This is a genomic window from Marinobacter sp. V032, from assembly GCF_052645435.1.
The window spans coordinates 115344-173014 of the sequence record NZ_JBQXYE010000004.1 but is presented as its reverse complement, the minus strand read 5'-3'; the positions used below and the strand labels follow the sequence as shown (position 1 = coordinate 173014).

At 55.2% G+C, this 57671-nt stretch carries 51 protein-coding genes, 1 tRNA gene and 1 riboswitch (1 of these 53 only partly in view); of the genes, 32 read left to right on the top strand and 20 right to left on the bottom strand.

The window, feature by feature from the left end; translation table 11 throughout:
- Positions 1–552: the 3' end of a TRAP transporter permease gene (locus ACUN9X_RS16660; RefSeq protein ID WP_445473856.1), read on the top strand. The gene continues 1956 nt to the left of window position 1, outside the view; only the last 552 of its 2508 coding nucleotides appear in the window; its start codon lies off the left edge, out of view; its stop codon occupies positions 550–552.
- An 81-nt stretch (positions 553–633) separates the two neighbouring features.
- Here ACUN9X_RS16660 and ACUN9X_RS16655 read toward each other — a convergent pair whose 3' ends face one another.
- The gene (locus ACUN9X_RS16655; protein WP_260034749.1) at positions 634–1380 is read right to left on the bottom strand and encodes a ParA family protein; all 747 of its coding nucleotides are present in this window, start codon (positions 1378–1380) and stop codon (positions 634–636) included.
- 190 nt (positions 1381–1570) lie between these two features.
- Here ACUN9X_RS16655 and thrS point away from each other — a divergent pair, with 190 nt between their 5' ends.
- From thrS to ACUN9X_RS16575, 16 genes are all read left to right on the top strand, one after another.
- Positions 1571–3496: a threonine--tRNA ligase gene (gene thrS / locus ACUN9X_RS16650; RefSeq protein ID WP_445473798.1), complete on the top strand. Its 1926-nt coding sequence runs from the start codon at positions 1571–1573 to the stop codon at positions 3494–3496.
- Entirely contained in the window at positions 3493–4038 is a 546-nt protein-coding gene (gene infC, locus ACUN9X_RS16645; protein WP_260034990.1) for a translation initiation factor IF-3, read from the top strand. The genes thrS and infC overlap by 4 nt, the downstream gene beginning before the upstream one ends.
- A gap of 93 nt (positions 4039–4131) precedes the next feature.
- Positions 4132–4323, top strand: coding sequence for a 50S ribosomal protein L35 (gene rpmI / locus ACUN9X_RS16640; RefSeq protein WP_260034753.1), 192 nt, complete (start codon positions 4132–4134; stop codon positions 4321–4323).
- A gap of 29 nt (positions 4324–4352) precedes the next feature.
- Entirely contained in the window at positions 4353–4709 is a 357-nt protein-coding gene (gene rplT, locus ACUN9X_RS16635) for a 50S ribosomal protein L20 (protein WP_260034754.1), read from the top strand.
- Positions 4710–4863: 154 nt separating this feature from the next.
- Positions 4864–5862 carry a phenylalanine--tRNA ligase subunit alpha gene (gene pheS / locus ACUN9X_RS16630; RefSeq protein WP_260034756.1) on the top strand — a complete coding sequence of 333 codons (999 nt, stop codon included), beginning with the start codon at positions 4864–4866 and terminating at the stop codon, positions 5860–5862.
- Positions 5863–5925: 63 nt separating this feature from the next.
- Positions 5926–8295, top strand: a complete 2370-nt coding sequence (gene pheT, locus ACUN9X_RS16625) for a phenylalanine--tRNA ligase subunit beta (RefSeq protein WP_445473797.1) — start codon at positions 5926–5928, stop codon at positions 8293–8295.
- 4 nt (positions 8296–8299) lie between these two features.
- Positions 8300–8602 (top strand): integration host factor subunit alpha, encoded by a 303-nt coding sequence (gene ihfA / locus ACUN9X_RS16620; RefSeq protein WP_260034759.1) that lies wholly within the window; start codon positions 8300–8302, stop codon positions 8600–8602.
- Positions 8583–8945, top strand: coding sequence for a MerR family transcriptional regulator (locus ACUN9X_RS16615; protein ID WP_260034760.1), 363 nt, complete (start codon positions 8583–8585; stop codon positions 8943–8945). The genes ihfA and ACUN9X_RS16615 overlap by 20 nt, the downstream gene beginning before the upstream one ends.
- Positions 8946–9059: 114 nt before the next feature.
- Positions 9060–9136, top strand: a tRNA-Pro gene (locus tag ACUN9X_RS16610).
- A gap of 254 nt (positions 9137–9390) precedes the next feature.
- Entirely contained in the window at positions 9391–10107 is a 717-nt protein-coding gene (locus tag ACUN9X_RS16605; RefSeq protein ID WP_260034761.1) for a response regulator, read from the top strand.
- Entirely contained in the window at positions 10100–11554 is a 1455-nt protein-coding gene (locus tag ACUN9X_RS16600; RefSeq protein ID WP_445473796.1) for an ATP-binding protein, read from the top strand. The genes ACUN9X_RS16605 and ACUN9X_RS16600 overlap by 8 nt, the downstream gene beginning before the upstream one ends.
- 144 nt (positions 11555–11698) lie before the next feature.
- Positions 11699–12949: an ABC transporter substrate-binding protein gene (locus ACUN9X_RS16595; protein WP_445473795.1), complete on the top strand. Its 1251-nt coding sequence runs from the start codon at positions 11699–11701 to the stop codon at positions 12947–12949.
- An 80-nt stretch (positions 12950–13029) separates the two neighbouring features.
- Positions 13030–13959: a carbohydrate ABC transporter permease gene (locus tag ACUN9X_RS16590; RefSeq protein WP_260034765.1), complete on the top strand. Its 930-nt coding sequence runs from the start codon at positions 13030–13032 to the stop codon at positions 13957–13959.
- Positions 13952–14821, top strand: a complete 870-nt coding sequence (locus tag ACUN9X_RS16585) for a carbohydrate ABC transporter permease (protein ID WP_260034766.1) — start codon at positions 13952–13954, stop codon at positions 14819–14821. The genes ACUN9X_RS16590 and ACUN9X_RS16585 overlap by 8 nt, the downstream gene beginning before the upstream one ends.
- Before the next feature lie 11 nt (positions 14822–14832).
- Positions 14833–15948 (top strand): ABC transporter ATP-binding protein, encoded by a 1116-nt coding sequence (locus ACUN9X_RS16580; protein ID WP_260034768.1) that lies wholly within the window; start codon positions 14833–14835, stop codon positions 15946–15948.
- A gap of 365 nt (positions 15949–16313) precedes the next feature.
- Positions 16314–18332 (top strand): hypothetical protein, encoded by a 2019-nt coding sequence (locus ACUN9X_RS16575; RefSeq protein ID WP_445473794.1) that lies wholly within the window; start codon positions 16314–16316, stop codon positions 18330–18332.
- A 48-nt stretch (positions 18333–18380) separates the two neighbouring features.
- On the opposite strand, the gene ACUN9X_RS16570 is transcribed toward ACUN9X_RS16575, so the two are convergent.
- From ACUN9X_RS16570 to thiB, 4 genes are all read right to left on the bottom strand, one after another.
- Entirely contained in the window at positions 18381–20024 is a 1644-nt protein-coding gene (locus ACUN9X_RS16570; RefSeq protein WP_445473793.1) for an FMN-binding glutamate synthase family protein, read from the bottom strand.
- A 73-nt stretch (positions 20025–20097) separates the two neighbouring features.
- Positions 20098–20718 (bottom strand): thiamine ABC transporter ATP-binding protein, encoded by a 621-nt coding sequence (locus ACUN9X_RS16565; protein WP_445473792.1) that lies wholly within the window; start codon positions 20716–20718, stop codon positions 20098–20100.
- Positions 20702–22405 carry a thiamine/thiamine pyrophosphate ABC transporter permease gene (thiP, locus tag ACUN9X_RS16560; RefSeq protein ID WP_445473791.1) on the bottom strand — a complete coding sequence of 568 codons (1704 nt, stop codon included), beginning with the start codon at positions 22403–22405 and terminating at the stop codon, positions 20702–20704. Before thiP ends, ACUN9X_RS16565 begins: the two co-directional genes overlap by 17 nt.
- Entirely contained in the window at positions 22381–23379 is a 999-nt protein-coding gene (gene thiB / locus ACUN9X_RS16555) for a thiamine ABC transporter substrate binding subunit (RefSeq protein ID WP_445473790.1), read from the bottom strand. Before thiB ends, thiP begins: the two co-directional genes overlap by 25 nt.
- 58 nt (positions 23380–23437) lie before the next feature.
- Positions 23438–23540, bottom strand: a riboswitch (TPP riboswitch).
- Positions 23541–23841: 301 nt separating this feature from the next.
- On the opposite strand from thiB, the gene ACUN9X_RS16550 reads away from it, so the two are divergent.
- Complete coding sequence (locus tag ACUN9X_RS16550) at positions 23842–25428, top strand: BCCT family transporter (protein WP_445473789.1); 1587 nt, start codon at positions 23842–23844, stop codon at positions 25426–25428.
- A gap of 102 nt (positions 25429–25530) precedes the next feature.
- Here ACUN9X_RS16550 and ACUN9X_RS16545 read toward each other — a convergent pair whose 3' ends face one another.
- The 4 genes from ACUN9X_RS16545 to ACUN9X_RS16530 all read right to left on the bottom strand — a co-directional run bounded on the left by ACUN9X_RS16545 (position 25531) and on the right by ACUN9X_RS16530 (position 29477).
- A complete protein-coding gene (locus tag ACUN9X_RS16545; protein ID WP_260034779.1) occupies positions 25531–26520 on the bottom strand; it encodes an alpha-L-glutamate ligase-like protein in 990 nt (329 codons plus the stop codon).
- Entirely contained in the window at positions 26520–28031 is a 1512-nt protein-coding gene (locus ACUN9X_RS16540) for an inactive transglutaminase family protein (protein WP_260034780.1), read from the bottom strand. Before ACUN9X_RS16540 ends, ACUN9X_RS16545 begins: the two co-directional genes overlap by 1 nt.
- Positions 28028–28870: an ATP-dependent zinc protease family protein gene (locus tag ACUN9X_RS16535; RefSeq protein ID WP_260034781.1), complete on the bottom strand. Its 843-nt coding sequence runs from the start codon at positions 28868–28870 to the stop codon at positions 28028–28030. The genes ACUN9X_RS16540 and ACUN9X_RS16535 overlap by 4 nt, the downstream gene beginning before the upstream one ends.
- 253 nt (positions 28871–29123) lie before the next feature.
- Positions 29124–29477: a hypothetical protein gene (locus tag ACUN9X_RS16530; RefSeq protein WP_260034782.1), complete on the bottom strand. Its 354-nt coding sequence runs from the start codon at positions 29475–29477 to the stop codon at positions 29124–29126.
- A gap of 401 nt (positions 29478–29878) precedes the next feature.
- On the opposite strand from ACUN9X_RS16530, the gene rmuC reads away from it, so the two are divergent.
- The 3 genes from rmuC (at position 29879) to ACUN9X_RS16515 (ending at position 32756) form a co-directional block, all read left to right on the top strand.
- Positions 29879–31510 (top strand): DNA recombination protein RmuC, encoded by a 1632-nt coding sequence (gene rmuC / locus ACUN9X_RS16525; RefSeq protein WP_445473788.1) that lies wholly within the window; start codon positions 29879–29881, stop codon positions 31508–31510.
- Between the two features lie 143 nt (positions 31511–31653).
- Positions 31654–31785, top strand: coding sequence for a hypothetical protein (locus tag ACUN9X_RS16520; RefSeq protein ID WP_445473787.1), 132 nt, complete (start codon positions 31654–31656; stop codon positions 31783–31785).
- A gap of 140 nt (positions 31786–31925) precedes the next feature.
- A complete protein-coding gene (locus ACUN9X_RS16515) occupies positions 31926–32756 on the top strand; it encodes a hypothetical protein (protein ID WP_260034783.1) in 831 nt (276 codons plus the stop codon).
- A gap of 15 nt (positions 32757–32771) precedes the next feature.
- On the opposite strand, the gene ACUN9X_RS16510 is transcribed toward ACUN9X_RS16515, so the two are convergent.
- Complete coding sequence (locus ACUN9X_RS16510) at positions 32772–33806, bottom strand: AraC family transcriptional regulator (RefSeq protein ID WP_445473786.1); 1035 nt, start codon at positions 33804–33806, stop codon at positions 32772–32774.
- Positions 33807–34040: 234 nt separating this feature from the next.
- Between ACUN9X_RS16510 and ACUN9X_RS16505 the strand changes: the two genes are divergently transcribed.
- Positions 34041–35192, top strand: coding sequence for a CaiB/BaiF CoA transferase family protein (locus ACUN9X_RS16505; protein ID WP_445473785.1), 1152 nt, complete (start codon positions 34041–34043; stop codon positions 35190–35192).
- Positions 35193–35194: 2 nt separating this feature from the next.
- Here the strand turns inward: ACUN9X_RS16505 and ACUN9X_RS16500 are convergent, their stop codons facing one another.
- Both ACUN9X_RS16500 and ACUN9X_RS16495 read right to left on the bottom strand, forming a co-directional pair.
- Positions 35195–36232, bottom strand: coding sequence for an AraC family transcriptional regulator (locus ACUN9X_RS16500; protein ID WP_445473784.1), 1038 nt, complete (start codon positions 36230–36232; stop codon positions 35195–35197).
- A gap of 404 nt (positions 36233–36636) precedes the next feature.
- Positions 36637–37608, bottom strand: a complete 972-nt coding sequence (locus ACUN9X_RS16495) for a GGDEF domain-containing response regulator (protein ID WP_260034789.1) — start codon at positions 37606–37608, stop codon at positions 36637–36639.
- Between the two features lie 339 nt (positions 37609–37947).
- Here ACUN9X_RS16495 and ACUN9X_RS16490 point away from each other — a divergent pair, with 339 nt between their 5' ends.
- The gene (locus tag ACUN9X_RS16490) at positions 37948–38430 is read left to right on the top strand and encodes a YajQ family cyclic di-GMP-binding protein (protein WP_260034790.1); all 483 of its coding nucleotides are present in this window, start codon (positions 37948–37950) and stop codon (positions 38428–38430) included.
- 70 nt (positions 38431–38500) lie between these two features.
- Entirely contained in the window at positions 38501–39841 is a 1341-nt protein-coding gene (locus ACUN9X_RS16485) for an AmpG family muropeptide MFS transporter (RefSeq protein ID WP_445473783.1), read from the top strand.
- A gap of 18 nt (positions 39842–39859) precedes the next feature.
- Here the strand turns inward: ACUN9X_RS16485 and ACUN9X_RS16480 are convergent, their stop codons facing one another.
- Positions 39860–40201, bottom strand: a complete 342-nt coding sequence (locus ACUN9X_RS16480) for an MGMT family protein (RefSeq protein WP_445473782.1) — start codon at positions 40199–40201, stop codon at positions 39860–39862.
- Positions 40185–40946, bottom strand: coding sequence for an SDR family oxidoreductase (locus ACUN9X_RS16475; RefSeq protein WP_445473781.1), 762 nt, complete (start codon positions 40944–40946; stop codon positions 40185–40187). Before ACUN9X_RS16475 ends, ACUN9X_RS16480 begins: the two co-directional genes overlap by 17 nt.
- 164 nt (positions 40947–41110) lie before the next feature.
- Here ACUN9X_RS16475 and ACUN9X_RS16470 point away from each other — a divergent pair, with 164 nt between their 5' ends.
- The 6 genes from ACUN9X_RS16470 to gspD all read left to right on the top strand — a co-directional run bounded on the left by ACUN9X_RS16470 (position 41111) and on the right by gspD (position 47675).
- Positions 41111–41632, top strand: a complete 522-nt coding sequence (locus ACUN9X_RS16470; RefSeq protein WP_260034797.1) for an FxsA family protein — start codon at positions 41111–41113, stop codon at positions 41630–41632.
- Positions 41633–41785: 153 nt separating this feature from the next.
- Positions 41786–42076, top strand: coding sequence for a co-chaperone GroES (gene groES / locus ACUN9X_RS16465; protein WP_260034798.1), 291 nt, complete (start codon positions 41786–41788; stop codon positions 42074–42076).
- Positions 42077–42143: 67 nt separating this feature from the next.
- Positions 42144–43796: a chaperonin GroEL gene (gene groL, locus ACUN9X_RS16460; protein WP_260034800.1), complete on the top strand. Its 1653-nt coding sequence runs from the start codon at positions 42144–42146 to the stop codon at positions 43794–43796.
- A 133-nt stretch (positions 43797–43929) separates the two neighbouring features.
- Positions 43930–44721, top strand: a complete 792-nt coding sequence (gspN, locus tag ACUN9X_RS16455; RefSeq protein ID WP_260034801.1) for a type II secretion system protein N — start codon at positions 43930–43932, stop codon at positions 44719–44721.
- A 6-nt stretch (positions 44722–44727) separates the two neighbouring features.
- Entirely contained in the window at positions 44728–45567 is an 840-nt protein-coding gene (locus ACUN9X_RS16450; RefSeq protein ID WP_445473780.1) for a type II secretion system protein N, read from the top strand.
- Positions 45568–45662: 95 nt separating this feature from the next.
- Entirely contained in the window at positions 45663–47675 is a 2013-nt protein-coding gene (gspD, locus tag ACUN9X_RS16445) for a type II secretion system secretin GspD (RefSeq protein ID WP_260034805.1), read from the top strand.
- 92 nt (positions 47676–47767) lie between these two features.
- Here the strand turns inward: gspD and ACUN9X_RS16440 are convergent, their stop codons facing one another.
- The 6 genes from ACUN9X_RS16440 to purE form a co-directional block, all read right to left on the bottom strand.
- Complete coding sequence (locus tag ACUN9X_RS16440; RefSeq protein ID WP_445473779.1) at positions 47768–49735, bottom strand: M48 family metallopeptidase; 1968 nt, start codon at positions 49733–49735, stop codon at positions 47768–47770.
- A 12-nt stretch (positions 49736–49747) separates the two neighbouring features.
- Positions 49748–50335 (bottom strand): LemA family protein, encoded by a 588-nt coding sequence (locus ACUN9X_RS16435; protein ID WP_260034809.1) that lies wholly within the window; start codon positions 50333–50335, stop codon positions 49748–49750.
- A gap of 50 nt (positions 50336–50385) precedes the next feature.
- Positions 50386–52455 (bottom strand): putative bifunctional diguanylate cyclase/phosphodiesterase, encoded by a 2070-nt coding sequence (locus ACUN9X_RS16430; RefSeq protein WP_260034810.1) that lies wholly within the window; start codon positions 52453–52455, stop codon positions 50386–50388.
- A gap of 425 nt (positions 52456–52880) precedes the next feature.
- Positions 52881–53459 carry a superoxide dismutase [Fe] gene (gene sodB / locus ACUN9X_RS16425; RefSeq protein ID WP_260034812.1) on the bottom strand — a complete coding sequence of 193 codons (579 nt, stop codon included), beginning with the start codon at positions 53457–53459 and terminating at the stop codon, positions 52881–52883.
- A 291-nt stretch (positions 53460–53750) separates the two neighbouring features.
- Positions 53751–54866 (bottom strand): 5-(carboxyamino)imidazole ribonucleotide synthase, encoded by a 1116-nt coding sequence (locus ACUN9X_RS16420; protein WP_445473778.1) that lies wholly within the window; start codon positions 54864–54866, stop codon positions 53751–53753.
- 23 nt (positions 54867–54889) lie between these two features.
- On the bottom strand, positions 54890–55381 hold the full coding sequence (purE, locus tag ACUN9X_RS16415; RefSeq protein ID WP_260034815.1) for a 5-(carboxyamino)imidazole ribonucleotide mutase: 492 nt from the start codon (positions 55379–55381) through the stop codon (positions 54890–54892).
- Between the two features lie 195 nt (positions 55382–55576).
- On the opposite strand from purE, the gene ACUN9X_RS16410 reads away from it, so the two are divergent.
- Complete coding sequence (locus tag ACUN9X_RS16410; protein WP_445473777.1) at positions 55577–56482, top strand: hypothetical protein; 906 nt, start codon at positions 55577–55579, stop codon at positions 56480–56482.
- A gap of 116 nt (positions 56483–56598) precedes the next feature.
- Complete coding sequence (locus tag ACUN9X_RS16405) at positions 56599–57471, top strand: DUF2846 domain-containing protein (RefSeq protein ID WP_260034817.1); 873 nt, start codon at positions 56599–56601, stop codon at positions 57469–57471.
- Positions 57472–57671 lie beyond the last annotated feature (200 nt).

Below are 57671 nucleotides of genomic sequence, written 5' to 3'. Positions count from 1 at the left end.
AGCGCTGTGACGGCGATGTTGGTATTCTCGGCAGCGACCCAGGGGTATTGGTTTACACGAACCAAAATCTGGGAAACAGTTTTGTTGCTGTTGATTACTTTCACGCTATTCCGTCCGGGCTTCTGGTGGGATCGAGTGTACCCGCCAACCGAAATGCGCCCCGGCGTCGAGGTGTTGGATCATGTGGGCGAAATTGCAGCGGGTGAGCCGATGGTGATGCGGGCGTCAGGCATGACCATCGACGGCACCGAGCAATCGACTTTTGTAAACCTGAAGCTGCCAGAAGGGGATACGCCCGAAGCGCGCCTGCAGGAAGCGGGCCTTGAGCTCAAGCGTGATGGCGACAGGATGGTCGTCGATTATGTTGCCTTCAGTAGTCCGGCCGAAGACGCAGGGCTTGCCTACGACTGGACGATCGACTCGGTTCAGGCAAAATTGGAACGGCCGCCCAAGGAGCTGATGTTTATTCCGGCACTGATCCTGTTGGGCCTGGTTGCTTTTGGGCAGCTAAGGCGACGGGCGAAGGAGGAAGAAGCAGAAAGCGCGGCTTGATTAAAGGCTTCAGATAGCGACTGGAAGTGAGTCGCAAAAAGACCCCGGTGGCAGCAATGTACCGGGGTCTTTTTATATCCGTCAGGTGCGTGCGATTTTCCTGATTTCTTTCCAGAGTAACCGGTAGGCATGCGCTGCCGGAGAGTTGGAGCGTATAAGTTCCACCGGGCAACGTGCTTCTCCCATTTTCTCCACGTCGCTTGCGTAGGGAATGAAGCCTCGCAGCCGTGAGGGAAGCTGTCCGCTATCGGCGCCAAGGATTTGTTGATGGATGCGTTTTCGACGATCAACCATCGATAAAAACGGGTGCAGTTTCTCCGGCCCCAGTTTTTTATCTTTGGCAAATTCTAGCAATTGTTCCCAGCTGTTCAGAGACAGCCAGGTGGGAATGGTCGGAACGAATACGTGGTCAGCCGTTTCCAGAATCTGTTCGGCGAGTCGCGAAAGGGATGGAGGGCAATCGAGCACAACCAGTCCGTAACTTTCAGATAGCGGTGCCAGCCATTTTCTGAGTGCGTGCTTGCCGCCGTCTTGATCAAGCCTTACGTCAAGGTTCCGAAAGCTGGGGTGAGCGAGGATAAGATCCAGATTGGAGTAGTCTGATGTGGTGATCATCCGTCCGACAGGGGTCTTGCCTTTGATCAGTCGGGACGCCTTCTCGCCGACCGTGTCGGGTTCTTTGCCGAGGTACCAGCTTGCAGCTCCCTGCGCGTCAAGGTCCCACAATAACGTGGGGACACCGCTTTGGCCTGCGAGGTAAGCAATATTCACCGCTGCTGCGGTCTTTCCGACGCCCCCTTTGAGGTTGTGAAATGCAATGACCCGCAATGCGATTCTCCCTGTTAGCCCAATGCTGCTCCGATTATTCTTTCATTGTGCATAGCTTATCTGACTTTTGCATGACATCCCTCGCCGGGGGCTGATAGACTGCCCGTCCCAAAATGGCCCGCGACTCGTGACGCGGCCGCCCGAAACCATGTGGTCTCTCGTAATGATCACCGCTGAAAGGAGCATATCCATGCCTGTAGTTACCCTGCCTGACGGTAGTCATCGTAGTTTCTCGCAAGCTGTTTCCGTCCATGATGTGGCCGCTGATATCGGCGCCGGCCTTGCCAAAGCGGCTCTTGCCGGTCGCGTGAACGGCACATTGGTGGATACCAGTTACGAGATCACCGAAGACGCGGAACTCGCCATTATTACCGAGCGCGACCCGGATGGAGTGGATGTTATCCGTCACTCAACCGCTCACCTTCTGGCAATGGCAGTCAAGGATCTGTTTCCTTCAGCGCAAGTGACGATAGGGCCGGTTATTGATAACGGTTTCTATTACGACTTCAAGTTTGATCGCCCGTTCACCAACGAAGACCTCGCCCGTATTGAAAAGCGGATGGAAGAGTTGGCGAAGCAGGACTTCAAGGTCTCCCGGTCAGTGATGTCCCGTGCTGAGGCGGTCAAGCTTTTTGACGAGATGGGCGAAGAGTACAAAGTTCGCATCATTGAGGACATTCCCGGGGACGAGAACCTCTCGTTCTATCAGCAGGGGGATTTTGTTGATCTCTGCCGTGGTCCCCACGTGCCGAACACCGGCAAGCTCAAAGCGTTCAAGCTCACCAAGGTTGCCGGTGCTTACTGGCGCGGTGATACCAGCAATGAGCAGCTGCAGCGCATCTACGGCACCGCTTGGGGCAACAAGAAAGAGCTCAAGGCTTACCTGCACCGCCTTGAAGAAGCGGAGAAGCGGGATCACCGCAAAATTGGTAAAAAGCTTGGCCTGTTCCACATGCAGGAAGAGGCGCCCGGAATGGTGTTCTGGCACCCGGATGGCTGGAGCATCTATCAGGAAATTGAGCAGTACATGCGGCAGATACTGCGCCGCCATGACTACAAAGAGATCAAGACCCCCCAGGTGGTATCCCGGGTGTTGTGGGAGCAGTCAGGTCACTGGGACAAGTTCAGTGATGACATGTTTACCACTGAGTCTGAAAAGCATGACTATGCGATCAAGCCCATGAACTGCCCCTGCCACGTGCAGGTGTTTAATCAGGGTTTGAAGAGCTACAAAGAGCTCCCGCTGCGTCTGGCCGAATTTGGCTCTTGCCACCGGAATGAAGCATCTGGTGCACTTCATGGTCTTATGCGGGTCCGCGGCTTCACCCAGGATGATGCGCATATTTTCTGTGAGGAGGGCGATATCCAGGCTGAAGTCTCCCTGTTTATGGATCTGCTGCATGAGGTTTATACCGATTTCGGATTTACCGAAATTCTGTATAAACTCTCGACCCGACCTGAAAAGCGCGTCGGCTCAGATGAAATCTGGGATAAAGCAGAGGCTGCCCTGGAAGAAGCGCTGAATCGTGAGGGTGTTGATTGGGAACTTTTGCCGGGCGAAGGCGCGTTTTATGGCCCGAAAATCGAGTTTTCCCTTAAAGATTGTATCGGTCGGGTCTGGCAATGCGGTACTGTACAGGTCGATTTCTCGATGCCAGGCCGGCTCGGCGCACAATATGTGGCAGATAACTCAGAGCGCCGCACACCGGTCATGTTGCACCGGGCGGTACTGGGCTCGTTCGAGCGTTTTATTGGTATCCTGATCGAGGAATACGAGGGTGCGTTCCCGACCTGGCTATCGCCAACCCAGGTTGCCGTGCTGAATATCACGGATAATCAGCGCGAATATTGTGAAAAAGTAACAGAAACCCTTGAAAAAACCGGGTACAGAGTGCATGCCGACTTGAGAAACGAGAAGATCGGCTTTAAAATTCGCGAGCACACTCTTAATAAAGTGCCTTATCTCGCGGTTATTGGTGATAAAGAGGTCGAAGCCGGCGCAGTTGCTATACGTAACCGTAAAGGCGAAGATCTGGGCACAATGTCGCTGAGCGACTTCCAGGCCATGCTGGCGGAAGACGTTTCACGCAAAGGTAGAAATCAAACGGAGATCTGATTATTAAACAGCGAACGAATCGGGGTGGACGTGCTCCACGCACGCCTATCAATGAGAATATAGACGCCACAGAAGTACGTCTGATCGCAGCGGACGGTGAGCAAGTCGGCGTTGTCGCCATAGAAGACGCTCTGAAAGCTGCTGAAGAAGCTTCTCTGGATCTGGTTCAGGTTACGAATTCCGATCCGATCGTCTGCAAGATAATGGACTTCGGTAAAAAGGTCTTCGAAGAGAAGAAGGCCAAAGCGGCTGCGAAGAAAAAGCAGAAGCAGGTTCAAGTTAAAGAAGTGAAATTCCGGCCAGGTACGGAAGAAGGGGATTATCAGGTCAAGCTACGCAACCTGACACGTTTCCTTGAGAACGGGGACCGGGGCAAGGTCACTATTCGCTTCCGCGGACGTGAGATGGCACACCAGGAAATTGGTATGAAGCTCATGAATCGTGTTGAAGCGGATATTGAGCACTTTGCCCAGGTAGAGCAACGGCCGAAAATGGAAGGCCGGCAGATGACCATGGTGGTTGCTCCCCGTAAAAATAAGTGATCCGGATAACGGTAACTGTCCCTCGCACAGTGCGGGGGATTTGTCGTTAATGGGTCATTCTTTATTTAAACTAAAATGCGGAGTTTTAGAAAAATGCCAAAGATGAAAACCAAGAGTGGAGCTACCAAGCGGTTCAAGAAAACCGCGAAGGGCTTCAAGCATAAGCAGTCCTTCACCAGTCATATTTTGACCAAGAAGAGCCCTAAGCGTAAGCGTCAGCTTCGTGGTACCAAGCTGATTGCCAAGTCTGATGTGGCATCCGTCAAACGTATGATCGCCTGCTAAGGCATTACTGGATAAAGAAGGATTAAATTATGCCTCGTGTAAAACGTGGTGTCGTCGCACGTCGTCGTCACAAGAAGATTCTGAAGCAGGCTAAAGGTTACTACGGTGCCCGTAGCCGAGTGTTTCGTGTTGCCAAGCAGGCGGTTATCAAGGCCGGTCAGTATGCTTACCGCGACCGTCGTAACCGCAAGCGCCAGTTCCGCGCACTGTGGATCGCCCGTATCAACGCGGGTGCCCGTGCAAACGGCCTTTCCTACAGCCGTCTGATCGCTGGCCTGAAGAAGGCTAACGTTGAGATCGACCGTAAGGTTCTTGCTGATCTGGCGATGAACGAGCAACAGACGTTCAGCGTCGTCGTTGAAAAAGCAAAAGCCGCACTCGCTTAAGCTCTTTCATCGATTGCAGTACGAATCAGATGCCTGTTTTTACAGGCATCTATTTATAGGGGAAGAGCGCGCTCTTCCCCTATTTTTGTTCAGGGCTCGATGAATTTTGAAAGCCTTGTGAGCGCTAAAAAGATTATTGATTGGAGCAGGGTCAATGGAAAACCTGGAGAAACTTGTTCAGGACGGCCTCAAGGCGGTCGGGCAGGCAACGGATCTCAAGTCGCTGGATCTGGTGCGTGTAGATTACCTTGGTAAAAAGGGCGTGCTGACACAGCAACTCAAGTCTCTGGGGCAGCTTTCTGCTGAAGAAAGACCCGCTGCCGGTCAACTGATTAATCAGGCGAAGGTGCAGGTTCAGGACGCTATCAATGGACGTCGGGCTGAACTCGAGTCATCGGCGCTGGATGCCAAGCTTGCGTCCGAATCTATTGATGTGACCTTGCCCGGCCGTGGTCAGGCTCAGGGCGGATTGCATCCGGTTACCCGCACCCTTCAGCGTATCGAACAGTTCTTCTCCCGCGCTGGATATAGCGTTGAGCAAGGTCCGGAGATCGAAGATGATTACCATAACTTCGAAGCTCTCAATATCCCCGGCCATCACCCTGCGCGTGCGATGCACGACACCTTTTACTTCAATCCCGGCACATTGCTGCGAACCCATACTTCTCCGGTACAGATCCGTTCAATGGAAGGCAGCCAGCCGCCATTCCGCATGATTTGCCCTGGTCGTGTTTACCGGTGTGACTCCGACATGACCCACACGCCGATGTTTCATCAGGTCGAAGGGCTGCTGGTCGAGAAGGATGTCAGTTTTGCCGACTTGAAAAGCACCGTGGAAGAGTTTTTGAGAGTGTTCTTCGAGAAGGATCTGGCGGTTCGTTTCCGGCCGTCCTATTTCCCGTTTACAGAGCCGTCTGCCGAGGTGGACATTGAGTGGGGGCGTAATGAAGACGGCTCCATCAAGTGGCTGGAGGTAATGGGCTGCGGTATGGTCCACCCGAAAGTATTCGAGCATTGTGGTATTGATTCGGAAGTCTATCGCGGATTTGCGTTTGGTATGGGTGCCGAGCGTCTGGCGATGTTGCGCTACGGCGTCAACGATCTGCGGATGTTTTTCGAGAATGATCTGCGTTTCCTCAGACAGTTCCGATAGACGGCGGGCGCATAGCAACGCCGGCGAATTCAGGATTAACGGTATCAGCACAAGGCAACAAGCATGAAATTTAGTGAACAGTGGCTGCGCGAATGGGTAAACCCGTCGATCGATACCCAGGCTCTGGTTGATCAGATCACCATGGCAGGGCTCGAAGTTGATGGATTCGAACCGGTCGCCGGCGCATTTTCTGGTGTCATCGTAGGGCGAGTCGTATCGGCAGAACCCCATCCCGATGCGGATAAGCTGCGTGTATGCCAGGTTGAGGGCGGCGCTGAAACCGTTCAGATCGTATGTGGCGCACCTAATGCCAGAGCTGGAATCAAGGTTGCTCTGGCGGAGGTAGGTGCCGTTTTACCCGGTGACTTCCGTATCAAGAAAGCAAAACTTCGTGGACAGCCATCCCAGGGGATGCTGTGTTCGGAGGCCGAGCTGGGCTTTTCTGACGAGCATGATGGCATTATGGAGCTCCCGGAATCGGCACCGGTTGGGGAAAACCTGCGCGCTTATCTTGGGCTGGACGATGTCACTATTGATGTTGACCTCACACCCAACCGTAGCGATTGTCTTTCCATTCGCGGGCTGGCCCGTGAAGTGGGTGTGCTGAATCGTCAGCTGGTAGACGCGCCAGAGCTCACACCGGTTGCCCCGAGCCACTCGGATGTTGTGGATGTGCGGGTGAGTGCACCGGAAGGCTGTCCCCGTTATCTTGGTCGCATTATTCGCGGTGTTGATCTGTCTGCAGAAACGCCCCTGTGGATGCGTGAGCGCCTGCGTCGATCGGGCATTCGCAGTATTGATGCCGCTGTGGATGTCACAAACTATGTAATGCTGGAGCTGGGCCAGCCCATGCATGCCTTCGACCGTGCTGAGATCATTGGTGGCATTGTCGTGCGTTGGGCGGAGCAGGGTGAAAAGCTGACGTTGCTTGATGGTCAGGAGGTTGAGTTGACCCGCGATACGCTGGTCATTGCCGATCACGAAAAGCCCGTGGCGATCGCAGGCGTGATGGGAGGCGAACACTCGGGAGTCAGTGCTGAAACACGTGATCTGGTGCTGGAGTCCGCATTTTTTGAGCCCATTACCATTGCTGGAAAAGCCCGTCACTATGGCTTGCACACGGATGCATCCCACCGTTTTGAACGCGGTGTTGACCCCAAGCTGGCGCGTGATGCAATGGAGCGCGCCACCCGGTTGCTGCTCGATATTGTGGGTGGCGAAGCGGGCGAAATTACCGAAGTTGCCAGTGCCAAACACTTGCCCGAAGAGGTGCAGGTCGAATTGCGCGAGCGCCGCGTAGCGGATGTTCTGGGGCTGGAAATCAATCGCACCGAGATCGAAGAAATTCTGACTCGTCTTGGCCTGCATGTTGATAAGCTGACACGCGAAGGTTGGTTGATTCGAGTGCCAAGCTATCGCCCGGATATCGCCATCGAAGAAGATCTTATCGAGGAAGTGGGCAGGATCTTCGGTTACAACAACCTTCCGGTCACGACCCCATTCGGTGGTTTGGCGCTGCGGGAAGAGCCTGAAGCCGTGCGCCCGGTCTCCGCCATCCAGTCGTTGCTCGTTTCGCGTGGCTATCAGGAGGCGATCACATACAGTTTTGTTGATGCTCAGGCTCAGGCACTGCTGAGTACACACAAAGCTATTGAGCTGGCGAATCCGATATCAAGCGATATGTCAGTGATGCGAACCACGCTGTGGACGGGGCTGCTGAAGACAGTCTCGCACAACCAGAATCGCCAGCAATCCCGCATCCGGCTGTTCGAGACGGGGCTGCGCTTTATCAGCAACGGAGAGAGCATTGACCAGGTGCCGATGCTGGCGGGTGTCGTAACCGGATCTCAAGACCCTGAAAGCTGGGTTAACGGGCGACGCAATGTCGACTTTTACGATGCCAAGGGTGACCTTGAAGCGCTGTTTGATTTATTGGGTATTCAGGTCGATTTTGTGGCTGGAGAGCACCCCTCACTGCACCCGGGCCAGACAGCCGAGCTGCGAATGAATGGCGAATCTGTTGGCTGGCTGGGAGCCTTGCACCCTCAGGTGCAGAAAAAACTGGACCTGAATGGCGCGATCTATGTCTTTGAGCTATTCTTGAATTCGATCCTCACTGGATATGTGCCTAATTTCAAAGAATTTTCAAAATTTCCTGAAGTTCGCCGGGATTTGGCTATTATTATCGGGAATGAGGTTGGTTATGCCGAGGTTCAGCGTATCGCCCGTCAACATGCGGGTGAGCAGCTGACTGGTGTGCGTCTGTTTGATGTGTTTGAGGGCGAGGCAATCGGCGAAGGCCGCAAGAGCCTTGCCTTGAGCCTGTTCTGGCAGCATCCTGAACGGACGCTGAATGACGAAGAGGTTCAGGCAAGCGTTAATGCTGTGGTTGACGCGCTGAAGGCTGAGCTTGGAGCAACACTGAGGAGTTAGTGGAATGGCGGCTTTGACAAAAGCGGAGATGGCGGAACGTCTTTACGAAGAGCTGGGGCTGAACAAGCGTGAAGCCAAAGAAATGGTAGAAGCCTTTTTCGGTGAAATCAGAGACGCCCTGAGCCATAACGAGCAGGTAAAGCTCTCCGGCTTTGGTAACTTCGATCTCCGGGACAAGAAAGAGCGCCCGGGCCGAAACCCTAAAACCGGGGAAGAAATTCCCATTTGTGCGCGTCGTGTCGTTACTTTCCGGCCGGGACAAAAACTAAAACAGAAAGTAGAGGCGTATGCTGGAACCCAGTCATAACAACGAACTGCCCCCAATTCCGGGCAAGCGCTATTTCACTATCGGTGAAGTGGCTGATCTGTGCAGCGTTAAAGCGCATGTGCTGAGATATTGGGAGCAAGAGTTTCCGCAGCTGTCACCGGTAAAACGAAGGGGCAACCGTCGTTATTATCAGCGTGCCGATGTACTGACGATCAGGCAGATTCGTGCCTTGTTGTACGATCAGGGCTACACGATCGGCGGTGCCAAGCAAAAACTGAGCAGCCATGAAGTCAAAGACGATACGTCACAATACAAGCAGCTGATCAAGCAGATGATTGCCGAGCTTGAAGAGGTGCTGGACGTACTGAACAGCCCTGCCTGAGTAACGGTAAGGCTGGTTTTGTTTTTGTATTCATTCCTGTTTATTTTTGCGGGGAGCTCGTGTAGACTTCGCTCCCGCTAAGCCATTGAACTTCCTGTTCAAAGGCTGGCGTGTCGGGGCGTAGCGCAGCTTGGTAGCGCATCTGCATGGGGTGCAGAGGGTCGCAGGTTCAAATCCTGCCGTCCCGACCATTTTTCCTTCCTTTTGTTTGTCCTTTCAGCACTCTCTGTGCGTTTTCGTGTTTATTGTTCCTAGTTGATCTTGCATCGAGCATTTTCGGCATTTCCCGCTTTGTTTTTTACCGCTGATGGCGGCGGTTGCTAACGCTGTGATTCGCTATGCCGTCTGGACAGATTGCCTGCTTGCCGACATAGTGTGGCCACCGGGGCGTTAGTTAAGCCGCCTTCGTCTGGAAAACAATAACGGAACCGTTTGGTTTGGCATCATGACTGCAGTAACCCATTCCATACTTGTCGTCGATGATGATGACGATATCTGTGAGCTGTTGCAGACCTTTCTGGGACAGGCGGGCTATCACGTGCGCACCGCATCGGACGGTGATGCCATGCGTGAGGCTATGGATGAGTCACTACCCGATGTGCTGATACTGGATATCATGCTACCGGGTGATGACGGATTTACCCTTTGCCGCTGGGTCCGCGAGCATTTCAGTCTGCCGATCATCATGCTGACGGCCAGCTCTGACGAGACGGACAAAGTAATCGGGCTGGAGTTGGGGGCTGATGACTATATCGCCAAACCTTTCAGCGCCCGTGAGCTTCAGGCACGCATCAAGGCGTTATTGCGGCGTTCCCAGCTGAGTCAGCAGGGGTTTAGGCGCTATGTCCGTTTCGGTCAGTGGCGCCTGGACTACCAGAACCATGAAATCAACGATCGCGATGGTCTTCGGGTCGCCCTGTCGGGTGCTGATTTCGCTTTGCTGAAACTCTTTATCGACAATGCCAACGCTATTCTGGATCGGGATACCATTGCCGGTGTTACCCGGGGCCGTGAGTCTGATCCGCTGGATCGTGTCGTGGATGTTGCAGTCAGCCGGCTGAGACAGCGGCTCGGCGATCAGGGGCGCCAACCCAAATTGATCCGTACCGTCCGTGGTGCCGGCTATATGCTGACGGCCACTGTCAGTTATGAGAATGAGTAAACTCAAGTCTCTTCTGGAGCGGTTTCGGCCGCGGTCACTGCTCACCCGGATGCTTCTGCTGACGCTGTTGGCCGTGGTGATGGCTCAGGGCATCTCAACCACATTCTGGTACGCCACATTTCGGGCTCAGGAAGATGAGGGCTTGCTGAACAGCAGCAGTAACCTGGCTTATTCCGCAGCCGCTACAGTTCGCTTCTTCAAATCATTGCCCCTCGAGTACCGGCACATCGTGCTGGATCAATTGCGGAACATGGGGGGGACCCGGTTCTTTGTGTCCCTGAATGAACAGGAAATTCCGCTCAAGGCATTACCTGACACCGATCGCAAGGTTCGGGTAGTCAGTGTGGTAAGTAATGTCCTGCGCCAACGCCTCGGGGGCGATTTACCGATCCGGGTTGAATTTGTTGCCCCCGAAAATCTTCGAATTCTCAACAGCCGGATGAAGCTGACGGATTTACCGCCGTCCTGGGCCGGCTACGCCCTGAACCTGGACCCTATCAATCCGCCGGTGCTGGTCACCCAGATCGAAATCGCGCCCAGCGAGTGGCTTTACCTGGCGACGCCGCTGCCGGCGCCTTACGTATCACTGGAAGACCCTGTGCTGCCGCGGCAGCAGATCTTTTTTATAGTGATGGTCAGCATCTTCCTGCTGAGCTTTATTGCCTTGCTGGTGCGCTGGCAGACCCGACCTCTGCGACGATTGGCAAAAGCGGCAAGGGAAATGCCGTTTGATGACGACCGGCCTCCGTTGGCCGAGCAGGGCAGTAGTGAAGTGGTCGCGGTGACCCGGGCTTTTAACACGCTTCGCGAACGTATCCAGCGCTATCTCAAGGACCGGGAGCAGCTGTTTACTTCAATCTCCCATGATCTGAAAACGCCGATCACCCGCCTGAGACTCCGCAGTGAATTGCTTGATGACGACCTCCTGAGGGATAAGTTCGAAAAGGACTTGCAGGAGCTCGATCTGCTCGTCAAGAGCGCGCTGCAGTCGGTAAAAGAACACGATGTCTACGAAAACATGGAGGCCGTTGATGTCCATGGCCTCATTGATCAGGTGACCGAGCCGGCGGCGAAGGAGCCGGGCAAGGTCACACTTGTTGGCCGCGCACTTCGCCCGTATCGTTGCAAGCCGTTAGCGCTGCGCCGCTGCATCGGTAACCTTTTCGATAACGCCTTGAAGTATGGTGAGCGGGTGACGATTCGTATTGAGGATTCGCCTGAGATCCTGACGCTGTATTTTGAGGATGAGGGCCCGGGCTTGGCGCCAGAACAGCTGAGTAAAATTTTTGACCCTTATTATCGGGCGTCGCCGACGGCTCCCGGCGATGGTTTGGGATTAGGTATCGCTCGCGGTATCGCCCATGCCCATGGCGGCGAGGTGGAGGCATCCAACCGCGCTGAAAGAGGGCTGCGCCTGACCCTTTTCCTGCCCCGAAATCCCCACTGACCGCGCCCGCCGGCCAATGTATCAAAGTTGTTACATTGGCCTTGCACTTTGATACGTCAGCGAAATCCCCGTTGCCATAGACTCAAATGATGTTGTCCTTATGAGACAACTGTTTTTACTCACAACAACAACAAGGTGCCGACTATGAAACTGATCCGTCATTTAATGGTTGCTATCGCCCTGTGCGTAGCCGGTTCATCCGCCCAGGCGGGCGAGGTGGAAGTGTTGCACTGGTGGACGTCCGGTGGTGAAGCAAAAGCTGCTGCTGCCCTCAAGCAGATGATGGAAGACCAGGGTCATACCTGGAAGGATTTTGCTGTCGCCGGTGGCGGTGGTGAAGCAGCAATGACCGTTCTCAAAACCCGTGCTGTTTCCGGTAACCCACCCGCAGCAGCCCAGATCAAAGGGCTCGATATTCAGGAATGGGCCAAGCTGGGCTTTTTGACCAGCCTTGATGATGTCGCAGATAAGGCTAACTGGGACAGTATGCTGCCGCCTGTGGTGTCCAAGGTCATGAAATATGAAGGCCACTATGTAGCCGTGCCGATCAACGTGCACCGTGTGAACTGGCTGTGGGTCAACCCCGCTGTTTTCAAGAAGGCCGGTGCTGAAGTCCCGACGACTCTGGACGAGTTCTTCGCGGCCGCAGACAAACTTAAAGCCGCAGGCGTTGTTCCGCTGGCTCATGGCGGTCAGGCATGGCAGGACGCCACTCTGTTCGAAGCGGTCGCACTTGCTGTGCTAGGTCCAAAAGACTACACCGCCGCGTTTGTCGAGCATGACATGGACGTGCTTTCCGGCCCGAAAATGGTTGAAGCGTTGACCAAGTTCCATCGCATGCGTGATTACATTGACCCCAACTCGGTGGGTCGCGACTGGAACGTTGCCACCAAGATGGTCATCAACGGCGATGCCGCGATGCAGATAATGGGTGACTGGGCCAAAGGCGAATTCACTGCGGCCGACAAAGTCGCCGGCAAGGACTACCTGTGTGTGCCTGCCCCGGGTACCCAGGGCACGTTCACCTTCAATATTGATTCTCTGGCCATGTTCAAACTGAACGACGAAGCGAACGAAAAGGCACAGAAAGATCTGGCCCGGACCATTCTGGAGCCCGAATTCCAGACCCTCTTCAACACTGCCAAAGGCTCGATTCCCGTGCGTACAGACATGGATATGTCGAACTTTGATGCCTGTGCCCAGAAATCGATGGAGGCCTTCAAATCGACGGCCGATACCGGCGGACTGGTGCCAAGTTTTGCCCACGGTCTGGCAACCACCAGCGCGGTTCAGGGCCAGATTTTTGATGTCATCACCAACTTCTTCAATCAGAAAGATGCGGATCCGAAAGCAACGGCCAAGAGTCTGGCCTCAGCTGTTCAGTCTGCACTCTGATCCTGTCAGGCAACATTCAATAAGGGGCGGGCACGCAGTTGTGTGCGCCCCCTGACCGATTACGGTTGAGGAGTTTCAAGATGGCTCAGCTCGGAGCGGTGTCCCAGGCGACACCCCGGCGTCCCCGTGTCCGTCTTACCCAGCTTTTGGAACGTCTGCTTCCCAAATTGGCGCTCGCGCCGACGGTGGTGCTGACGCTGGTGGGTATCTACGGCTTTATGATCTGGACCGGCGCGCTGTCGCTGACCAGTTCAACCTTTCTGCCCAGCTATGAATTTGCTGGATTCGAGCAGTATCAGCGCCTATTCGCCAATGACCGGTGGATGACGGCTTGCCAGAACCTGGCGATATTCGGCGCGCTATTTATTGGCTTTTGTCTCGCAATCGGCTGCTTTCTGGCCATTCTGCTAGACCAGCGTATCCGCCATGAAGGCATGATCCGCACGATTTATCTTTACCCGATGGCATTGTCGATGATTGTGACCGGTGCGGTTTGGCAATGGATTCTGAACCCCAGCCTGGGTCTGGAAAAACTCATGCACGACTGGGGTTGGACCAGCTTTCAGTTCGACTGGCTGACCGACACTGACATGGTCATTTATACCATTGTGATTGCTGCCGTGTGGCAGGCGTCCGGGTTTGTGATGGCGCTGTTTCTGGCAGGGCTGCGCGGTATCGATGGTGCCATTATCAATGCTGCCCGTGTTGATGGTGCAAGCTTGCCCCGTATTTATCTGCGAATCGTGCTGCCAGCGATGCGCCCGGTATTTTTCAGTTCGGTGATGGTGCTGGCCCATATCGCAATCAAGAGTTTCGATCTGGTGACCGCCATGACGTCAGGTGGGCCGGGATATGCATCGGATTTGCCGGCTCTGTTCATGTATTCCTTCACGTTTACGCGCGGCCAGATGGGGATGGGCGCTGCCAGTGCGATGTTGATGCTGGGAGCACTGTTGGCGATTCTCGTGCCGTACTTGTATTCGGAACTCAGGGGGGCGCGCAATGCTTGATTCCACGCGTAAAGCGCTCACGCCCAGTCGGGTACTGGTGTATGCAACCTTGTTGCTGGCCTGTCTGGTTTATCTGATTCCCGTCTTCGTGATGTTGATCACCAGTTTCAAAACGACCGGTGACATCCGTACAGGCAACCTGATGAGCATGCCCGAAAGCTGGTCGCTGGAAGCCTGGAGCAAGGCCTGGTCCTCTGCCTGCACCGGCGTGGAATGCAACGGCGTAAACGGGTTTTTCTGGAACTCCCTCAAAATGACGATTCCGGCGGTCCTTATTTCCACAGGGCTTGGCGCTATCAACGGTTACGTGCTTTCAAAGTGGCGTTTTCGAGGGTCCGACCTGTTTTTCAGCATGCTGCTATTTGGCTGCTTTATTCCCTTTCAGGTTGTGCTGCTGCCGATGGCCTCAACGCTGGGCAAGTTGGGGCTGGCAAATACGACACCCGGCCTGGTGCTGGTGCATGTGGTCTACGGGGTCGCGTTTACGACGCTGTTTTTCCGTAACTTTTATGTTGGCGTGCCGGATGCGCTGGTGAAAGCCGCGCGCCTTGACGGCGCCGGATTCGTCACCATTTTTGTGCGCATTATGTTGCCGTTGTCGACGCCCATTTTCATGGTGTGCTTCATCTGGCAGTTCACACAAATCTGGAATGACTTTCTGTTTGGAGTGGTGTTTGCCAGTGGCGACAGTCAGCCCATTACAGTGGGGCTGAACAACCTCGTGAACACCAGTACCGGGGTCAAGGAATACAACGTCGACATGGCGGCTGCGATGATTGCCGCGCTGCCCACGCTGCTGGTTTATATCCTGGCGGGCAAGTACTTCATTCGCGGGCTTACGTCTGGCTCGGTCAAAGGTTAAAAGGTCCTACAATGGCACAATTACAACTCAAGGGTATCCGCAAGACCTACGGTAATGCCGCTCAGGAAACCCTGAAAGGCATTGATATCAATATCGAGTCCGGCGAATTTCTGATTCTGGTCGGCCCTTCCGGCTGTGGCAAGTCGACTCTTATGAACAGCATTGCGGGGCTCGAATCCATCACCGAGGGTGGCATTTACATCGATGGTGAGGATGTGACCCATGCTGAGCCCAAGGACCGGGATATCGCCATGGTATTTCAGTCCTATGCGCTCTATCCGACGATGACCGTGCGGGAGAATATCGCGTTCGGGCTCAAGATCCGGCGTATGCCCAAAAACGAAATTGAGACAGAAGTGCAGCGTGTCGCCAAGCTGCTTCAGATCGAGCCATTGCTGGATCGAAAGCCCGCCAAACTGTCCGGTGGGCAGCAGCAACGGGTTGCCATGGGACGTGCATTGGCGCGTCGGCCCAAGATCTATCTGTTCGATGAACCGCTGTCCAATCTTGATGCCAAGCTACGTGTCGAGATGAGGACTGAAATCAAGCGCTTGCACCAGCGGTTAGGAACAACCATCGTCTACGTCACTCACGATCAGATTGAGGCGATGACGCTGGCGGATCGTATCGCGGTAATCAAGGACGGTGAGTTGCTGCAGCTGGGTACCCCCAAAGAAGTCTACGAGAGCCCTGCAACACGTTATGTAGCAAGCTTTATTGGCTCGCCTGCCATGAGCTTCATTCCGTTGCAGGTAGAGGGCGAAGCGGGGAATCTCAGGGGGCGACTCAAAAGCGCAGACGGTGACGAAATGTTTGTGCCGCTGCCGGAGAAGCTCTCCGCCTGGCACGGCCGCGAGATCCATCTGGGCATTCGCCCGGAACATATCACCCAGCCTTTGGCCCACAAGCAGGATCAGGCAACGATTGCTTCGGGTATCTTCAGAATAGAGGTAACCGAGCCGACAGGGCCGGATGTCATGGCGCTCACTCATATCAATGGTACGGAAGTGCATTGCCGGCTCGATCCGGATCATACTGTGGCACCCGGGCAGCCAGCTGAACTGATGATCGACATGAGTCGTGCCGTATTTTTTGAAGCAGGGCAGGAGGCCAGGATTGACGCCTGACCGGGCAGAGTGGCCGGCCTGATAAGCCTGACGGAAAAGCGGCTGCGATAGTCGCCGGCTGCGGTTTGGGCGCGCCGGCGCAATGCCATGCCTTGTGCCCGGTCGCGTTCTTATACGATGCGCTATGCTGTAGGGTAGAAGAGCGGTTGCCCTGACAGGGAAGGGTGCCACGATTGCGACGAGCGGAGCGATCTTGCGCCACCGCTGCAGTGCACGGAGACCAAGCAAACGGCCTTTGGCACCCACCGGGGCTTGTTCTATTTTGCCGCTGACGACCCGCATAAATTGAGAGATCTGTTGAAACATCAGGAAGATCTCGACTTTTACGTGTAATCTCTCGGTTAAAGCAGCAGAGAGGTAGCGCTTTGGATCCTCTGGAAACAGATAATCACGAAGTTGGAAAATTGAGCGGTCTTGTGGAGAAGCTGGACCAGGCAACTGCTGCGCTGGCCCAGGCCCAGCCCTTGGACCACATCGCCAAGGCTCAGGTCGTATTTGATCTGGTTCGGCGTGTGCTTCTTCAGGAAGGTGGCTGCGCGGCTATCGAGGCGCGTGCCCGATCGCTTGAACAGGCCGGAGTTTTTGAAGGCACTGATTGGGCCTGGCCGGAAATTCTCATCCCTTCGCTGACAACCTGGTCACTCAAGAGTGGTGTGATCGATACACTCGTGCTCGAGGCGCTCAGTGAATTGCGGCTGGTGGCGGTTGCCAAAGGTGATTATGTCCACAGTCGCATTTCTGCGGAGCAGGCCCACCACTACCTGACGCAGGTACTCGCGATTAATCTCGAGTTGCTGTTCGGCGTTGCAACCGAGGCAGAGCGCGTCCGGCTGGGGCATCATGCCGCTATCCCCAGATCGCTTTTCAAGCACCTTGCAGACCGGATCGGCTACGAACATATCATCGATACACTGATAGCCGAGATCTGGCGCATTCTCGAGCAGCGGCCAATCCAGACTGAATCTGTGAAGCAGATGATCACGCAGATTGCGATTTGCCGCGCCAATCCCGATATCGACCTTGGCGGCAGCGGATCCGGTGCTGACCGGCTGGTGAGCAGCCTGTTCGGGCCTACCCAGGCGTGCAGGGAAGATCCGGGCGTCGGGATCTATGAAGAGCGTATCGCCTCCATGGATTCACGCGGGCTCCTGACTGAAGCGACCGGTTGCGCCAGAGCGATGCACGACACGGGGCTGGTCTCTCCTTATCACGCTGTATTATTGCGCTTTTTGCTCGATCAGGGCGACCAGCTGATTTCAGAGGCGCTGGGGCTGTCCAGTACGGGCCGGGATTGCCTGCTGTGCTACCAGGAGTTGGTGCACGCGCTGATCAACGCCAGTGTATACCCACAAACAGCGCAGGCGGTGTACGGGCTGGCGTTGCTTCTGGAACGGGGGATTCTGTATCAGCTACCCGTGGCACCAGCGTTGTGGCGACAAATCTCGCTGCCGATATCATCCCACGCCGCTGTGCGCCTGAAGCTGGTATACGGCGAAACGCCATCACCGGGCGCCCGATTGCTGGAGGGCGTGCTCTGCATGCTGGGGCAGCCTTTGGGCGTCGGCCAGGGCAACAATCCGACCTGCCAGTCGGCGCGGGCTTTGTCGATGTGGGCTTTCAACGATCCGGACTACATGCTGCAAATGGTGGTTTGGGCGGCCCGTGACGACGAAATCATCATGCATTTCGAAGGTCAGGCCATTTCATCTCAGGAAAGCGAGTCGGGCGTTGCCGTTGAAACACCGCTCGATCTGGATCCGGTGTCGCTGATTGTGGTGCCTCACCTGGACCGCATATACGCGGAAATGGGGCGTCGTTGTATTGATCGGGAAGGGGATCCGCATCGGTGGATTAACCCTGAGTTCCATGGTTGGTGGTGCGGCCGGGGGTTTCGAATCAATGTTGATGTGGCGACGGGGCAGTTGACCGATATGGACGAGTTCCTGCGCCACTTTTATGCGAGTTACCATCCCTACTTCAACGGTAATCAGCCGTTGATCCACCCCCAGCCCGCTGGCATCGCAGTGACCGACAGTGTCGCCCGCTTTATTGGCTGGCATGCCATCACAATACTGCGGATCGCGCTGGACCCACAGAATGTCATGCGGGTGTATTTCTACAATCCCAACAATGACAGTGGACAGAACTGGGGGAATGGGGTCGTCGTCAGCACAGCGGGGTTTGATGAGCACTTTGGCGAGGCATCATTGCCATTTGAGGAGTTTGCTTCGCGGCTTTACATCTATCACTTTGACCCGCTGGAACATGGCGTGCTCGCCAACGTGGAGCGGGAAGCGCTGGACCGTGTCATCAAATTGACCCATGAAAGCTGGGGGGCTGACCGGTTGCCGGCCATTGATCTTCAGGCTGATTCCGGCCTGTAGATCAACAGTCCCGTTTGAAGCTGAGTCGCGCCTTTTGAACAGGCGGGCTCAGTGAAGCTTGGTCTCTCTGAGTTTGCGGACAAAGTCCGGCGCGTCAAAGCTGTCTGCTCTGGCACTATCCCAGTACTTCACGAACACCGGATTATCGGTCTTGCCGTCGATGAGGACACCAGGCTCCAGAAACCGGAACAGGTCCATGTAGGGCTGTACTTCGTTCTCGGATATCCGCCGAATGATGTGTTCTGGCCCCAGCTCCTGCGGATGATTCAGGCCTGCCGCGCCCAACAGATTGGCCAACGCGTCCATGGTGTTGCGATGAAAGTTGCTGACCCGCAAGCTTTTGTCGGCAACGTCGAGCTTGTTGCTGCGCCTTGGGTTCTGGGTTGCAACACCACTGGGGCATTTGTCGTTGTGGCAGTTAAGTGACTGGATGCAGCCCAGTGAGAACATGAAGCCCCGGGCCGAGTTGCACCAGTCGGCACCCAGTGCGATGGTCCTGGCTATATCGAATCCGGACGTTACTTTCCCTGCCGCTCCGATCGCAATATCTTCCCGCAAGTTGGCGCCGACCAGCGTGTTGTGAACCAGTAGCAAGGCTTCCGTCATCGGCATGCCCAGCCGGTTGATAAACTCGAGTGGAGCCGCGCCCGTGCCGCCTTCACCGCCATCAACAACGATAAAGTCCGGTCGCTTGCCGGTCGCCAGCATGGCTTTGACCAGAGAGAACCACTCCCATGGATGGCCAATCGCGATTTTGAACCCCACCGGTTTGCCGCCCGAGAGTTTGCGCAGGCGCTCGATAAACGTCATGAGCTCCAACGGCGTGCTGAACGCGGAGTGTTGAGCTGGCGATACCACTTCCTTGCCTACCGGAACGCCTCTAGCCTCCGCTATTTCGGGCGTTACCTTTGCGGCGGGCAGGATGCCACCGTGCCCCGGCTTAGCACCTTGCGAGAGTTTTATCTCGATCATTTTGACTTGGTCCAGCGCGGCATTCTTCACAAACTTCGCTTCGTCGAAGGTGCCATCGTCGTTCCGGCATCCAAAATAGCCGGAGCCAATTTCCCATACCAGATCGCCGCCGTATTGGCGGTGATAGCGGGAAATGGACCCTTCGCCGGTGTCATGATAAAAGCCGCCTTTAAGAGCACCATGGTTTAGGGCGAGGATGGCGTTGGCAGACAGGGAGCCGAAGCTCATGGCTGAAATATTGAACACACTGGCGTTGTAGGGCTTTTTGCAATCTTTGCCGATCAAAATGCGGAAGTCGCTGTGATCGTGCCCGACAGGTTTAAGTGAGTGGTTAATCCACTCGTAGCCCTCGTGGTACATCTCGTGAAGCGAGCCGAACGGACGTTTGTCCAGCACGTCTTTGGCACGCTGATATACAACTGAGCGCTGTTCCCGGGAAAAGGGCCGTTCCTCAGTGTCGGCGTAGATAAAGTACTGGCGGATTTCGGGCCCGATTGACTCAAGGAAGTAACGTAAGTGCGCAAGGATCGGGTAGTTGCGGCTGATTGTGTGTGCACGCTGGTTCAGGTCGTAGATGCCGACAGTGATGAGGACGCCGAACAGGAGTGGCAGCAGCGCAAACCACGGATCAAGCCAGACCAGCGGCAAGGTGATGAAAAAGCCGATTACGCTGCCAGTGAGCGCGCCATACCGCAATGGAAGTGGGGAAAGTTTCGACATGTGCCTGATGATTCTCCTGTTTTCCGTTGGCCGGCTATTGTCCGCCTTTTGATATTGGCCCTAGTGTAGAGGATCAGCTTGCCAGAACCTTGACCTGATCTGCCAGCCTGCGGGCATCATCCGGGTCATGACTGACCAGAATGATTGCCGTACCGCGATGTTTTTCGGTTTCCAGTAACGACCAGAGTATGGCACGGGACTCGTGATCGAGGCCGGTAAACGGCTCATCCAGCATTAAAACAGGTTGCCTGCGCAGCAGCGCACGGGCCATGGCAACCCGCTGGCACTGACCGCCTGAGAGCTCGGTAGGGTAACGCTGCCATAATCCTGCCAGCCCGACAGTCTCAAGTAGCATCCGAATGCGGTTGTCATCGTCAGCCGTCAGCTTCAGGCCCGGGTCGATGCCAAGCCCGATATTGTCCCGCACAGGTAGGTGGTCAAACAGGTTGTGCTCCTGAAATACGGATGTCACCGGTCTTTGCCAGGGTGGGGCGCTAGTGAAACTTGTCTTGTTCCAGAGCAAGTCACCAGTGTCCGGCTCCAGGAATCCGGCGATCAGATTGAGTAGGGTGCTCTTACCGCAACCGCTGGGGCCCGTAATGGCAAGGCACTCGCCTGCCGCTACCTGGCAGTCGAACTCGAAACGGGATGCGGAACCCGGGTAGCGGAAACTGATCTCATGAACGTCGAGCATAAGCGTCTCCCGCGTCATCATCTGATAGTGGATTGAGCGTTTCGGGCTTTGAAATAACGTCAGGCAGGCGTCTTCCGGTTCGTTGAAGTGTGGCGAATATGCCGGCCAGAACGCTCACAAGTAACAGTGCAGTGCCTGCAGCTGCATCAAGTTGATAACTGGCGAGTTGCTGATAAAGCAACATCGGTAGAGTGGGGCTTGCCGGGTTGCCGAACAGGGCAATGATGCTGAAGTCTCCGAGTGACAGCGCGATGGCATAGGCAAGGGCCAGTGTGAGTGGCCGCCGGATCAGCGGCCAGAAAAGGAACTGCCAACGATAAAGGCCTCGAATGCCGAGTTGATCCGCCACCCTTAGCGCTCCGGGTGATACCGACGACAAAGGCCCCCGGAGTACCTGAATTACAAATGGCAATGCCATCAAAGCGTTAATGGCCATCACCAGCGCCAGCCCTTGTGTAACCGAGCCCAGTTGCGGGCGCATCAGGATGAACAAGCCCGTGCCCAGCACCAGTGCAGGCACTACGAGTGTAAGGTGACCGCTGGCTTCAAGAAGTGCGGCCATTTTTGCGTGATGGCGTTGTCGCATTCCGCTGCTTGTGGCAAGGATGGCGAGACCAAAGCTGACACTGACAAGGCCTGCACCGATGGCAACCAGCAGGCTTCTTGCAAGGCTGCTCCAGAGTCGGAAATCCGCGATATGGTCTGCCAGTCCGGGTACACCTCTCAGGGCCATCGCTAGAATTGGTGCTATCAGGAAGACGAAAAACAATCCGAGCAGGGCGCCGTCCCGAATCCGGTGCCACCCTTCAGTATCGACTCGTGAAAATGTGTCGGATGAGCCGCTGTATGGCAGCAGATCTCGGGTTCGTCCGTGACGGCTGGCTAAAGCCCAGAGCGAACCGCAGATAATCAACTGAATGATCGCCAGCAGCGCAGCCTGTCCAAAGTCGAATTCGTATCGCAGCGCCTGATAGATGGCCACTTCAATGGTCGTTGTCGAGGGGCCGCCGCCGAGAGTCATCACGATGGCGAAGCTGGTAAAACACAGTGTGAATACCAACGCGGCAAGGCCGGGTATCAGGCGCTTCAACGCAGGCCATTCAAGAGCGCGCCAGATTGCTCCGCTGGTCATTCCCAGTTGGCTCGCTATTTTCCAGTGACTGGCGGGTATCCGTTCCAGGGTCTGCACCATGACGCGTGCAGCCAGCGGCGCATTAAAGAAGATGTGGGCCAGCAGGATGCCCTGCAATCCGTAGAGGTTCCAGCGCCAGTCAATTCCGCTGGTGGTCAGCAGGGTGTTAAGCCAGCCAGTGCGACCGTAGACCGCCACAATACCGAATACTGCCACTATAGAGGGCAGCACCAGACTTAACTCCATCAGGCGCAAAAGGGCGTTGCGGCCGCGGAAATGCTTCTGGCGTACCAGAGCCCGGGCAACGGGCACGGCAATAACGATGCTAAGGAGGGTTGAGAGCGCAGCCTGAACTACGCTGAACTGGATAACCTGCCGCAGGTAGTTGCTCTCCCATAGACGGGCGAGAGCTCCATGCTCCCATTGCCAGATTAGCGCGCCGAGGCCGGCTGACGAGATCAGCGCGATGATGCCGGCAATCACCAGGCCGGGGCCGAGTTGCCAGCCCGCGGCGCTCAGGGGCGGGTTTCTCAATTGGCGATCGCGTTCAGCCACTCACTGATCCAGTCTTTTCGGTGGTTGGAGACCGTTTCCGGTTTTAGAAAAAGGGTTTTGTCGGGCTGTATCAGGCGTTCAAACACAGCGGGCAGCGCATCGCCGATATCTGTGGCGGGGTACATTACGTTCTTCAGCGGGATTTCATTCTGGAATCCGGGCTTTAACATGAATTCGAGAAACTGCTTCGCGAGCTCCGGATGCGCGCTATGAGCGACTCGTGCCGCTACTTCCACCTGAAGATAATGCCCCTCAGAGAACTCGGCGGCCTGGTAACGTTCAGTCTTGTCTACCGCCATGTGGTAAGCAGGCGAAGTGCTATATGACAACACCATGGGCGCCTCGCCATTCATGAACAGCGAGAAGTAGGCATCGCTCCAGCCTTTTGTGATCGTCAGGATTTTAGGTTGAAGCTGCTTCCACTTTTCCGGTGCCTGATCGCCGTATATTGCTTTCATCCATAGCATCAGGCCCAGGCCGGGAGTGCTGGTGCGCGGATCTTCAATAATGATTTTGAGGTCATTCGGCGCGTTGATCAGCGCCTCCAGACTTTTCGGAGGTGAAGCGAGCTGTTCGGTGTCGTATACGAATGCAAAATAGCCCCAGTCGTAAGGCACGAAGGTGTCGTCTTGCCAATCAACAGGAAGCGAAACTGCTGACGTATCAATGTTATGGGGAGCCAGTAGCCCGGTTGCTCTGGCTTCAGAGAGTGTGTTGGCGTCCAGACCCAGAACAATGTCAGCCGGAGTGGAAGAGCCTTCAAGCCGCAGCCGGTGCACCAATGCCACACTGCTGTCGAGCGCGACAAAACGGATCTGGCAGTCGCAGCCGGCTTCAAAGGCAGCCTTGATGGCGGGGCCCGGGCCCCATTCCGATACAAATGACGGGTAGGTGTAGACCGTTAGCGTTGTTTGCGCGTAAGGGATACCGGGTGCTATCAGAAACCCCAGCGCCAGCAGGGCTTTTTTAAACATGGAGGCCACCGTTAATCGCTAATTGGAAAGAGTCGATACAACGGGGCGCGCGAAAAAAAACCGGCAAAGGCTCAATCCCTGTATCGGCATTATCCGTATCAGGTTCCGCGGGTTTGATCTCAGCCTGACTAAAACAATCTCAGGCACCCCGATGAGATGGTCTAGGATAACGTATAAGGGCAACAGAAAAATACAACGGTTGGATTCGGCCAAAGTTTCCAGTCGAGATTGTTGGTAATGTGTGATGTTTAGACATATAACTAAAACGGTGCGGGAATTCAGGATTATTGGCATTTTTTAAAGTGGCTAAGAGGACTTTTTCAGAGTTTATCGGCGGTTTTTGCCGGAATGCGCCACGAAATTCACTGAATTTTGATATTTTGAGTTCAAATGAATAAACTTAAGCGCTTGTAACTTAGTACCCGGTTAAGGGTGCACACATTCGGTGTTAGGAGGCTTTACGTGAGCGAAGTCGTAAAAGACGAATACTCCACCGACTATCAGGCAGGTCAGGACAATATTACGCCCCTCGGGCTTGACCTACACAAGTCGGTGTTTTTCATTACCGCGATTTTGATAATCGTGTTTGTTGTCGGAACTCTGATGTTTCCCGACATCTCCAAATCGCTGCTTAATGGCGCGAAAACTGGCGCTATCGAGCACTTTGACTGGCTGTTTCTGATCAGCGGCAATATTTTTGTCATCTTTTGTCTTGCGCTGATTGTGTTGCCGGTCGGCAAGATTCGTCTTGGCGGGGTCGACGCGAAGCCGGAATTCAGCAACATATCCTGGTTTGCGATGTTGTTTGCAGCCGGTATGGGTATCGGCCTGATGTTCTGGAGTGTCGCTGAGCCAGTAGCTTATTATACCGACTGGTATGGTACGCCTTTGAACGTGGCGGCTAATTCGCCAGAAGGTGCCAAGCTGGCAATGGGCGCAACGATGTACCACTGGGGCCTCCACCCGTGGGCGATCTATGCTGTTGTTGCCTTGTCGTTAGCATTCTTTGCTTTCAACAAGGGGATGCCGCTGACACTGCGTTCCGCTTTCTTCCCGATCTTCGGTGATCGCGTGTGGGGCTGGATTGGCGATGTGATTGATATCATCGCGGTACTGGCTACCATATTTGGTCTTGCAACCTCTCTCGGGTTTGGTGCGCAACAGGCGGCATCGGGTCTGCACTACCTGTTTGATATCAGCAATGGTATCTCCACCCAGATGATTATCATTGCGGGTGTCACGACCGTTGCTCTGATCTCGGTTTTGCGCGGTCTTGATGGCGGTGTTAAGACCCTCAGTAATATCAATATGGGGCTCGCAGCAGCCTTGTTGTTGTTTGTGCTGGTTGCCGGGCCTACGCTGGATATCTTCAGCACCATGTGGACCACGGCATCATCGTACGTTGGTAATATCGTGCCGTTGAGTAATCCGTTCGGCCGGGAAGATGAGAGCTGGTTTCACGGTTGGACTGTCTTCTACTGGGCATGGTGGATTTCCTGGTCACCTTTCGTCGGTATGTTTATCGCCCGTGTCTCCAAAGGCCGGACTGTAAGAGAGTTTGTTACCGCTGTACTGTTGATCCCAACCCTGATTACAGTCGTTTGGATGAGCACTTTCGGTGGCTCTGCTCTGGCGCAAATTCAGTCAGGTATCGGTTCACTGGCTACGGACGGTTTGGGCGAGGTGTCGCTGGCCATGTTCCAGATGCTCGAGAATATTCCGTTCACCGCGATTACCTCCTTCCTTGGTATCGTGCTGGTGCTGGTATTCTTTGTAACCTCTTCGGACTCAGGTTCGCTGGTTATTGACAGCATCACGGCGGGCGGCAAGCTTGATGCACCGACTGCACAGCGCGTGTTCTGGGCTGTGATGGAAGGTGCTATCGCTGCAGCGCTGATCTTCGGTGGTGGTGCAGATGCGCTGACGACGCTTCAGGCGGGTGCGGTGAGTGCGGGTCTGCCGTTCACGATCATCCTGCTGGTGATGTGTTATGGCCTGATGAAAGGGCTATACAACGAGAAAGCAATGATGGATGCCGGCATGAAGTAAAATCGGCCGGCAAACAAAAAACCCTGTCAGGTGACTGACAGGGTTTTTTTATGGCTGGTCGCTTATTGCCAGAGTTCTGTTGCCCGAATCGTGTTCTCGGAATCAGGCAGACGCTTTGGTTGTTCTTGAGTCGGCGAACTGGGAGTTGGTGTGGTTGAACCGTGACATTGCATACTCCACCCGTGCTTCTGGCGTCAGGTGAGGGCGTTTGATCCCTTCAACGTGACGCAGGCGGGGAAGTAGCCCCTTGCCGTTCGCCATCTGAATGGCGAGCCCTGGTCGGGCGTTAAGCTCGAGCAGGATCGGCCCTTTGGTTTCATCGAGTACCAGGTCCGCCCCCATGTAGCCGAGGCCCGTCGCTTCATAGCAGCGTGACGCCATCAGCAGCATGGTGTGCCAGTCCTGAACACGGATATGCTTCAGTGACAGGTTGGTATCCGGGTGGACGGTCACTGGTCGGTTGTACTGCACGGCGTTGAGGCTCTCGCCGGTGGCGATATCGATGCCGACACCGATGGCGCCCTGGTGCAGGTTGGCTTTGCCGTCGGATGCTTTGGTTGCCAGGCGCAGCATTGCCATTACCGGATATCCCTTGAAAACCACGATCCGGATATCAGGCACACCCTGAAACGAATAGTCAGTCAGTGATGAGCTGCACTGGATCAGGTCTTCAATGATTGCAACATCGGGCGTGCCGCCAAGCGAGTACAGGCCGGCCAGAATGTTAGTGAGATGGCGTTCGAGTGCGCCGATGGTGACGGCCACCCCTGATGCCTTGATAAACAGGTCATCTTCCCGATGGGTGATGACCATAATGCCCTTGCCACCGGAGCCCTTTGCCGGCTTGATGGCAAATCCGGACATGTTCTCGACCCTTTCCCGGAAGTGGGAGATTTCGTGTTGCTGGGCAACCACCTGCATCAGTTTCGGGCTGGCAACGTCGTACTCGGCTGCGACCAGTTTGGTCTTCAGCTTGTTGTCTACCAGAGGGTAGGCATGGCGCTCGTTGTACCGGGCAATGTAATCCACATTGCGCCGGTTCATATTGAGCATGCCGCGGCTGCTAAGCTCCCGTGGAGTGATCCACCGCATCAGTCATAGTCCTTCATGGGGTGGAAACGTCGCAGCTCGCTGAGCTTGTAGCCGGTGTACTGACCCATGATCAGAATGACGGCCAGCAGCACCAGATGGAGCTCCGGGAAGTTGAAGGTCAGGTGACTGGCAATCGGTACTGTCATCAGCAGATACGCGAGGATGGCAACAAACAGGCTGCCTGCACCCTGAACCACGACCTCATGCGGGCCTTCTTCTTCCCACAGAATCGACATCCGCTCGATCGTCCAGGCCAGGATAACCATCGGGAAGAAGGTCACCGTCATCCCTGTATTGAAGCCCATCTGATAGCCGACGATGCTGATCGCCGTACTCATAAAGATAACCAGTATGATGAGAGTCGCTATTCGCGACACCAATAACAGGTTGAGGCTCGAGAGGTAACCTCGTAGCAGGAGTCCTATGGCAACAACACTGATGAACGTGACCAGTCCTGGGCCGAGCGACGTTTGCAGAAACGCGACGGCAATCAGTACCGGCATGAACGTGCCGGAGGTGCGAATACCCACAATAATCCGCATGAAGGCGACCACAAAAGCCCCGAGCGGCAGCAGAAGCAGCATCTTGAACATGCTTTGTTCTTCAATCGGAAGCTGGTAGAGGCTCAGGAACCCGAGCCCGTTCTGCATAGCTTCAGCGCGGGATAATTGCAGTGCAGGAACAGTCTGGCGCAGCATCGCAAAACTGACCACTGACTGATCAGCGCCCATGGCGTCCAGCAATGAACTGGTCTCGCGGCTCCAGAGTAATACGTTTTCAGGCAGGCCCTGCTGGCCGTTCTGAGGGTTGAACGTCAGCCACTGCTCGCCGTCGTAAATTTCGAGGAAGGGGCGCAGTGACTGTCGGCGACGTGCGTCTTCCAGCATGATGCCTTCTGATATGCGGGCCGGAATCTCGGCATAGTTAAGTAGACGCTCGAGCAATTCAACCCTGTTTGTGCCCGCCATCAGCAGGGCGGTGTTCTGGTTGGGGTCAGCAGAATCGAGAAGCTTGATCAGCTCCCGCGTCATGCTCTCAGGCGTGCTTGATTTGGCTGCCGCAAGCTCAAGCACTTCTGTTGCGGCGGTCTGTTGGGGTTCTTCCCAGTAGACTGTTTCCGGAACGGGTGGCTTTTGTGGGGGCGTGGGTTTGGCGTCCGGGTCTGGAATAAACTGCGCTTTGTAATACAGCGTCTGTTCGCCGGTTGCGCTCCTGATGGACCACTCTGCGCGCCTGTCACCTTCATCCTGTACGATTGAAAAACCATAGCCTGGTGACGCGGCTTGTTCCGAAAGTACACGGAATCCGGGAGGTTCATCTGGCAGGTTCATGCTGATCAGGACCGGGTCGCCCTTGGCTTCAAAGTCGACGCGTGCCTCGATCATCCACACCGGACGCTGTTCACCCGGCAGCCAGGGGATGCCCAGTTCAAAATGCCGGAGCATGGATAGGCCGAGACCGGCGAAAATCAACAGCAGGACGGCGGCATAAAACGGATATCTGGATTTCACTTGTCGTCCTTTTTCTTGTCGCTTTCGTCTTTCTTCTTGTTGCTCTCGGCTTTATCGGACTTCTTGATTTTGTCCGGTAGCTCAGTGGCGAATGTTTTGCCCACATCAACCAGCATCACGTCGCGCAATATGTTTCGACCGACCAGCGCGGTATACGTCAGGTTCTGACGATCGGTAAGCGTGAATTCAGCTTTCTGTATGTGGTCGCCAATGGCAAATTGCATTTCCACAACGGCCCGGCTTTCGCCGTCGCTGTCACCTTCCTGAGACGACTGAATAATGCGGACGCGTCGGGCAACCGGGCGTTCCACGGTTTTCAGCTTGCCGTCAGCTCCCGGGATTGGCACATCAAAGCGCACCCAGTTATCGCCGTCCCGTTCGAATTTCTTGACATTACGGGCGTCCAGGGATGAGGTTTCAGCGCCACTGTCGATCCGGGCTTCATAGGTGTAGCCAAGCTCAAGGAAGTGCACATTTTCCCGCTCACCAACAATAAGCATGCCTTGCAGCCGCTGGGATGCCTTGGTGTTGGCAGGTTGCGGTGCTGAACATACGGGCTGGGGTTTTTCAGGGCAGGCCGGTGTTTTGATCTGGTCGCGAATAGTGTCGATGAGTGCGCGGGTATTTTCATTATTGTTGCGGACCATGCCGCGATGATGCGCTTTCAGGTCTTCACTGAGATTGCGGATTTCGGTGGACTGTTCTTGCTGCTGTGTTTCGATTGAGCCGAGATCCTTTTCGTCGACCAGCAAAGAGCCGGTTGAGCATCCCGCAGCTGCTGCACAAAGAAGACCAATCAACGAAAAACGGAAGGGCGAGCGAGTTGCGCGCGTTAGCATTTGAAACCTCTGTTCAGTGAATCCTGAATTATTCTGTTTAGGCTCGTCTTTCAAACCCTGATCTGACGCGCAAGAGTATACATTATTCCGTCAGTTTAAGGCTTTACCGATAGGTAAGGTCCTGTAAACCACAATGTTCTGCACGTATCAGCTTTTAAGTTGAGTGGAAGTTTAATATGCCTGATGGGCCGATGTCGTGGTTTCGCGCAAGGAATTAATGAACGCGTGTCATTAAGACAGCAAGTTGCTGCTTCTAGGCTTTTGGATCAGATGATTGAGTGTGAATGTAATGACCAGAATCAATGAGGTCATCAGAGCGGAGGAAATTCTGTGCGGCCGGCGGGCAGTTGAGGTACAGCAGCAGGAGTTCGCGTTGAATATCCTGATCCTGAATCCTGGAGGTAAAGCGGATCAGGTCGCGTATCGAAGAATCGGTGTTATCAGAAAATGTTTTCTCAAAACGCAGCTCAACCAGCATCTGCAGGCGTTCAAGATGATACTGCCCAGTATGCGTGAGGTGGTCTTTAAGGTTGAACTGGGAGGTGTTGGCCTCTTGTGCGACGGCGCAGTCTTGTCCGGTAGTTTTGCGCCATAAAGCTTTCAGCATGATCTTGTCTCGAATAATGTCTTGTCAGAGCCTGTATTGCTCTGAATTCAGTGTCCCTTCGTCACACGGATATCGCACGAAGACGATTCTGGCCAGCCGCTGTAAACACTGACTTATTATTATGTTTATGGTCAGAGTTGTAGCGTAGATTACGCACCGATGCCATAGGTGGATGTATCAACAAGAAGGGCTATTGGCTTTTTTGAGACCTGTCCATCAAACCGGCTGAGCGCAGGATCACCCTAAGCTTACTCTCTACCAATCCATCGCCTGAATGTCTTTACGGCTTTAGTCTGATGCGGGCCATGTGCACCTGAATATGCAAGCACAGGTGGCGGCTGAGGGGTAATGCTGGATAATGGGCTGCACCCAATCTAACGAAGACTGTTGAGGAGTAGACATTGCCTTCGCTTTTCTCTCAGGAAATGATGCCGTACGTCATCCTGGTTGCTGCTGTCGCGGCTCTGATTGCCGTTGTTATCACTTACTTTGCGTGCCGGCACAAATGGTTACTGGCGGCTGGAAAAGCAGAGGCTGCACAAGCTGAACTCGGCGCACAGGTGCAGCGCAACGATTCACTGGAGGCGTCATTGCAGCAGGCCTCCCAGGATCGCGCATTGCTGGAGCAAGAGAAAGCACAGTGGGGTTTGGCCGACGCCCGTCAGCAGGAAAAGCTGACGGATGCCGAAACCGCGAGGGAGTCCTGGCGGCAACGGTCCGGTGAGCTTGAGAATCGAGTCGCGACTCTGGATGCAGAGCGTGCCGCTGCAGTGCATCGTGAGCAGGCGTTGGAAAAAGAGTTAGCCGAGCTGCGGCAGCAGTTTGATGACACCCGCCAGGCACTGGCAAATGCCCGTATTACAACTCGAGAGCAGGAAGTGACTCTGGAAGAAGAGCGGCGCTCAACTTCAGAGAAACTCGAATTGCTGGAGCGCAACCGGGATGCGCTCAAGCAGGAGTTCGAGAATCTGGCGAATCGCATTTTCGAGCAGAAGAGTGAGCGCTTCAGCCAGCAAACCCGCACCAGTCTGGATACCTTGCTGAATCCTTTCCGCGAACAGCTCACGGATTTCCGAAAGCGGGTTGAGGATGTCTACACCACCGAAACCCGGGACCGGCAGGCGTTGCGGACTGAAATTGAATCCCTGCAAAAGCTCAATCACCAAATCACTGAAGAGGCAGCAAATCTGACGCGTGCGCTCAAAGGTGACAAGAAAATCCAGGGCAACTGGGGTGAGTTAATTCTTGAGCGGGTGCTTGAAAAATCCGGTCTGCGTAAAGGTATCGAGTACGACACCCAGGGTAGTTACCGTGGCGCTGATGGTCAGTTGTTGCGCCCCGATGTCGTCGTGCATCTGCCGGACAATCGCAACCTGATTGTTGATTCCAAAGTGTCGCTTGTGGCCTATCAGCAATGGGTAACCGAAGATGACGAGTTGGCGAAAGCGGAGGCGCTGAAGGCACACGTCGAGGCGGTACGTCAGCATATTCGCCAGCTGAGCGAAAAGGACTACAGCCAGTTACATGGCTTGCACTCGCCGGATTTTGTGTTTTTGTTTATGCCGATTGAGCCGGCATTTGTGGCAGCGTTCCAGCAGGATGAAAACCTGTTCGCCGAGGCGTTCGAGCACAAAATTATCGTGGTTACGCCCACCACGCTTCTGGCCACACTGCGGACGATAGAGAATATCTGGCGCTATGAGCGACAAAGCCAGAACGCCCGGCTAATTGCGGACCGCGCAGGCGCGGTTTATGACAAGCTGCGGGTCTTCGTGGAATCAATGGAAAAACTGGGGGCGCAACTGCAAACCGCTCAGGGCACCTATGATTCTGCGATGAACACCTTGACCCGCGGGAAAGGGAATCTGATATCGCAGGCGAACCGGTTTGTGGCGCTGGGTGTTCGGGTTAAAAAGACGTTGCCTAAAACGGTGAGGGATCGCGCCGAGGTCGACGACGACGTCGACGCAGAGCTGGACGACGCAGGAGAGAGCGGGCTGGATCTGGACGGACCGGCGTCGGCGGATGACTGAAAACCGTCACTTGCAGGACTTTCGATTGGAATTCAGATCACAGCGTGGGTGATTTGTCTGACCTAGAATGACGTCGTGGCATGGTCAAACAGGCTAATGCAGAACGTACGCTTGGCTATTCGGCGTTTTGCAGCAGCCTCTAAATGTCGTCTACAGGAGTGTTGCCAGTGATGCCTTCAATGCCAAAGACGTGTCCTATGGTCTGCCGGCCTGCCGCCGGCGGCAATGATGGCGATAGCGACGAGCACAATGGTGATACCGTTATTGTGGATTGAACTGCGCCTCCCCGGTTTGCTCCCGCCTCCCAGAACAGATTTCCTGCTGCACTCAGCAACTCCTTGGCACATGGATGGCATTGTTTAGGCTAGAATAACGGTGCCCTCAATTACGTTTTATCCGGCGGAGAATTTCAGGCATGAAAAGCAAGTGGATGGGAATCCTGTTCAGTAGTCTGCTTCTGGTGGAGTCGGTACAGGCCGCTTTACCTCCAGAGCACGAGACCCAGCGTCTGATGCTGGCAGTTGAGCAAGCCGTTGCGGATGATCGATGGGGGGATGCCGGTGAGTACCTGAACCGGCTTCAGGCACTGGACACGATCAAGCCTACCGACTACCAGTTTTATCGTGGCCTTGTTATGCAGCAGGCCGGGCACTTCAACGAAGCGACTGCAGCGCTTGATGCCTATGTCACGTCGGCTGGCGCAGAAGGCGAGCATTACACCGAAGCCCTGAGCCTGATCACTCGCATTGAGCGCGATCGAAAATCTCGTGGAGCAGGAGAGCAGGGTATTGTTGAAATTCAGCCCCTTGCATCGATCAAGCCCGCTGCAAAAAACAACGTTGCCGCACTCGAAAAGCTATACCTTACCAATTCACCAAGGGATGCATTACAACAGCATGCCAACAGTCTGTTGGCGTTGAATGCCTGGACGGATGGCAACTCGAAAATCATTCGGCCAGACGCCGTGCCTGATTTGCAGTATCGGGTGACGGCAGGCAAGGGAGAGCTGCAGGTACAGGAAACTGAAATCACCGACAAAGGCCGCTCGCGCGTGACCTCTGATGCGATTCCCGTATACGGCATCAACCCGCTGCTGAAATGGGATTGCCCGGATGACGGGCGTACCTGTTGGGTTTACGACCCACGTGATGGTTCCCGTTGGCTGAAACTCGGCTCCAACGCCGATGCGACTGAAGAGCTGGCAAGCACGCTGGGTGATCTGATCCGCCGCTTACAGGCGCCTTGACCAGTCGCAGCGGGTCTAGCGCGTTCCCGCTGAAGAATCCGGCGCCGGTGGTTCGTCTTCCCGCCAGGCGCCGGGGGTCATACCGGTCCACTTCTTGAAAGCCCGATGGAAGGTCGACGGCTCTGTAAAGCCGACCAGATAGGCGATGTCATTGATCGCACGTTCCTGTTTGCCGAGATAGTAAATAGCCAGGTCCCGGCGCAGCAAATCCTTGATCTCCTGAAATGACGTATTCTCCTGCTTCAAGCGCCGCCTCAGCGTCTGCGGGCTGACGTGAAGTTCCGATGCAATCCACTCAAAATCCGGCGTTGGCTGTGTAAAGTCACGCCCGATCAGCTTGCGGATTTTGCCTGCAAATGTGTTATCGGCGTCCGGTCGTGCCAGCAGGTCGGCCGGCGATGTGCTCAGGAACTGCTTCATCTCGGCACGATCACGAATCACCGGGGCGCTCAGAAAGCGGCTGTTAAAGCGCAGTTCGGTGCGGCTGGCGCCAAACTGAAGCGGGCAGTGAAAGATGTGCCGGTATTCGTCGCCGTGGGAGGGTTCCGGGTAGCTGAAGCGCGCACTGTCCAGTTTGATGGCTTGGCCAATCAGCCAGCTGCAGAGGCGGTGCCAGATCACCAGAATGCTCTCACGCAGAAAGTACTGCGGGTCATGGATCTCGCCTTCGATCTCGAGCACCAGGCGTGCTTCCTGGCCCCCTTTTTCAAGTCGCATGGAGACGGCGTTTTCGAACAGATTGGAAAAATGATGGCAGCGAACCAGCGTGCTTTCCAGCGTTGTGCATTCCAGCGCCAGAGTGCACATAGTGGCAAAGGTGCCCGGTCGGCAGCGCCTTGGGCCCAGCCCGCCGAACTCATCCTGCATGTCTTCCCAGATAACTTGCATCAGGCGGCTGAACTGAGCGCTGCTGACCCGGGCACGAGGAGCCTTGAGTAAGTCAGGGGAGATGCCTGCGTGTCGAAGTAACGCATTGATATCCCGGTTTTGCAGTTCAGCGCCGCTAAGCGCTGAACGCACAAAATGTCCGGAAACCGTTAAATCTGCCATCCGTTATCCTGCTCAACCATCTTAAGTCGCACCATCATAGAAGCCAGTGCAGGCTATGGAAACTGGCCCGGGGCAAGAATTATGGAAGATCAGGCCAATTACTTTGATGGAACGGGCTGTTGGCGCAAACAGAGTAAATTGTCAGTCTGTGTTCAAATAAGAACGCTGCGCAGAAACAACAGGCAGAAACAACAACAGGTTGCCCGAGAACAGTTAATCCAGAAAGGAGATGTTATGGCCGGTCCGCTGAAAGGTCTGAAAGTGCTCGACTTCACCACGCTGCTGCCTGGGCCCTATGCCACCATGATGCTGGCCGATATGGGCGCGGAGGTGTTGAGGGTCGAGTCGCCCGACCGGCTGGACCTGACCCGGGTGATGCCGCCACACGACGGTGGCGAGAGTACATCGCATGGTTATCTAAATCGCGGTAAGCGGTCGTTGGCGTTGGATCTGAAAAAGCCGGAAAGCGTCGATGCGATCAAACAGCTGGTGGCGGACTACGATATTGTGATTGAGCAGTTCCGACCCGGTGTAATGGAGCGGCTCGGGCTGTCCTACGAGACGCTAAAACAAATCAATCCATCGCTGATCTACTGCGCCATTACCGGTTATGGACAGACGGGTCCTTATCGCCTGAGGGCAGGGCACGATATCAATTACCTGTCACTCGCCGGCGTCAGCAGCCATTGCGGGCGCAAAGCTGATGGGCCGCCGCCACTGGGTATTCAGGTCGCGGATGTGGCTGGTGGCTCTCATCACGCGGTTATGGGGATTCTGGGAGCAGTCATTCATCGCCAGCAAGCCGGCGAAGGGCAGTTTGTCGATATCAGTATGACGGATGCTGCCTTCGCGCTGAACGGCATGGCCGGCGCGGCCTGTCTCGCCGGCGGCGTGAATCCTGAGCCTGAAGCTGCGCTACTCAATGGCGGCAGTTTCTACGACTACTATGAGACAGCGGATAAGCGCTGGCTGTCAGTGGGCAGCCTCGAACCCCAGTTCATGAGCCGGTTGTGCGATGCGCTGGGGGTGTCGGAGCTCGGCCGGGTGGGGTTGAGTCAGAAACCTGAAGATCAGGCTATGCTCCGCGAGGCGTTTTCGAAGGCCATTCGCAGCCGTACATTGCAGGAGTGGAGCGAGGTGTTTGCCGAGCAGGATGCGTGTGTGGAACCCGTGCTGTCGCTCAGTGAAGCCTCGGAACACCCGCAGCTGCAGGCGAGAGGGATGGTAATCGGAGTCAGTCGCGAGGGCGGCGGCGAGCAGCCCCAGATCGGACACCCGCTCAAGTTCAGTGCCACACCCTGCGAGTCACGGTTCGTTGGTCGCAAGTTGGGTGCGGATACCGATGAAGTATTGGCATCGCTGGCTGAAGCTGCCAAGGGCCGCTGATCTTATGGCTGGCCTTTTTGCCGATAGTCTCCGGGCGTGACGCCCACCCGCGCCTTGAACTGTCGGTGAAATGACGTGGTTTCACTGAACCCCAGGCGCAGGGCGATATCAGGAATCGGCAGTGTGGTATTGGCCAGGTAATCTTCCGCGATAGATTGCCGTACATCGTCCAGTAATGCCTGATAGGAAGTGCCCTCCAGGCTAAGTTTGCGCTGCAGCGTGCGGCGGGTCATCCGCAGATTTTCCGCAACAATATCCTGTCGACTGACCCCCTGGACCAGTTGTTGTCTTATAGCCTCGCGCACGCGCGTCATCAGTGCCGCCTGATCTTCTATGCCGGCCATCTGGGTTTGGGCATGGGCTTCCAGTGTGCGTCGCAATCCGGGATCAGGCTGGCGCAGGGGGATATCGAGTAAATCCTTATGTGCGATTATCCGGTTATCAGCAGCGTTGAACTCAACCGGGCAGCGCCATCTTTCGGCATAGGTATGTGTATATTCCGCGCCAGGTGAGCGCCGCTCAAGGTGCACTGCCATCGGTGCGGTATCCCGGTCATCGGCGAGCCACCGGGCATAGTGAATCCAGGAACTGATCACATTGTCGATAAGCTGGGGCCGCACGACGTGATCCGGATAGCCGCACTGCCAAATCAGGTTAAGTTCGTCTCCGCTGACCAGAACCTGGGTCAGGCCCATGTCACCTACCAGTTTTTCATAGGGCGCGATACGTTGAATCGCCTCGCCCAGCGTAGAGCAGCTCATGGTGATATAGCCCAGCACGCTGTAGGAGCCCGGCTGGACGAAATCTCCGGTTTCCAGTCCCAGTATGGGGTTGTCGGAGGCGTTGCACAGCAGGCGGATAAAGTTCTGGAAGCGGGTGCCGTCGATCCGGCCTTCGTCAGACTGAAAGTTTTGGGGGTCGAGTCCTGCTTGCTGGAGCAGCGGCGCTGTCGCGATGCCAAGGTGATCGGCTGCCCGAAGGTATTGCCGGATAGCCGCGACAGATACGGTGCCGAGTGTTGGTTGTTTAGCTGTTGTCATGCTGTGCAATTTTATTGTGTGTGTTCGGAGTTGCGAGCAGACATTAAAGAACGGCACACCGGATTTGGCAATGCGGAATCTGTTGGGCAGCGAGTAATAGCATGGGAGAAGTGGAATTTCAGGCAATAAAAAGCCGAACTGATACTCTAGTTCGGCTAAAAAATTTGGAAACAACGAAAGTGCCTGAAAAATTCGTTAATCCGTTGGACGATGCCCCATTTGGCGACGGAGGGACTACTGACTCCTCCGTCATGGGGGATACTGCCTACATCCACATTTCTAATGATAGAGATAGATGTCGTGGGCGTCTGTATGTGATGCGTGTCGCAGTGTAACGGTATGTTGTGTGAGCAACTGCACAACTGAGGAAGCACCTGCCATCATCAGGACGAATCGGCATTTCCTCAGGCGTTTTCCGACACCGCCGGGCGAGTCTCGGTAAACAGTCGGGTCTCGTAGGCTTCGACCAGCCCCTGAACGGCTGCATTTTCGACTTCCTGCCCCGTTGGCGTACCCAGTTGGGCGTCGATGCGGCAGAGCGCCATACCGGCTTCAACCGAGATGTAGCCGGCCGTTGTTTTGAGCGCCTTGTGATTGATGCCGTCGTATATGCGTCGGAATGCACTGGTTGTGCAATGCTCCGGGTTTTCAAAGTGAGCGATGATCGCGTACTGGTTATCGCCCACTCGGCATAGTGCGTCCATTGGTCTAATCAGGTGGCTCAGGCGCCGACCGATGCCAACGGCCAGTTCGCTCATGGTGCCGGCACTGTGCTGGCGTTTGAGAGGTTGCCAGTTGCGGATACCGACCAGCACATAAGCTGATGCGCCGCCGCGGGCTTCGGCCTGTCGCAGGCTGCGTTCAAGACGTTCCCGGGCATAGCTGTTGTTACACAGGCCCGTTTCCAGGTCGATGATATTGCGGGATTCCAGCTCACGGTTGTTTTCGATCAGCAGGGCGTTTGCAGTCAACAAGGTATTCTGACGGTCAGCCATGCGGTCCGCGGCAAACACCCTTGGCAGCAATTGCTTGCTCATGTCCGATTTATAGATGAAATCATCCACGCCTCGATCGAATGCTTCTGACAGCGCTGCAACACTCTCACGGGCCGTCAGCAGGATCACATAGGTGTAATGGTTCTGTTGTTCGTCCAGTTGCCGCACCTTGTCGGTAAGCTCCAGGCCATCCATTTCAGGCATCAGCCAATCGGCGACCAGCACGCTAACCGCGCGTTGCTCCATCAACTGAAGGGCGTCGGAGGCGTTATTAACCACCCGGACGTCGCGATAGCCTGCTTTTTTCAGGGCGCGGCTAACGACCATGCTGCTGAACTTGGCGTCATCAACAACAAGAATGGGGAGATCAAGATTTGGCATGCTATTTTACTACTCTTGGTTTCGATCCATGATGCGGCATTGCGGCCGAATTGCTATCCTTGGCGACCGAAAGGAGGCGCACCTGCGGTTCTCTGTGGGTCGCGTCAGGCGGCATACACAGTGAATGTCCGTGCTTTTTTCGCGGGCATTATAGCGCGAATCGGGCGTCCTTCTGCTGTTAATTGTAAAACCTGCGGACATAATCCCGGTGTTGCGGCGTACTGTGGTGGCATTGCGTGACCGCCTCCGCATTTTGACGCCTTCGATCGCGCGTATTCCGGCGCGGCAAATGCCGACGAAGATCCAGACAAAGACCCCTGTATTGAAAGGATATCTGTCATGCCTACTTTTGACATTGTTTCAGAAATTGATATGCACGAAGTAACCAATGCCGTTGATCAGGCCAAGCGTGATCTGGGTAATCGTTGGGATTTCAAAAATGTAGAAGCCGACTTCGAACTGGATGACAAAGGTATCACGCTCAGCGCCCAGGAAGAGTTCCAGCTCGAGCAGTTGGTCGATATGCTACGCATGGCGTTTGCCAAGCGAAACATCGATGCACGTGCGATAGTGGAAGACGGCGACAGCAAGTCCGGCAAACTGGTCAAGCAGCATTTCACCCTGAAGCAGGGGATTGAGACTGACGACGCCAAAAAAATCGTCAAGCTGATCAAGGATCAGAAGATGAAGGTTCAGGCGAGTATTCAGGGCGACAAGGTCCGGGTGACCGGCAAAAAGCGGGACGATCTCCAGGCAGCCATGGCCGTGCTGCGTGAATCAGATCTGGACTTGCCACTGCAGTTCAATAATTTCCGCGACTAACAGGTGATCTGACATTATTAATCGGCTCCGATCCACGCTGGCCGCCGAAACCCTGCATACGTTCACCCGCTTGCCGGTCATCGTATTGCTGTTTTTGGGGTTCTCGGCGGGCCTGCCCTTTCTTTTGGTGTTTTCCACACTGAATGCCCGGCTGGCCGATGTGGGAGTCGAAACCGCGACTATCGGCTTCTTTAGCTGGCTGGGGCTGACGTATTCCATCAAGGTTATTTGGGCCCCGGTCGTTGATCGGCTGCCGCTGCCATTGCTGGACCGGTGGCTTGGTAAGCGCAGAAGCTGGATGTTGCTGGCGCAACTCGGTATTGCAAGCGGGTTAATGCTGATGGCCCGGGTTGATCCGGTCGAGGCGCCAACGCTGATGGCACTGTGTGGGCTGATGGTCGCGTTCTCGTCTGCAACCCAGGATGTTGCGATTGATGCCTACCGGATCGAAATAGCGGAGTCGAGGTTGCAGGCCGCGATGGCGGCATCCTACATTTTTGGTTATCGCGTTGCGCTTCTCGTTGCGGGTGCCGGTGCGCTCTATATCGCCGAGTTCTGGTCATGGCGCATGTCTTATGACGTGATGGCGGTTCTGGTAGGCGTCGGTATTGCAACGGTTTTGCTGATCCGCGAACCTAAAGTCAATCACTACGCAGCGGCCCGGGACCTTGCAGACAAAGTCGAGCAGGAGACGTTGAAGCGGGCCCATCTGCCACCTGTGCTGGCGCGTGTCGCGGGCTGGTTTTCGGCTGCAGTGCTCGGCCCGTTCCTGGATTTTTTTGGCCGCTACCGTGAGCTCTCTGTTTTTATCCTGATTCTGATCGCCACTTACCGGATCTGCGATATCTCAATGGGGGTCATGGCGAATCCGTTTTACCTCACGTATATGGGGTTCTCGAAGACGGACGTTGCCGACATCACCAAGGTATTCGGTTTTGCGATGACGATCGCCGGTTCAGGGCTTGGTGGTGTGTTGGTGATGCGCTATGGCGTCAGGAAAATCCTGCTGCTGGGCGCCATTCTGACTGCCGCAACCAATTTGCTGTTTATCGCAATTTCCCAGCATCCCCCGAATCTCGTCACATTGGGTGTCGTTGTGAGCGCTGATAATCTCAGTGGCGGTATTGCCAATGTCGCGTTGATCGCCTGGTTGTCCAGTATGACCAGTGCCTCCTTTACGGCGACGCAGTATGCACTGTTCAGTTCGTTAATGACCTTGCCTGGCAAGTTTATCGGGGGCTTTTCGGGCGTTGTGGTTGCGGGGTTTGGGTACGCCGAATTCTTCCTGATTTCGGCGCTTATGGGATTGCCCGCAATCGGGTTGGCGTGGTGGATGCTGCGTCATGGCGCAAGGCTGGATGCCCTGTCGCCGCAACTGCAGCGTGAGGCATCTGAGGGCGGTCGGGCGTAGAGCTAACGTCCCGTCTGTTCAGGGTTTCCAGCCAAACAGGCCAAGGGGAACCCTGCCGCGGCGGATATCCACTCCTTCTTCGAGCAATAGTCGTTGCTGCGTGCCAAAGCGTTCGGATTCTGGCGGAAAAGCAAGGCGGCCATCGCTACGTAACACCCTGTACCAGGGAACATCCGAGTTCTCAGGTAATTGGCTCATCGTGCGTCCGACAAAGCGAGCCAGTCCCGGAAGGCCTGACAGTGCGGCAATCTGACCGTAACTCGCCACCCGCCCGGAAGGAATAGAGCACACTACCTGCCAGATGATCTGCTCTCGGGTGACTGGCTCGTCGGTATTCCGCGAGTTAGAGGCGGAGGGCACCGTCTACCTCAATCATGCGGCCAGACATGTAGTCATTTTCGATGATGAAGGCTGCCGCCGATGCAATTTCTTCAGGCTTGCCCATTCGTTTGAGAGGAATGCCAGCCGACATTTTTTCAAGGGCTTCGGGCTTCATTGACGCTGTCATTTCAGTTTCAATAAAACCGGGTGCGATGCCCATAGCGCGAATGCCATAACGCGACAGTTCCTTTGCCCAGACCGGAACCAGCGCAGCGACCCCGGCCTTTGCTGCAGAGTAGTTGCTCTGGCCCATGTTGCCGGCACGCGAAATACTGCTAATGTTAATAATCACGCCCTTGTCGCCGTTTTCGATCATTTTGGTGGCGGCTTCACGGCCGCACAGGAAAACGCCGGTCATATTGACGTCGATGACAGCTTGCCACTCGGCCAGCGTCATGCGCTTCGAAATTTCACCATCGCGAGCCTTGATCATCAGACCGTCACGAAGAATACCGGCGTTGTTGATGACGCCGTTCAGTTGGCCGAAGTCTTCAATGATTGATGCGAAGGTAGCTTCAACATCGGCTTCCCGGGCGACGTTGCAGGTATAGGCGCGGGCATCGCCACCGGCGGCTTTGCAGGCCTCGGCGGCGGCTTCAAGTTTTTCTGGAACCAGATCAATTAGCGCCAGACGGGCGCCGCGGGCGGCCAGATATTCGGCCATTGCGCGTCCCAGGCCTTGTCCACCACCGGTAATTGCGATTACTGAATCTTGAAGTTTCATGTTCTGCCCTAATTACATTGTTAGTTGAATAGCTTATCGGAGCGTAAAGCGCGCGAGAGAGTGGTGAAACTCTCTCTGAAAATTCGGCGACAGGGATTATATCAGACGGCCCGCACAACTGTGTCGGGTTCGGTTTACCCACGCATTGTTATGAAGGAGCCATTATGGGCGTCCTGTTTCTTATGTTCATTGTGCTGCCCGTCGTGGAGATGGTTGTCCTGATCCAGGTCGGCACTGCGATCGGTGTGCTGAATACGATCGGATTGGTGCTGTTGACCGCGATTATTGGTGCAGCATTATTGCGCCAGCAAGGGTTAGCGACCTTACTCAAGGCCAACCAGCGGCTCAATAGCGGCGAGCTGCCGGCCAAAGAGGTGGCAGAAGGTCTGATTCTGGCGGTCGGTGGCGCATTGTTGCTAACGCCGGGGTTTGTAACCGACACCTTCGGCCTGATCTGCCTGCTACCGTTTACCCGTCACTGGCTTGCCGGAATCGCACTCAAGCGTATGGTCGTTGCGGGCTCTTCCGGCAATCGCTTCCAGTTTGGTGCCACCTTCGGAACGGGCCCGGGCCAGAGCCCTTTCCAGAAGGGGCCGGGCGGTCGTGATGACATCATTGAAGGGGAGTTCGAGCGCGAAGGCGAGAAAGGGGCATCCTCCGCTCCCGAGTCGATCGAAAAAAAATGAATTTTTTTGTTGTTGGCCGTTGAAAACATCACGCTCAACCCCACATACAGATCACCAGTTTGCTGTGGGTTGTGAAAGCCTGACCACACAAGGGTTTGAGCACCCCGGCAACCTCATTGCCAAAGATAATCTGACTATTGGAGAAAGCGAGCAATGAAAATTCGTCCGTTACACGATCGTGTTGTCGTGCGTCGTAAGGAAGAAGAAGAGAAAAGCGCAGGCGGGATTGTTCTGCCAGGCGCAGCCAAGGAAAAGCCATCCCAGGGCGAAGTAATCGCAGTGGGCAACGGTCGCGTTCTCGATAATGGCGAAACCCGCGCGGTAGCCCTTAGCGTAGGCGATACAGTTGTATTTGGTCAGTACGCTGGTAACACCGTGAAAGTTGAAGGTGAAGACCTGCTTATCCTGAGTGAGAGTGACATCTACGGCGTCTTGGAAAACTAATCCGGACCCGCGTCAACTTACGTCATTCGATACCCGTTCAAGACTAACGAATACAGGAAAGAGAATTATGGCAGCTAAAGACGTTAAATTTGGCGATTCAGCTCGCAAGCGCATGGTTGCAGGCGTCAACGTTCTGGCAGACGCAGTAAAAGTGACGCTGGGCCCCAAAGGCCGCAACGTGGTTCTGGACAAGTCCTTCGGCGCTCCGACCGTAACAAAAGACGGTGTATCGGTTGCCAAGGAAATCGAACTGCGCGACAAGTTTGAGAACATGGGCGCTCAAATGGTCAAGGAAGTGGCTTCCCAGACCAACGACACAGCGGGTGACGGTACCACTACCGCAACCGTTCTGGCCCAGGCCATCGTGAACGAAGGCATCAAGGCTGTAACTGCGGGCATGAACCCGATGGATCTAAAACGCGGCATCGACAAGGCAACTCAGGTTGCTGTTCAGGCGATCCGCGACATGTCCAAGCCTTGTGACGACAGCCGCAACATCGCGCAGGTCGGCACTATCTCTGCCAATGGCGACGAAACGATCGGCAAGATCATTGCTGACGCCATGGAGCGTGTAGGCAAAGAAGGCGTTATTACAGTCGAAGAAGGCCGTGGCCTTGAAGACGAACTGGACGTTGTTGAAGGTATGCAGTTTGATCGTGGCTACCTGTCTCCGTACTTCATCAACAATCAGGACAACATGTCAGCCGAACTGGATGACCCGTTCATCCTGCTGGTAGACAAGAAGATCTCCAACATCCGCGAACTGCTTCCGGTTCTGGAAAGCGTTGCCAAAGCAGGCAAGCCGCTGATGATCATTGCCGAAGATATCGAAGGCGAAGCGCTGGCAACTCTGGTTGTCAACAACATGCGCGGTATCGTGAAGGTTGCTGCTGTTAAGGCGCCAGGCTTTGGTGATCGTCGTAAGGAAATGCTGCAGGACATCGCGATCCTGTCAGGTGGTACCGTGATTTCAGAAGAAGTGGGTCTGACTCTGGAAAACACGACTCTGGATGATCTGGGTACCGCCAAGCGTGTGAACCTGACCAAAGAGAACACCACCATCATCGATGGCGCTGGCGCTCAGGCTGATATCAGCTCACGTGTTGAGCAGATTCGTAAGCAGATCGAAGACAGCTCGTCTGACTACGATAAAGAGAAGCTGCAGGAACGCGTAGCCAAATTGGCTGGCGGTGTTGCCGTTATCAAGGTTGGTGCCGGTTCTGAAGTTGAAATGAAAGAGAAAAAGGCACGTGTTGAAGATGCGCTGCACTCAACCCGCGCTGCGGTTGAAGAGGGTATCGTCCCTGGTGGCGGTGTGACCCTGATCCGCGTTCTCAACTCTTTGACCACGGTTACCACTGACAACGAAGAACAGAACGCTGGTGTGAACATCCTGCGTCGTGCGATGGAAGCGCCACTGCGCCAGATCGTCACTAACGCTGGTGGTGAGGCTTCTGTTGTCGTTGCCAAGATCCGCGAAGGTGAAGGTTCGTACGGCTACAACGCCGCGACCGAAGCCTACGGCGATATGCTGGAAATGGGTATCCTTGATCCGGCTAAAGTGACCCGTTCTGCACTGCAGGCAGCGGCTTCTGTTGCCGGTCTGATGATCACCACTGAAGCGATGGTGACTGATGAGCCGGATGACGAGAAAGCCGGTGGCGGCATGCCAGATATGGGTGGCATGGGCGGTATGGGTGGCATGGGCGGCATGATGTAAACCCAACCCCGTCACAGTACCGAAACCCCGCGTTTTTACGCGGGGTTTTTTTTGGCCTGCGTCATGTACTTACCCCTCTTGTTTGTTAGACTCCTGAACTCTTGCGTATTTGCGCGTCAACCTGTTTTGTACTATGTCCGATCCCATCCAAACACCTTTCCTCAGACCCGGAAAAATCGTACTTCTGGTGGTGCTTGGCGTTATTGTTTATCTGTGTTCCCTCCTATTCTGGTTACCTGCCGGCTGGGTCTGGCATCTTTCAAAATCCTATATTCAATTGCCCCCCGGGATTGTGGTTGAACAGGTATCCGGCCAGGTCTGGCATGGTGCTGTGCGTACCAATATTCTCGGACACTCCCTGAATGTCGGATGGCATATCGATGGCCTGTATAGCGATGGGGCGGTTCTACCCCTGAGTTGGACGCTCAGAACGCCAGCTTCCCAGTTGAATGGTCAGCTCCGATTTCCCGGCTTTGATACGGTTGCTGTCACTGCGCGGGGTTCCGTCAACATCCCCGAGTTCAGTGCTGAAATCCGACGCAGTGGTGGGGCGCTCATTGAAGGCGATGTGAGTGTCGACAGTTTTGACCTGGCGCTCTCCGAGGGTTCTGTCGATTCTTTGAACGGTCGACTGCGTTGGGCGGGCGGTCGTGTTAGCTGGCCTATGGGGGGGAGTACTGAATCGGCGACTTTGCCGCCGCTCAAAGCCAATATTGATGAGCAGCAAAAGCGCGTCGATTTTCTGGTGTCACGCCAGGACAACCCTGATCCACTGGTTTCCGCCAGTTTGGCTCCAGACGGCGTTGTGAAAATTGAATTGTTCCGCCGCATGTTGGATCTGGTTAACCAGCCCTGGTCCGGGAATGCCGCCCCCGGAGATGTGGTATTCAGTGTTCAGCAGCGCGTGCTGCCGGCCGCAGGGTAGATGGCAATGAAGCAGCTTCTGAAATTATCCCAACACGCAACGCTGTCCCGCGGCTTGGCCAATGTTCTGTTGATAGCGCTTGTGGTGTATTTTGCATGGGTGATCGGGCGGTTGACCTGGATCGTTGCCTGGACCGACGTGGGAGCTTCGCCGGTGCCGATGGCTCAGGGGGTAACATCCGGAGCTGTAGCGAGCCAGGACCCGCTCTCGAGCATCTACCTGTTCGGACGACCTGATGCCGGCGCACCGGTGGCTGAGGCCGAGCGTCGTGCAGCTCCGGAGACAAATCTGAGACTTAAGCTTGAGGGTGTGCTGGTTGCCGAGCAGTCGGAGAACTCCGGTGCTATAGTGGCAGGAACAGACGGCACGACCGCATATTACCGCGTGAGCGAGGTAATGCCCGGTAATGTTGAGTTGGTAGAAGTCGAGTCGCACCGGATACTGATCCGCCGGAATGGTCAGGTAGAATCGCTGGCCTTTGAGGATGGTGACGTTGATATGATGGTCGCTCAGGTCGACGAGCCGGATGTTTCCTCCCCTGATGCGTTTGTCGATGCTGCAAGGCAGCAGCTGGAAACCCAGGGTGACGCCGCATTAATGAAATACGGGCTTCGTGCAGTTGAGTCTGGTCAGTCGGAAGGTTATGTTTACGACGGATCAAGCGCGATGCTGAATGCTCTGAACCTGAAAGCCGGTGACGTGATTACGGCCATTAATGGCCAGGCGCTGGGCGATCTGGATCAGGATAGGGAACTCCTCAACTCCTGGCGTGACTTCCCTCAGATAAATCTCGAAATTGCGCGGGGCGGAGCGCGCTTCACGGTGACTTACGCGTTACCGCAGTGAATTGACGACAACGAATGACAATAATATGGCAGGCAAGCCGGATCGGATTCCGCATTGCCTGGTTTTGATTACCCGGTACAGGAAAAAAGTTCTGCATGACTAACCAGAAAGCGCCATTTTTCCGGGTCCTGATATTGCTCGTCCTGCTTCCTTTTAGCATGGCAGCCCATAGTCAGGAAGGCACCTGGAAGCTCAATCTCAAGGATGCAGATATCCGTGCGTTTGTTACCCAGATAGCTGACATAACAGGTTATAGCTTTGTTGTTGACCCGCGTGTCAAAGGTAAGGTTACCGTGCTGTCGTCGGCGCCGATGGACAAGGACGAGATTTACGATCTGTTTCTGGCCGTTTTGCAGGTCCACGGTTTTACTGCCATACCAGGCGAAGAAGTTATCAAAATAGTCCAGCAGGTCGATGCCAAACAATCTGCCGAGTCGTTAGGTCGCTTTGATAAGGTTCCGTCAGAGCAGCTGATCACGAAGGTTGTCCAGGTCAACAATGCAAATGCCCTGGAGTTGGTCCCCATTCTTCGCCCGCTGGTGGCCAAGTACGGTCATCTGGCTGGTGTTGCAGCCGCGAACGCATTGATTGTGAGTGATCATGCGTCCAATGTGCGTCGTATTGAAGACATTGTTCGCGAACTTGATAGTCCCTCGAAATACGAAGTAGAGGTTATCCAGCTCAAAGAGGCCTGGGTCGGCGACATGGTGCGCCTGTTGCAGGAGCTGGCACCTGATGAGCTTGGGAAGGGCGGTAACGAGGCGGTCAAGAAGTACAGCGTAACGGCTGACGAGCGCAGTAATCGTCTGATCCTTCGCGGTGATCAGAATTTCCGGAACAAAATGCGCGGCCTGATCAGCAAGCTGGATCAGCCTTCAGCATCGGGCGGTGCCACCAAGGTCATTCGTCTGAAACATGCCGATTCCAAATCCCTTGCTGAATTGCTTAAAGGTGTCATGGGTGAAGTGGCAAAGGAAACGCAGCAAGCGAAATCGGGCGGTTCAAGCGGCTCGGGCGGCGGCGCCGATTCGGCTTTCGCCATTTTTGCGGATGAAGGCCTTAACGCGCTGGTTGTCAGGGGCGAGCCGTCGATCATGCAGGAAGTGGATGCGATTGTCGGTGCGCTGGATGTCCGTCGTGCGCAGGTGATGATCGAGGCTGCCATCGTCGAGATAAGCGACGAAATGGGCGAGGATCTTGGGGTCCAGATCGCGCTGGGTGACGAAGGCAGCGGTTCGACTCCTGTCCTTGGCACAAATTTCAGCAACGTGGGGCGGAGCCTGGGAGATGTTATCGGTGCAATCGCAACGGACCAGCTGATTTCTCCTGCGGCCGGCGGTATGACCTTTGGTGTTGGCCAACGCAATTCAGACGGTATCACCTGGGGTGTGCTGATTCAGGCGCTCTCCAACTCGACATCGGCAAACCTGCTGTCGACACCCAGTATCATCACGCTGGATAATCAGGAATCCGAGATCATCGTGGGTCAGAACGTTCCCTTCGTGACCGGTTCTACCACCAACACCAGCGCTGGCCTGAACAATCCGTTTACAACCATCGAGCGCCGGGATGTGGGCCTGACGCTGAAAGTCACTCCTTCAATCAGCGAAGACGGCCTGGTCAAGCTGACGGTTGAGCAGACGACTGAGAATATCGCGGACAGCATTGATTCGGCGTCAGACATTGTGACGAACAAGCGCGAGATCAAAACCACCGTGCTGGCGGATGATGGCGAAACCATCGTACTGGGCGGCCTTATTCGCGAAGACCATTCGGTCCAGCGCAGCAAGGTGCCATTCCTTGGCGATATCCCCTACATTGGCGCACTCTTCTCATCTGAATCCGAACGCAAGATCAAGCGCAACCTGCTGGTGTTCCTGAGGCCGACCATACTACTGAATAAAGGTGATACGGTTGCTGCAACCGACAGCAAGTATCAGGGGTTGTGGGAAGTCAATCTGGGTATTCGGGAAAAGCTGGCGGACGATCTGGACAAGGTGCCTGATGTTTCTGAGCGACCGCCTATCGAGAAGTTGTTCAATCGCAACACCATGATTCCAAGCGCCAGCGAATCAGGTGAACCTGTCGTGAAAGAAGACGGCGAGTAACTTGCCTGGCGCATTGCCGCTGTTGCATTGTGCCACCGATCGATCTGATGCGGTGGCGCAATCCGCTGGCGGTGTACCTTCCGGTCGCTCTGTTACTCCGGCGAGGCGGGTAGCGGCGGCATAGGGCAATCCAGTTGATCTGCGACCAGCCTGAGAATTTCGTATTCCCACACGCTCACCTTTCCATCCTTCAGAATGCAGTGCCCGCAGGCGTCTATCACTGCAGGCTTCAGCATGGGCGATAGCCCCCTCAGTTGCTGCAGGGCTGCCGCCAGATCTTTTGCCGTTACCTTCTGTTTAAGTGCTCCCATCGCGCCCTTACGTGTTTCAAAGCCGGCAATAGCCTCCTGGTAGCATTGTTCTGCAGCTGCGGCGTTTTCGGTGGCCGTCCGTGCGGTCAGGCTCAGCAGTGTTGCCAGGCTATCCGCTACGGGCGCAAATTTCCGGTAGCGGACCCGGTCGGGTCTGGCGCCTTCGGGAAGCAGATGACGCTTGAGGAAGCTGAGAACCGCGAACTCAAACAGGGTAACCCGTTGATCAGCACGCACCAGGGTATCCAGCTGCTGCTCAAGAATCCTGCGCTCGTCCGGATCCAGCTTTCGCAATGCGGGCATCGCCATTTCAAGCGCTGGCAGTCGTATTGCACTGCCGAGCGAGTCCAGGGCAGGGTAGAAGCGAGCAATAACCTCAGGCTGGCACGCGTGCGCGCCCTTGCTCTCGCAGGCTGCCATAGCCCGTTCACGTTCACCCGCATTCATGCCGTGGAGGATCAGGCTGTAGCAAAACTGAACGGCCCCGGTGCGGGTGTAGAGCAGCGTGCGGAAATTAGCCGGCAAACGGGCCAGAAGGGTCTGGGCATAGGATTCGTTCGCCTGGGTGAGCGTGCCCGCTGTGTCTGACAGCCGGGTATCCGGGCTGACAGTCTGGCTTCTACCCGAGATGGGCGAGGTAAGCCCTTGTAGTCCATCTGTAAACGATCGGGTTCTCTGTGCGGTGTCAGGCCGCGGTTCGGATGCCGGTGAGGGTATGTCGTCACGGGTGCGGTTCCTGAGACGGGCCAGCATACCCGGACTGATAGCCTTGATACGGTCTTCAAGAGGTGGGTGAGAGGCCAGCCAGGATGCGAAGCTGATTTTGACGGTTTCGGAGAAGCACATATGGTTCATGTCACTGGCATGGCGGGTGTGCTGAAAGTAGCCGCTGCTCTGCCCGATACGATAGAGCGCGCTGGCAATGCCTTCTGGATTACGCGTGAACTGGACCGCCGAAGCATCTGCGAGCATTTCCCGCTGGCGTGAAATGGCTGCCTGAATAAGGCGGCCGAAAAACAGTCCGATGTAACCGACTACCATCAGTCCCAGACCGGCAGCGATCAATGCGCCCTGGCCACGACTATCTCTCGACGAAGACGAATAGCCACGACGATAGAAGCTGGTGTTCATCAGGAACTGGCCGATCTGGCCGATCATCAAAATACCCGCCAGTATTGCAATCAGCCGGACGTTGATGCGCATGTCGCCGTTGAGGATGTGGCTGAACTCATGTCCGACGACGCCTTGAAGCTCATCCCGGGAGAGTTGGGTCAGTGTGCCGTGGGTAACCACCATCACGGCTTCTCCGGGATTGTAGCCCGCTACAAACGCATTGATTGCCGTTTCGTTGTCCATCACGTAAAGATCGGGGACGGGTACGCCGCTGGCTATTGCCATTTCTTCCACTACATTACGCAGCCGGCGCTCGTCGGCATCGTGACCTGACGGGTCGAGCTGGCGTGCGCCTACCATGTTGGCAACGCGTGCGCCGCCGCTGGCCAGATCAATCCATCGGAACAGTGAACCAAGGCCGATGATCGTTATTACAGCGACGGAGGTGAGAATACCCTGCTGGCTCAGCAGCCAGGTACCAAAGTTGGCCGTGACTTCTGCATCACGGGTGATTAGGTAGCCGAGCAGATCAACAACCAGCGTGATCAGGATAACGGCAATCGAAAACAGGGCAATCAGAACAAGGGTGTTGCGCCGGGCCTGTGCCTGGCGCTCAAAGAAGCCGGAAGTATGCATGCTGTCCCCGTGTTAGAAGCTGACCTTTGGGGCCTGACGCGCTTCTTCGGTTTCCAGTTGCAGTTGTTCCGAATGCTTGAAGGTAAACATGCCTGCGATGATGTTATTCGGGAATTTCTCCCGGTACGTATTGAACACCATGATGTCATCGTTATAGGCCTGACGGGCGAACGCAACCCGGTTCTCCGTGCTGGAAAGTTCCTCCATCAGTTGCTGGACCGTCTCATTGGCTTTCAGATCCGGGTAGTTTTCTGCCACAGCATAGAAGTTGGCCAGCGCCTTGCTGAGCATATTCTCCGCAGAGCCCAGTTTTTTCACCTTGCTTCCATCGGCGGGATCACCGGCAGCATCTTTTTGGGCGGATACCGCATTGTTACGCGCATCCATAACGGCGGTGAGCGTGCCTCGCTCATGTTCCATATAGGCTTTTGCTGATTCTACCAGATTGGGAATCAGGTCGTGCCGGCGCTGAAGTTGTACATCGATCTGGGCAAAGCCGTTTTTAAAGCGGTTGCGAAGCGATACCAGGCGATTGTAGATCGAGATAACGTAAATTACGGCAACGGCGATGACCGCCAAGCCGATGAGGGTTGAAATCATGCGGTGTCCTTGTCGTTTGGGGCGAATGCTTTTGAGCGTTTAAGCATCAATTATCCGTTATGGGTGCTGTCCACGACCAGTTTAGCGTGAAAGTCAGCGATAAACTGCTCGAAATCCGCCGGTTTCAGGGGTTTGCTGAAGAAATAGCCTTGCGCCAGTTGGCATCCCCGGTTGCGCAGATAAAATTCTTGCTCCTCGGTTTCAACCCCTTCGGCGATAACGGCGAGATTAAGGCTTTTACCAAGATCAATGATCGTATTGGCAATGCGGGTATCCTCATCGTTTACCAGCAGATCATGGATAAATTGCTTGTCGATTTTGAGGTGCTGTACTGGCAAGCGTTTGAGGTAAGTCAGCGAAGAGTAGCCGGTGCCGAAGTCATCAACAGCGATGTTGATGCCGTGATTACGCAGCTGATTCAGCTTTTCCACGGCGCTGTCCAGGTTTTCCATGAATCCGGTTTCCGTCACCTCCAGCTCCAATCGCCCGGGAGGAATCGAAAAGCGCTTCAGTGTATCCAGTATCTCGCTCACGATGTCCTCTTGCTTCAACTGGACGGCTGAAAGATTGACGGCAATGCGGATGGGCATGCTTTTGGCTGACCACTGTGCCGCCTGGGCGCAGGCCTGCTCCAGCACCCATTGGCCAATCTCGACAATGGAGCCATTCAACTCGGCGAGCGGTATGAACTGGTCTGGTGGAACCAGCCCCTGTTCAGGGTGTTCCCAGCGAATCAGTGCTTCGGCCCCAATTATCCGGCGAGTTTCCAGGTTGATCTGGGGTTGGTAGACGAGATGGAACTGGTTCTCGGGAAGTGCCCGTTGCAGATCCTTCTCCAGCTTTTTCCGGTCGCGGATAGCCTGATCAACGCTGGCAACATAGAACTGGAACTGGTTCCGCCCTGCCGTTTTGGCCAGGGTCATGGTCTGCTCGGCGCGCTGCAGCAACTGTTCGCTGTCGCTCGCGTCATCGGGGAAGAGGGTGATGCCGATCGTTGCGGTGGTGTTGACTTCGCGACTGCCAAGCTGAACGGCACGGGCGACTTCCGCCAGCAGCCATTCGGACGTTGCTGCACACTGGTAGCCGTCCTTGATGTGCTGGCGGACGATAACAAACTGATCACTGCCCAGTCTGGCGGCTTGCAAGGTGCCGCTTTTACAGCCGTCGTTCAGTCGGTCTGCGATGGTCTGCAGGAGTAGGTCGCCCATGTGGTAGCCATGCTGCTCATTGACACTTTTGAGGTCATCAATCCCGAAACAGAATACGGCAAGTCGCTCGTTTCTCCGCTGATGTTGCTCCAGCGACTTTTCAAGCATCGTCATGAACAGTTCCCGATTAGGCAAGCCTGTGAGCTTGTCGTATCGGGATAACCGATTGACCCTTGCTTCTGCGTCTGCCTGCTTCTCCTGGTTGTCGGTAATCGCCACTAGTAGGTTATTGGTGGCATTGACCCACAGACCCAGTTCGTCACTCCGGTGACCACGGGGTAATTCCAGTAGCGTGTCGCCAGGATTGTCCGGGTTAACCCGGGATATGGAGTTGATGATCCGAAACAGAGGGCGAGTGAGCAGCAGGTGGAAAACGAAGTACAGCACGAGGCTTAGCACCACCGCGCGGGCAACGCCCGAGAGAAAGGTCAGTGTTGCCCTCTCGAGCCAGGCGGCGGCAGCGAAAGCAGTATCATAGCTGACATCAAGATAGCCATAGACAGTGCCATTACCGGCGCCGCGTATCAGCGGAACGCGATAGGCGCGTTTGGCAGAGAAAATCGGGTCGGTGAGCGCGCGATATTCCGCCGGAATGGGGTCCCTGGACAGCTTGGCAAGCGTGTCGCCATCCGGGTGGGTGATGCCGGCGTACTGAATCGCTTCCTGCTCGAACAGGCCGTCCACGACTTGTCGGGCAAGATCTTCATCAATGCTGTACACGGCCTGAGTACTGGCGTCACGTACCAGCGCAAGCGTTTGTGCGGCTTGCTGATCGAGATCACTGGATACCCTGCGAGCATCCACGACAACCTGGCTGGCACTTAGCAATATACCGCTCAGTAGAGCAATAAAGAGTACCCAGCGGAGGATGCGATACCCCAGCCGATGTTCGAGCTTATAGTGTTTTGTCATTGTCTGGCGCTTGGTTCATCGCGCGGCAAAACCGGTGAGTGGGCTGCCACTAACAGAACTGCACGTTTGCCCAAGGGCTGACAGAACACCGCTGCTGTCGATGTGCTGCCTGCAATTTGAAATCCCAAAGGCGCTGATATTATTGTTTTGGTTGTATCTGCCTGTTTCAACGGAAAGCGCCGGCAGTTGCAAATGGTCGATTCCGTTAAACACTGGAATGCACCATATGGGTGCAACGCTATCTTGTTGAAATTAGGGCGCTTGCTAATAACGTTTGCCTGCCTAATTAAATAGCGGTTGAGAGCGGTTTAGTCCAGTGAAGAGATGTAAAGGAATGCAATAAAAAACGCCTGCTAAAGGTAGCAGGCGTTTTTTGTCCCGGTGCACCAAAGGCGCAACCGGGAAAACGAAGCTGGCGCGCTCGATCAGGCCAGGTTTTCGTTTACAAAGTCCCAGTTCACCAGGTTCCAGAATGCAGCCAGGTAGTCGGGACGGGAGTTGCGGTAATCGATGTAGTAGGCGTGCTCCCAAACATCGACTGTCAGCACAGGCTTGTCAGCTGTTGTCAGCGGCGTGCCGGCGTCGTCAGTGTTGACGATGGCAACGGAGCCGTCTGTTTTCTTGACCAGCCAGGTCCAACCTGAGCCGAAGTTGCCGGCAGCCTTTTCATTGAACTCTTTCTTGAATGCGTCAAAAGAGCCAAAAGCCTTGTTGATAGCGTCAGCTGCAGCGCCAGTTGGCTCGCCGCCGCCATTCGGGCTCAGGCAGTGCCAATAAAAAGTGTGGTTCCAGATTTGAGCTGCGTTGTTGAAAAGTCCACCGCTTGAGGTCTTGATGATTTCTTCAAGGGATTTCTCAGCTTCTGGCTTACCTTCAACCAGGCCGTTCAGCTTGGTGACGTAGGTGTTGTGGTGCTTACCGTAATGGTATTCCAGGGTTTCCTGAGAAATATGTGGCTCAAGTGCGTTTTTTTCGTACGGCAGTGCAGGAAGTTCAAAGGCCATTATACGGTTCTCCCTCGTTTCGCTTTTAATAGTATTGACGATCCTGCAATTTGGCCGACGGTGTAAGGATTGCTCGGCGGACATTGCAGATCGTGGTGACAACTCTAAAGAGCTTAACACCCCGGATAGGGCGATTCCACGGTGTAAGAGCTTGGGGCTGGGGAAATTTTTTCAAGGGGCGGGTAAAAAAAAGGCCCCGGAATTGGCGTGTCACCAATAGTCCCGGGGCCATTGTCACAATGGATGCTGATGTCGGCTCGGCTGTTGATGCTACCGGCCTGGTCAGGCGTTTCAGGCTGACGTCAGCGAGCAGTCGAACTCCGGGCAGTTGGGGAGAAAACTGGCACAGTTTCTCACTCGCCAGATCAATTCTTCGTAACTGTCCGCCACGATATTAATGTGGCCGAGTTTGCGTCCGGGGCGTTCCTGCTTGTCGTAAAGGTGCAGGTGCGCATAGGGCAGCTTCAGGATATCAGCACTACTGCCGTTACTGCCGATGATGTTGATCATGCAGCTGACGCCGCGAGGCGTAACATCGCCCAGAGGCATGCCGGTGACGGCGCGAATATGGTTTTCGAACTGGCTGGTCTCGGCGCCCTCCATTGTCCAGTGCCCGGAGTTGTGGACACGAGGTGCCATTTCGTTGGCAACAAGCCCGTCAGCTGTTTCAAATAGCTCAAGTGCAAGAATGCCAACATGACCCAGTTCGTTGAGCAACAGCTTGATATAGCGCTCTGCATCTTCCCGAATGTCTGCGCTGAGGCCTGGTGCCGGCGCAATCGAGTAGCGCAGGATGCCTTCGCTGTGGACGTTTTCGGCCATCGGGTAAACTGCAAGTTCACCATCTTCGCCGCGCGCGGCAATAACCGAAATTTCACGACTGAAATCCACAAACTTCTCTACGATCAGTTTCGGATGGCCAATCGATGACCAGGCCGCTTTTGCATCTTCAGGCGATTTCAGTACCGCTTGTCCTTTGCCGTCATAGCCTTCGGTATTCGATTTGGCGACGACAGGACAACCCAGTTCTTCGGCAGCTTGCTGCAGCGCTTCAGGGCTTTCGGCGATTCGCCATTGGGGGGTAGGGATGCCGAGATCACCAAACAGCGTCTTCTCTGCTTCCCGGTTCTGACAAATGCGAAGCGAGCGGGGAGATGGATGCACTGGCTTTTCAGCGGCGATGCGCTCTGCAACATCTACGGGCAAGTGCTCAAACTCGTAGGTAACACGGTCGACTCTTGACAGGAAGTCGTCCAGATACTCGTTGTTGCGATCAACAATGACTTCGCCGAGCCCGACACTGGGGCTGCCTGAAAGATCGTAAAATACAAACTGGTTGGCTAGCGGGTAGCCCGACAGGGCAAGCATTCGTCCTAGCTGGCCTGCTCCGAGTACACCAATGCGCATGGGTTTCTCCGGTGAAGTTCGAATCAGTCGTTGCGGGGGTCAGGGTTGTCCAGTACCGCTTGGGTCTGGCTGGCACGGAAGCTTTCAACTGCAGCGCGGATGTCGGCATTGTGGAGGCCGGCAATCTGCGCTGCCAAAAGACCTGCGTTAGTTGCGCCAGCATTGCCGATAGCCAATGTACCCACGGCAACGCCGCCCGGCATTTGAGCGATCGATAGCAGAGAGTCCAGTCCGCTTAGTGCTTTTGACTGGACGGGGACTCCGAGCACGGGCAGAGGAGTCTGCGACGCGATCATGCCGGGCAAGTGAGCAGCGCCACCAGCGCCGGCGATGATGATCTGGATGCCGCGATCGGCTGCTGTACGAGCGTATTCAAACAACAGGTCTGGCGTGCGGTGCGCGGAAACAACGCGGACTTCGTAACTGACGCCAAGCTTTTCAAGCATGTTGGCTGCATGCTCCATTGTCGGCCAGTCCGACTTTGAGCCCATAATAAGGCCAACTTGCGGCTGCATAAGCAACATCCCGGTATGTTTAAAAGGAAGCCGAGCATTGTATGCACAGCCTGCAGGCCATGCAAATAAGTTCAGATTGCACGCCCGGTGGCATCAGTCTTGGCGCCTCGGGCAAGGAATCGTTAAGATCTGAGCCCAATAGGTATCACGACTTGAAAGTCACCACCAAGCAATGGGTTGAGCAACGAGGTTGTTATGGAACCGATACGTCCGGAAAGGGATGAAGTGCGGGGAACAAAGAAGCCGGTTCAGGCTGGCGCAGACAAGAAAGCAGGCGACAATAAGCCGGCATCGTCCAGGCCAGTGCGCGGTGCTGGTGAGAAACGTTCGGGCGGGGCATCGACTGTATTGGTGATACTCCTGCTGGTAATTGTGGCGGCGGGTGGCTGGGCCTTATATAGCCAGAATCAACGCATTGATGAACTGTCGACGCAGTTGCAGGATGCCGAGCATTGGGCGAATCAGAGCAAGCTGATGCTGGCACGAGTCGAAGGAAAAATCAGCGAGACCGGGGAAACCCTCGAAAAGCGTGGCTCCACTCAGCAGGAAAGAATCGCCAATCTGGCGGAGCAGGCTAAAACAGCTGACAGCGAAATCCGTAAGCTCTGGGCGATCGCCAATGAGCGCAATCGTGATGCCATTGAGGCAAATACTTCTGCGCTCGCTGATATCAAGAAATCAGCAACAGGCACGGCGAGTACACTGGCGGCGCTAGAAAAAGCGCAGTCAGGCCAGGCTCAATCTCAGGAAGAGTTGAAAGCAAGCATTGAAAGCGTGTCGTCATCTGTGAAAGCGCTTGAGCCGCGCATCGTGCAAGTTCAGCAAGCAACTGAAGAAGTAAAGGGCGGTATCGATCAACGGCTTGATCGATTCGCCCGGGAACAGGGGCTTGCGCGGCAGGAACTCTTGGCTCGCATTGGTCGGCTCGAATCCGCCTCATCGGGTACGGATAACCTCAAATCGAGCCTTGCTGACATACGCCAGCGAATCGACAAAGTTGATCGCGCCATTGACGCTATCGATGCGTCCCGAGCCCAGCTTAATTCGCGGCTGATTAGTCTGGATAAAAAAGTTGACGGCCTGGCGGCGCCTGCGCGCTGAATTCAGAAGCAGCGGGCACAGGTAACGGTTTGTATCCATCCCTTGCGGTAGCTCTCAGTTTGCGAGGTGCCGCTGCTGGTATTATCCGGGACGTTGGGTTTCAGGGGATGGATCAAATGCGTGTTTCAAGGAGCATATCAGTTGCCGCGGTTTTGCTTGCCTCCGTGTTTTTGGCGGGCTGCCCCGTCAAACAGTCGATAGGCAAGAGTACCGGAGCGTTTCTGCATCCGGTGTCGGGGCCGGACTTTGTCCATATCGAAAATAGTGACTGGGACAGAGAGCGCAATGCTCTGCTGTATTTCTATCGTCCTCACTCGCAGTGGGCGTCAGATGAAATTGAGTCCCCCAGCGTTTATGTTGACGAACGCCACTACTTCAATATCCGCAATGACAGTTTTACCTGGCTGGAAGTCGCGCCGGGTGAGCGTCACATTATTATTCGCCGTCCTCTGCTTGGCCTGGAAGGTCTGTTTGATTTTGATCTGAGTCGAATAGCCGATGCCGTTGTGAGGGTCGATGCGGGCAAAGTCTATTACCTTCGCTACAACGAGGTAACGCCGCCATCAGCAACCCATCCGGAGCTCGAGCCCGAGCACCCGCTGGCCTCCGGCGATTTGCAGCTGGTGACACGGGATGTGGCGATGGCTGATGGCGAGATTCGCACCACCCAGTTTCTGAACAGCGACATGCTGGCCCCCAACCATGCTGCCGTGTCGATATCTGAAACGAATATCGACGATGATTACGAGCGCCACATGGACGAGCTCGAAGAAGCCAGGGAAGAGGAAATAGAAGCGCTGCGACTGGCGGGTCAATATGAGGAAGCATCCTGGTACTGGCCATTTGGTGGCGGGCCGATTGGCGAACTTGAGACTGATCGCCGTATGGCAGAGCTTGAAGCGTCCTATGCTCAGGTAGAAGCAGAGCGCGAACGCAAGATAGCAGCTGCCGAAGCGGCTGAAGAGGGAAGTTGGTGGTGGCCTTTCTAAGCAGTAAGTCAGCTGGAGCAAACACGACATCGCCCTGAATGTATAACGGCATTCACCGTAACGCCGCAAATTATCAAATGCGTCAGACTTGCGGGTTTGACGCCTCTTCCTGTTACCCATGCCAATGCCCGTCGGATTGTTTTTGATCAGCATGATTCCCTTGTTCGGTGTCAGGCTTTGGCTGAGCGATATGTGTCTTT

Bases quoted from the DNA above. Each gene is read 5' to 3' on its own strand.
- ACUN9X_RS16495 (WP_260034789.1), bottom strand. From the start codon at position 37,608: ATGCCAAATCTTGATCTCCCCATTCTTGTTGTTGATGACGCCAAGTTC.
- groL (WP_260034800.1), top strand. From the start codon at position 42,144: ATGGCAGCTAAAGACGTTAAATTTGGCGATTCAGCTCGCAAGCGCATG.
- groES (WP_260034798.1), top strand. From the start codon at position 41,786: ATGAAAATTCGTCCGTTACACGATCGTGTTGTCGTGCGTCGTAAGGAA.
- gspN (WP_260034801.1), top strand. From the start codon at position 43,930: ATGTCCGATCCCATCCAAACACCTTTCCTCAGACCCGGAAAAATCGTA.
- ACUN9X_RS16590 (WP_260034765.1), top strand. From the start codon at position 13,030: ATGGCTCAGCTCGGAGCGGTGTCCCAGGCGACACCCCGGCGTCCCCGT.
- ACUN9X_RS16580 (WP_260034768.1), top strand. From the start codon at position 14,833: ATGGCACAATTACAACTCAAGGGTATCCGCAAGACCTACGGTAATGCC.
- ACUN9X_RS16605 (WP_260034761.1), top strand. From the start codon at position 9,391: ATGACTGCAGTAACCCATTCCATACTTGTCGTCGATGATGATGACGAT.
- thrS (WP_445473798.1), top strand. From the start codon at position 1,571: ATGCCTGTAGTTACCCTGCCTGACGGTAGTCATCGTAGTTTCTCGCAA.
- rpmI (WP_260034753.1), top strand. From the start codon at position 4,132: ATGCCAAAGATGAAAACCAAGAGTGGAGCTACCAAGCGGTTCAAGAAA.
- ACUN9X_RS16450 (WP_445473780.1), top strand. From the start codon at position 44,728: ATGAAGCAGCTTCTGAAATTATCCCAACACGCAACGCTGTCCCGCGGC.
- ACUN9X_RS16595 (WP_445473795.1), top strand. From the start codon at position 11,699: ATGAAACTGATCCGTCATTTAATGGTTGCTATCGCCCTGTGCGTAGCC.
- pheT (WP_445473797.1), top strand. From the start codon at position 5,926: ATGAAATTTAGTGAACAGTGGCTGCGCGAATGGGTAAACCCGTCGATC.
- ACUN9X_RS16420 (WP_445473778.1), bottom strand. From the start codon at position 54,866: ATGCGCATTGGTGTACTCGGAGCAGGCCAGCTAGGACGAATGCTTGCC.
- ACUN9X_RS16565 (WP_445473792.1), bottom strand. From the start codon at position 20,718: ATGCTCGACGTTCATGAGATCAGTTTCCGCTACCCGGGTTCCGCATCC.
- ACUN9X_RS16510 (WP_445473786.1), bottom strand. From the start codon at position 33,806: ATGGCAGATTTAACGGTTTCCGGACATTTTGTGCGTTCAGCGCTTAGC.
- ACUN9X_RS16440 (WP_445473779.1), bottom strand. From the start codon at position 49,735: ATGCATACTTCCGGCTTCTTTGAGCGCCAGGCACAGGCCCGGCGCAAC.
- ACUN9X_RS16475 (WP_445473781.1), bottom strand. From the start codon at position 40,946: ATGAAACTTCAAGATTCAGTAATCGCAATTACCGGTGGTGGACAAGGC.
- ACUN9X_RS16405 (WP_260034817.1), top strand. From the start codon at position 56,599: ATGCGTGTTTCAAGGAGCATATCAGTTGCCGCGGTTTTGCTTGCCTCC.
- ACUN9X_RS16515 (WP_260034783.1), top strand. From the start codon at position 31,926: ATGAAAAGCAAGTGGATGGGAATCCTGTTCAGTAGTCTGCTTCTGGTG.
- purE (WP_260034815.1), bottom strand. From the start codon at position 55,381: ATGCAGCCGCAAGTTGGCCTTATTATGGGCTCAAAGTCGGACTGGCCG.
- thiB (WP_445473790.1), bottom strand. From the start codon at position 23,379: ATGTTTAAAAAAGCCCTGCTGGCGCTGGGGTTTCTGATAGCACCCGGT.
- pheS (WP_260034756.1), top strand. From the start codon at position 4,864: ATGGAAAACCTGGAGAAACTTGTTCAGGACGGCCTCAAGGCGGTCGGG.
- rplT (WP_260034754.1), top strand. From the start codon at position 4,353: ATGCCTCGTGTAAAACGTGGTGTCGTCGCACGTCGTCGTCACAAGAAG.
- ACUN9X_RS16505 (WP_445473785.1), top strand. From the start codon at position 34,041: ATGGCCGGTCCGCTGAAAGGTCTGAAAGTGCTCGACTTCACCACGCTG.
- ACUN9X_RS16430 (WP_260034810.1), bottom strand. From the start codon at position 52,455: ATGACAAAACACTATAAGCTCGAACATCGGCTGGGGTATCGCATCCTC.
- ACUN9X_RS16490 (WP_260034790.1), top strand. From the start codon at position 37,948: ATGCCTACTTTTGACATTGTTTCAGAAATTGATATGCACGAAGTAACC.
- ACUN9X_RS16570 (WP_445473793.1), bottom strand. From the start codon at position 20,024: ATGTCGAAACTTTCCCCACTTCCATTGCGGTATGGCGCGCTCACTGGC.
- ACUN9X_RS16470 (WP_260034797.1), top strand. From the start codon at position 41,111: ATGGGCGTCCTGTTTCTTATGTTCATTGTGCTGCCCGTCGTGGAGATG.
- ACUN9X_RS16535 (WP_260034781.1), bottom strand. From the start codon at position 28,870: ATGCTAACGCGCGCAACTCGCTCGCCCTTCCGTTTTTCGTTGATTGGT.
- ihfA (WP_260034759.1), top strand. From the start codon at position 8,300: ATGGCGGCTTTGACAAAAGCGGAGATGGCGGAACGTCTTTACGAAGAG.
- ACUN9X_RS16600 (WP_445473796.1), top strand. From the start codon at position 10,100: ATGAGTAAACTCAAGTCTCTTCTGGAGCGGTTTCGGCCGCGGTCACTG.
- ACUN9X_RS16545 (WP_260034779.1), bottom strand. From the start codon at position 26,520: ATGCGGTGGATCACTCCACGGGAGCTTAGCAGCCGCGGCATGCTCAAT.
- sodB (WP_260034812.1), bottom strand. From the start codon at position 53,459: ATGGCCTTTGAACTTCCTGCACTGCCGTACGAAAAAAACGCACTTGAG.
- ACUN9X_RS16500 (WP_445473784.1), bottom strand. From the start codon at position 36,232: ATGACAACAGCTAAACAACCAACACTCGGCACCGTATCTGTCGCGGCT.
- ACUN9X_RS16520 (WP_445473787.1), top strand. From the start codon at position 31,654: ATGTCGTCTACAGGAGTGTTGCCAGTGATGCCTTCAATGCCAAAGACG.
- ACUN9X_RS16410 (WP_445473777.1), top strand. From the start codon at position 55,577: ATGGAACCGATACGTCCGGAAAGGGATGAAGTGCGGGGAACAAAGAAG.
- ACUN9X_RS16530 (WP_260034782.1), bottom strand. From the start codon at position 29,477: ATGCTGAAAGCTTTATGGCGCAAAACTACCGGACAAGACTGCGCCGTC.
- ACUN9X_RS16615 (WP_260034760.1), top strand. From the start codon at position 8,583: ATGCTGGAACCCAGTCATAACAACGAACTGCCCCCAATTCCGGGCAAG.
- ACUN9X_RS16435 (WP_260034809.1), bottom strand. From the start codon at position 50,335: ATGATTTCAACCCTCATCGGCTTGGCGGTCATCGCCGTTGCCGTAATT.
- gspD (WP_260034805.1), top strand. From the start codon at position 45,663: ATGACTAACCAGAAAGCGCCATTTTTCCGGGTCCTGATATTGCTCGTC.
- ACUN9X_RS16585 (WP_260034766.1), top strand. From the start codon at position 13,952: ATGCTTGATTCCACGCGTAAAGCGCTCACGCCCAGTCGGGTACTGGTG.